The sequence below is a fragment of the Veillonella parvula genome (genome assembly GCF_040094895.1).
Classification (GTDB): Bacteria; Bacillota; Negativicutes; order Veillonellales; family Veillonellaceae; genus Veillonella; species Veillonella parvula_L.
This window is the reverse complement of sequence record NZ_JBBNGV010000002.1, coordinates 57672-115342: the sequence shown is the minus strand read 5'-3', so window position 1 is coordinate 115342 and position 57671 is coordinate 57672. Positions and strand designations below refer to the sequence as shown.

The following is a 57671-nucleotide window of genomic DNA, read 5'->3' as shown; positions in this document are numbered from 1 at the left end:
TATCTTTCTCTTTATTATGGGAAAATGGGTATATTATGGTATATTCCGATGCCCGTATATCGTGCCGTTTGTAAACTGTGAAAGCTGCTCCATGATTACCTGTTGGGGCCGTATTAAGACGTATTTCTATACTTGGTGGATTGTTTTACCTATTATGGTCGTATTCTTTGGCCGTGCATTTTGTAGCTGGTTCTGTCCAAGTGGATGGGTTAACCAAATGCTGGGAAAAATATCTATGGGACCACTAAAGAATCGTAAACATTACATGCGATACCTTCAACTCGGCATGGTAGCCACTATAATTTTAGGTCTTATTGTGTATTTCAAATTTGGTAATCCTCGTATTATGATCCCAATACGGACAAGTGATGAATATTTTAATGCCGTTATTTTATCTATGCAATTTTCCGACTGGTATTGGGCGGCTCGTACTATAACTGTAGTTTCCATCATTGCTGGTTCCCTTATTATTGCTAATGCATGGTGTCGATTTGTATGTCCTTTCGGTGGCATCATGGAATTGCTTCGTAAGATTTCTATTTTTAGAATTTATAAAACGAATGAGTGCGACAACTGTGATGCGTGTTTACGCGTTTGTGAAATGGGGACACGACCAAATGAAATGAATTGTACCAACTGTGGTGATTGCTTACATGTTTGCCATAAAGATGCTATTAGATTTGGTCGGAAAGGTTAATTATGAAAGAAATTCAAGGACAAAGTTTCCTACAAAATCATCCTTGTTACAATAAGGCCGCTTCTGCTAATTGGGGTCGTCTACATTTACCAGTAGCGCCGAATTGTAATATTCAATGTAATTATTGTAATCGTAAGTACGACTGTGCGAATGAAAATAGACCAGGCGTGACGCAACATGTATATACGCCACAAGAGGCAGCTGCCTTTGTGCGCAAGGTGTTTGATGCTCGTCAGGATATCTCTGTAGTAGGTATTGCAGGTCCTGGGGATCCTATGTGTGATGCAGACAAGACACTTGAAACCTTCCGCCTCGTGAAAAAGGATTTTCCTCATGTCATGCTTTGTTTATCTAGTAATGGTTTGGCAGTGCCTGATTATGTTAATGACATTGCTGACTTAGGAATTACGCATGTAACGATTACGGCTAATGCTATTGATCTAGAGATTGCAAAAAATGTATATTCCATGGTTCGCTATGAGGGTAATATCTACAAAGGAATCGATGGGGCCCGTATTTTATTAGAGCGTCAGGCTGAAAGTATCCGAAAACTAAAGGAAAAGAATATCATTGTTAAGATTAATACTGTAGTAGTGCCTGATGTAAATATGGACCATGTGCCAGCAATCGCTAAACAAGCAGAAGCTTGGGGTGTCGATTTGATGAACTGTATTGCTATGATTCCAGTTCACGATACGGTCTTTGAAAATCACCGAGGCCCAACTTTAGAAGAAATCGATAACATGCGTCAATTTATTGGTCACTATGTGCCGCAAATGACACACTGCAAACGCTGTAGAGCTGATGCTATCGGTCGTTTATGCGAAGCGTAGAAGCATAAAAGGCTATATACCGAAGTATATAGCCTTAATGGTTATGTATTATTTAGTATTTTTAACGATTTTATGTAGAGCAGATAATGCAGATTCCACATTTTTATGTGTGTTGGCATAGCCAAAGGAGAAGCGTACTGTTCCTTCTGGATAGGTTCCTAGCGTTTGGTGTGCTCGCGGGGCACAGTGGAGTCCAACGCGCGTCATGATGTGATAGGTTGATTCTAGTTCGTAAGCAACGCTCGCAACATCAGCTCCATCAATTGTAATCGATACGGCAGCAGTTCTGTTCTGAACATCTTGCTTGCCAATGATGTTAATGCCATCTATCGGTCGTAATCCTTCGAGGAAGGCTTCTGTCAAAGCGAGCTCGTGGTTGTGAATGCTTTCCATACCCTTCGACTCAATAAAGGTGAGACCTTTGTTGAGACCTATGATACCTGGTAGGTTTAATGTGCCTGATTCAAAGGCGTCGGGCATATTAGTAGGCATTGTTTCCAAATGTGAGAAACTACCTGTACCACCAGTAATAAGAGGGGTTAAGGTTTGAGCCATTTCTTTGGTCAAGATCATGCCACCAATACCTTGGGGTCCCAATAATCCTTTGTGACCTGTAAAGCAGAGGGCATCTATTTGAGATTCTTTTACATCGATAGGTATGACACCAGCCGTTTGTGCTGCGTCTACAATAAAATGTAGATTATGCTCTTTGCAGAGTATACCGATTTCTTTAATGGGTTGTATGGTTCCACATACATTGGACGCGTGATTAATAATTATAGCTACTGTATTTGGACGAATGAGTGACTCAATAGCGTCTAATTTGATAGAACCTGTAGTATCACAAGGGATAGTATCAAAGGTAATATCTTCATTGAGTAGCTGTGTGAGCGGTCTCATGACAGCATTATGCTCCATAGAGCTAACGAGTACGTGATCACCGGATTTCAATAGGCCTTTGATAACCATGTTTAAGCTCATCGTCACATTTTGTGTAAAGATGACATGTGATGGATCATGGCTGTTGAATACGTTGTTTAGTCGTTGTCTTGTTGTATAGATAATATCCTCTACATCATAGGCGAGGGCATAGGAGCCACGGTTGATGTTGATACCGTAGTTCGTTAAATAGTCTGACATGGCATTAGCCACATTTGGAGCTTTGGGAAATGTGGTGCTCGCATTATCTAAATAGATATACTTCATAGGTAATCTCCATGAATAACAAGATGTATTTATGGTTATTATATCATGAGTATTGTGCTTGATCGGGTAGGAGCACATACTTATATAGTTTTAGTTCTTGTAGTTTGAAAGGAGTTTATTATGAGTGGGTCTCATGAAAAAAGAAATTTAATTATTGCAGGCCTTATAATTGGTGTTATTGCAGGTTTTCTCGTATTAGCCGGAAATCCAGGTAACATGGGCTTCTGTATTGCTTGCTTTGTTCGTGACACCGTAGGTGCTCTTGGTCTACATCGTGCTGCACCGGTACAGTACATTCGTCCAGAAGTTATCGGTCTTATTTTAGGGGCCTATGTATTGTCCATGATTCGTGGCGAACACCAAAGTAAAGGTGGTTCCTCTCCAATTATTCGATTTATTCTTGGTTTCTTTGTTATGATTGGTGCTTTGATGTTCCTCGGTTGCCCAATTCGTATGATTTTGCGACTTGGTGGCGGTGACTTAAATGCTTTGTTCGGTATTGCTGGTTTTGCTGGTGGTATTGGGTTCGGTACAATATTCTTGAAAAAAGGCTATTCTTTACAACGAACTTACGCATTGAGTAAGTTAGAGTCTGCTATGATGCCTGCCATCCAAGTTGGGCTATTAGTGTTAGTAGTAACTGCTCCGGCATTTATCTTCTTTAGTCAAAAAGGACCAGGCGCTATGCATGCACCTTGGTTAATTTCATTGGCAGCAGGCCTTGTGGTAGGTGGCTTATCTCAATTTAGTCGCCTTTGTACCGTTGGTGGTTTTCGGGATTTATTCTTGTTCAAAAAATCCATTCTTATCTTTGGTTATTTAGCGGTTCTCATTGGTGTATTCGTTGTGAATATTAGCTTTGGTAATTTCCATCTTGGCTTTGAAAACCAACCAATTGCACATACAGATGGATTGTGGAACTTCCTAGGTATGGCGCTTGCAGGTTTCTGTAGCGTATTGCTTGGGGGCTGTCCATTACGTCAATTAATCATGACTGGTGAAGGTAATTCTGATTCCGCTGTTACAGTGCTTGGCCTTGCGGCTGGCGCAGCATTTGCTCATAATTTCGGCTTAGCTGCCTCTGGTGCTGGTCCTACACTAAATGGTGAAATTGCTGTAGGTGTTGGCTTTGTGGTAGCGTTCATTATTGCTGTACTTAATACAAAACGTTCAAATGCTTAGCCTGCAGATGGTTAACTTGGAAATGTTTAGATCATGTATGGTATGATCAACATATAGTATGAATGTATTTTACTATTTTATTCGTTATTGATAGCTAGAATTGAGTGTCTATGAAATATATTGCCACTTTTTACTCTCATTTTGGAGCGATTCGCTTCAAGCGTGAAGCCCCAGAAGGGGTAACTAATATAGAACTACGTCCTGTACCACGGAATCTTAGTTCGTCCTGTGGAACGAGTGCTTCCTTTGAGGCTGATGAAAGTTTTACTTTCACGGAGGATCCTACAGAGGAAATTGAACAAATAGTGGCTGTTACAGTTGAAGGTTATAGAACTATATTTGAAAGCTCAAATGAGTAAATTATATAGACTGTTTGGTTCAGTATTGCTGCATAGTTGGTATGATTCGAATTCTCTTTCTTAGTTTATTACGATAGCCATTAATCTCTTTGATAAAATAGTAGAAGTGCATTTTGCTGCATTGTTAAGTGTGGTTTATAAATATATAATTTTTATAGATAAATATATATAATTTCTTAAAAGATTATAGATTTTTTTCGAATAGGACTATATAAATTAGATGAAGTATTATATAATAATATCTACAGTATGTATTACAGTAGAACAGTAAAATAAATCCATTGATAATGTACGCTACTATTGCAGTATTATACAATTAGTATTAATGATAAGGGAGATTGTAAGACTTTGAAAAGAGTATTAACCTTAACATTAGCCGTGGCCATCGTTGCCGGTGGCTATATGTTTGAGGCTAATGGGGCGGGAGAACAACCTTCTAAACAGGCACCATCTATATCTGAGATAAATATATATACGCCAAAAGAGCTTAATGCACGTCAGAAAGACTTGGTTGAAATTGGCCGCTATACTGCGTCTGGTGATCAAGGTGCATTAAAGAGTGTAATTGCATCTGCTATTGAGCGAGGCACGTTGACGCCACAAGAGGTGAGTATTGCCATTCGTCAACTTTACTCTGCTGCTGGCTTGAAACAAATGAATGCTGCTTTAGCTACATTTGATCAATTACGTGATGAACGCCCTGAGTTTGGCGATGAGTACGAAAAATTGGTACCAAAGCAAACAGGACTTAGTGCTTTATTGGGGAATGGCACTAATGGGGCACCTTTAACAAAGCCGAAAGCTGAGGAAGCAAAAGAGGGGGTTCAATATAATACGTTCCGTATGAAAAAACCAAAACCTCAAAATCGTAATCGTTCACGTCTAGGTAAATTGGACCGTGAATTGGTCGCTGCGGCAGCATTAGGTACTCGAGTTGGTAAAAATAATCTTTTCACTGCAGCTGAAAAGAGTTTATCTGAACTTGGCCTAAGTCAATATCAAATTGAAAATTTAGAAGCTATGATTTTCCAATAAAATGTAGACCTATTTCTTCGGAAGTAGGTCTTTTTTTATAAGAAGTGCTTTCATAGTCGCAGTGATTCGTATTAAATACATAGAATGTAATTGACGTTTAATGTCCCCTTTTCTATAATTAATAAGATAGGTATATGACCTGTAATAATAAATATAAATAAATATAAACATATTTTTAAAAATAGATGTAAGGAATAGATGTAAGGAGAAAGTATGCGCCTTCGTAGAAAACCATGGATTGATGAAGCTATCCACGAATATGACTCTCATATTATTTTGTCTGGCCAAGAAGCGTATAAAGGCAAGTGGTGTGAATTATTTGAACATCCTGAGTACCCATTATATATGGAACTAGGGACGGGGAAAGGTCGCTTTATTGCGGGGATGTCTGAAGCGTATCCAAATGCTAACTTCGTAGGTTTTGAAGTGCAGCTGGGGGTTATTTATTATGCAGCACAAAAAATCTTTGAAGGGGAGCGGAACAATGCAAAGGTATCTTTATTTGATATCGCAGGTATTGAAGAGATAGTAGCACCAGGTGAAGTTGATCGTTTCTATATTAACTTCTGTGATCCCTGGCCTAAGGCGAAACATGCAAAACGCCGCCTTACATATCACACATTCCTCGATCGTTATGCTCGTCTTTTGAAAGATGGTGGTGAAGTCCACTTCAAGACGGATAATGAAGGATTGTTTATGTTTTCTCTCGAAGAATTCAAAGAATGTGGTTGGGAGCTTAAAAATGTAACGTATGATTTACATAGTACGGATCTTCCAAATGTAAAGACTGAATATGAAGAAAAATTTAGTGAAAAAGGTCAACCTATTTTCCGCTTAGAAGCAATTAAGCCAAAAGTACAAAAGGAGGCTTAACATGGAAACACCGAATAAGGGGGATAGTCGGTGGGGCTCACTCTTTAAAAATGACTTACAAGGTATGCTCTTACCTATTCTTCTCATTACAATTATAGGTAGTGTAAATATCTTTAGTGCTACTTATATCAGCTCTATCTATGAAAATACAGGATTATTAGGCTACTTTTTAAAGCACATGACATTCTTGCTTTTGTCTATGGCGGTAGGCGTTATTTTGTATCGTTATGATTACCGTCAGTTACAGAAGCCTCACATATTGCAAAGAATTATGATTGTTACATTAATTGGTATGATTTTGGTTCTTGTGATTGGTGCTGTCATTAATGGTGCGCGTCGTTGGATTGTTATTGGTCCTGTATCGATTCAACCTTCAGAATTTGCGAAATTAGCGGCCTTGATATGGACAGCGGCTAAATTGAGTACTATGCGAAAATGGGGAAAACCAAGGCATATTAACCCACTCATTAATTTACAAGGTTATTTTAGTGAACGTATAAGTTATATGTTGCCAATGTTAATATGGCCAACTATATTTGCAGGCTTAACAATCTTGCAACCAGATATGGGCACTACCGTATTGATTTTTGGCTTTTCATTTGTGCTCATCTATTTAGCGGGTTTTGATGGAAAATTCTTTGGCGGAGCTTTTGCGATAGCTGGATTTCTTGGCTTTATTGCAGCTCGTATGTCGCCATATCGTTGGGAACGTATTCAATCTTGGTTTGATCCTTGGCCTCATGCACAGGATATGGGGTATCAAACTGTTCAAGGCTTGTTGGCTGTAGGTTCTGGTGGCATTTTAGGCGAAGGCTTTATGCAAGGTACATCAAAGTATTTTTACTTACCAGAAGCACACACGGACTTTGCTTTTGCTGTATGGGCGCAAGAAATGGGCTTCATTGGTGCAGTGTTTGTTGTCGTTCTGATTGCAGCTTTTACCTATTTTGGGTTCCGCATTTCTAATAAGGCTCGTGATGAATTCGGGAAATGGTTAGCAATGGGAATAACATTGCTTATCAGTGGTCAGGCCTTGTTTAACATCGCCATGGTATGTGGTATCATGCCTGTAACAGGGGTACCATTACCGTTTGTTAGTTATGGCGGCTCTTCATTACTGATGAATTTCATGGCTATTGGGTTGTTGGCAAGTATTGGTCGTCGTAATGTAGAAGGTGTAAAACCAGTTGGTACAGCTGAACCATTACCATCTTTGCGTGAAGAAACACAAAGTCGTTTCAAGCCTGCTGCTACGACGCGTACTAATAAGACAAATATGCCTGGACCGTTTAAACCACAGCCTTCTAAAAAGTCGACTCGTAGACAAACTAAATTTGAACGTTAATATCTAACTTATGTATCATAAGATGAATCTGTTTGTGTAAATTCATAGAGTATATTTAAGGACTGTACTATATGAACTTAGCATCGTTATATTGTGTGTGAGGAGAAACGATGAAAGATTATATTGATATTCAAGAACGCCCATCATGGGGCCGAATGTTACCACTTAGTTTTCAACATTTATTTGCTATGTTTGGTTCTACTGTATTGGTACCATATTTGTTAAAAGTAGATCCGGCAACAGCTTTATTTATGAATGGTATCGGTACATTACTGTATTTATTTGTTTGTAAAGGTAAAATCCCTGCATATCTCGGATCTAGCTTTGCTTTCATTGCTCCTGTAGCGGGCGTATTATCTGCTGGTCTCGGTTATGAAGCCGCAAAGGGGGCCTTCGTTGTATTTGGGCTATCCTTTGTGATTTTATCTATTCTCGTTCGTTATATTGGTACGCGTTGGATCGATAAGTTATTCCCTCCAGCAGCGATGGGGGCTATCGTAGCTATTATCGGTTTGGAATTAGCGCCAGTAGCGATGAGTATGTCCGGCCTTATTGGCAATCAAGATTTAGGCATGAGCCACAGCCAAGCTATTTTTATCTCTATGTTTTCCTTAGTTGTTACCTTGCTTGGTACTGTTGTGTTCCGTGGCTTCTTAGCTGTAATCCCTGTTTTGATTGGCGTTGTTTCCGGCTATATCTTGTCTGCCTTCATGGGCGTTGTTGATTTCTCTGCTGTAGAGGCTGCTCCTTGGTTCTCTTTACCACAGTTCTATGGCATGCCTGTATTTGATATCAATGCCATTATTATGATTATGCCAGCACTCTTTGTAGTATTTGCTGAGCACGTAGGTCACTTAGTTGTAACGAGCAACATTGTATCAAAAGACTTGATGAAAGAACCCGGTTTACAACGTTCCTTACTCGGTGATGGCCTTGCAAATATTCTTTCTGGTTTCTTTGGTGCGACACCAAATACGACGTATGGTGAAAACATCGGCGTACTTGCAATTACTCGTTGCTTCAGCGTATGGGTAATCGGTGGTGCTGCAGTTCTAGCAATGATTGTGTCCTTTGTAGGTAAAGTGGCAGCTCTTATTCATGCTATTCCGGTACCTGTTATGGGTGGTGTATCTATTCTATTGTTCGGTATCATTGCAGCATCTGGCTTGCGTATGCTTGTAGAACGTAAAGTAGACTACACAAACCCTGTTAATATGATTCTTACATCTGTTATCCTTGTGGTAGGTCTTAGCGGTGCAGAACTCGCAGTTGGTCCTGTTGTATTAAAAGGGATGGGCCTTGCCACTGTAGTAGGTATGGCTATGAGCATTAGCTTGTTAATTCTTCAAAAAACAGGTGTTGGCAATGACCAATTGAAAAAAACAGAAGTATAATATCATGGCTCTTTAAAATCTTGGAATATAACCTTGAGATCATAAAGTAAATTGATTTGTACTCAGTATAATAAACGACTACTGAATCAGGTTGTACCTGCGCAAGTAGTCGTTTTTATTTAGTGTCTTTATAATTTATCCTCAATATTGTATAATGAACATATAAGTTGCATAAAATTAATTATAGAGAGGAGGGCCTATGGAGTTTTTGATATGGATGGCTATCGGTGTTTCTTTGATGGCTGTAGAACTCGTAGTACCAGGCGGTATTTTAGGTCTTATCGGTTATTGCGCATTCCTGTGGGGCGTTTATGTAGCTCTTGGGGAAGGCACAGTAGCATTGTATGCCGTGCTAGGATTAACAGCCTTGTTAATTGTCATTATCATCGTGTTCTTTAATCACTTTGAAAAGACTTGGATAGGCAAATTGTTTACCTTAGGGCAACGATCTACGACAAAAGCTGGTTATGTATCTAATGATGTATTAGAAGATTTGGCTGGCAAGGAAGGCGTAGCTCATACAACACTGCGCCCTGCAGGTATTGCTAAAATTAATGGTAATTTGGTAGATGTTGTAACCGAAGGTGACTTCATCGATGCCGGTTCACCTATTGTGGTGCTTCGCGTTGTAGGTGGCCGCAATATTGTTAGAAAGCGTGATTAAGCTTTCACAACATCGTTGTAAATAATGGAGGTTATTATGGATGTAGGTATTTTAATTTTGATTCCCATTTTGCTGATTGGTATTATGGTATTCTTATATGTTGTGCCATTAGGGCTTTGGGTATCTGCTCTAGCAGCGGGCGTTAACGTAGGTATCTTTACACTTGTAGGTATGCGCTTACGTCGTGTAAATCCATCTCAAATCGTAATGCCTTTGATTAAAGCTAATAAAGCAGGTCTTGATGTGAATGTAAATCAGTTGGAAGCTCATTACCTCGCAGGTGGTGACGTTGACCGCGTTGTAGATGCTTTGATTGCCGCTGAACGGGCATCTATTCCGTTGACCTTTGAACGTTCCGCAGCTATCGACCTCGCAGGTCGTGATGTATTGGAAGCGGTTCAAATGTCCGTTAATCCTAAGGTGATTGAAACTCCAATTATCTCTGCGGTAGCAAAAAATGGCATCGAGTTGAAAGTTCGTGCTCGTGTAACTGTACGTGCTAATATCGATCGCCTTGTTGGTGGTGCTGGTGAGGCTACAATTATTGCCCGCGTAGGTGAAGGTATCGTTACGACCGTAGGTTCTTCTGAAGAACATACAGATGTATTGGAAAATCCAGATCATATCTCCCGTACTGTATTGGGTAAGGGTCTTGATGCAGGTACTGCTTTTGAAATCTTATCCATCGATATCGCTGACGTAGACGTGGGACGTAACATCGGTGCTCAATTGCAAACTGACCAAGCCGAAGCCGATAAGAAAATCGCTCAAGCTCGTGCCGAAGAACGCCGTGCAATGGCTGTTGCTACAGAACAAGAAATGCGTGCTAAAACACAAGACATGCAAGCTAAGGTTGTGGAAGCACAAGCTGAAGTTCCTAAAGCGTTGGCAGAGGCTTTCAGAAATGGTAATCTTGGCGTTATGGATTACTACAATATGAACAATATTATTGCAGACACTAAAATGCGTGAAAACTTAGCAGATGGTGAATAGGAGTAGCTATGGACTCTATTTTGTCTTCAGTGCTATCCATCTTTTCGCATAATCCAATCTTTGTTTTAGGTATCATAGCGTACATTGCTTTTTCCATTATAAAAAATAAGAATACTGAAGAGTCTGAAGAGTATGATGAGTATGAAAGCTCTGGTGGCGGAACTTGGGAAGATATGGAGCGCGAATATGGCATCTCCATAGAACGCAAGGTAGATGAACCGTCTATGGATGATTTGTCTAAGGTTGATGACTTTTATCGGGACTCTTATGAAGATAAACCGATTGTAAATCAGCAACCAGAAGCACCATCGAAAACTATGGAGGACATACATTTCAATGAAGAGGCTGCAGCAGCTCAACGAGATATTGAAGCCTTATCAATGAAAAGTTCCAGTAGCAATCCGAGTTATACTACCAGTAAGACTCGCTTAGATAGAGAAGCTGTTACGGGACCGACCTTAAGTGAAAGACTAGCTGAGTTTAAACGAGATAAAGTAGCTAAAGAGGGGCAAGTTCTTATTGAAAATGTAGGCATTACAACTGCGCCTACTGCTCTAGCTGCGACTTCAACTCGCGGTCGTAAATCTAATCATGCTTTAAAAGAGGGCATGAAATGGTCCATCATTTTAAGTAAACCTAAAGCTCTTGAACGTAGATACCGTTAATGAAGCAATCTATTTATAAATGTATAAACTAATTATGGTTTTATTGGAACATAAATAATAATGGATTGTGCACTGATGTGGTATAGCAACCATACTGTCACATATCATAATGTGGGGCATATAATTACATATTGAAAGAGGTTCCTATTGGTCACCTATGTGACTATTAGGAACCTCTTTTTTATTGTTTTTTCCTAGTGAAACTTTCACAATAATAGGGGAAGGAGTTCATTTATAAGGAAAGGTAAAATTATGTATCGAAATGTGCGTGTTATACCAAAACAGTTGTTGCACCAATTATATATAGAGAAGCAATGGAGCGTTCGCGATGTGGCGGATTATTTTCAATGTAGTGTTGATACCATCATGCGCCGTATGAAAGCGTACGATATCGAACGGAGGCCTCTGAAGAAAGAAATCAATATGGTCCATGTACAAGCTTTGTATGAGACCGGTAAGTGGTCGCTCCATTCATTAGCAAAGCGTTATGATGTGTCTATTACGACGATGGCGAATCGCTTGAAAGAATATGGATTGGCTTGTCAGCAATCAAATAAAAACGTCTCTATAGATGTAGTACGTATATGTAGGGCTTATAAAAGTGGAAATAGTACAGATGCCATTGCTCGTATGTATGGTATATCGCGATGGAAAGTTCACCATGTATTGCGGCATATGGGAAATTGCTTACTTCCTAAAGTTCGAAAGCCTATGCGTGTAGAGGAGATGGCTTATTTATATATTCATCATCACATGAGTACAGATGACATTGGACTGGCTTATGGGATACGTGGTTCTACAGTGGCAATGTATTTGCGAGAGCAAGGTATAGAAATAAGGGCAAATACTCTTGATCTAGACGAAAATAAGATTAAAAAACTCCGTGCTCAAGGTTATGGAGTTGCAAAGATTGCACAGGCGATGGGTTGCTCTACCTCTGCTGTGCGAAAGCGTCTAGCTATGAAAAAATATATCTCTCCTTGATGTAGTGTGGTAGATACTATATACTTAAATTTATACAATGATGGGAGGAATATTATGCTCGAAATTATATCTGCTTTAACACCGTTTTTATTACTGGGCTTAGTGGCTGCTGGTTTATCTCGCCTTTCTGGGGTAGCCTTATCTATGGTTGTAGCACCAACTTTATTGATTTGGGGTGCAACTGCGGTTGACGTAATCGCCTTTATGTTGCTCTTTGTGGTGTACAACAACTTCACTATGGAAACACAAGATATTCGTTTAGATTATAAAGATCTTGTCTTATTCCCTAAATGGCGCTTGTGCATTCCCTTCATTTTGAGTTTGGTAAGCGCGTTCTTTGTTCCTGCTGCAGGCATTGCTGTTTTTATGGCTTGCTTTGTTTTAGAGTTATTGGCTACTGTGTATAAACGCATTCCTGAAAATAAACGACCTCGTTTACAGCGCGTAATAGTAGCATCGATTTTGAGTGCTGTTGCAACAGCTGTAGGTGCTTATATAGGTCCTAAAATTCCTAGTGAATTCTACTTTGTCTGTGTAGGCTTAGCCATTTTAATCGTTACGGACTTTGCATGGTATGCCGGCAAGCATAGAGATGCTTTTAGAAACGTATGGGATAGCATTTGGGCTGGTTTTAATATATTCTTAGGCATGTTTGGCATAGAGGCTTCATATTATCCAGCTGCACTTACGCGATCTATTCCAAATCCAATGGATCGCATGTTGCCTATGGTTACTGTAGTAGGTGGCTATGCAGGCCTTATGGTAGTATTCGGCTTTTATAACATTTTTTCTATACCGTCCTTGATTACGGCCATCGGTGCTGCTATAGGGATACGCCTCTTTGGTATGTATGAATTCCCTCGGAATGGCAGTTTCTCTTATTTGGCAATCGGTTTTGCCGTGGCTGCTGTAATTTGCTTGTACCTCGTATCTCCGACACCAGTTGGTTTTGATCATATTAATACCTTGGTTTCTCAACCAATTGGTCAATAATGATAGATAATGTAAATCTGTTGATATATTTTAATAAGTTCTTTAGTTGCTTTCCCATAGGAGCCAATTGGATTATAATGTGTGATGTATCTCATATATTGTATTGAAAATTAAGTTCATATTAGAATGTGAAAGGAGTTGATGCTATATGGCAGAAACAATTGAAACAAGACCATTCCCTCCATTCTTACCGAAGAAGGCAACAGTTATGATGATGGGCACATTTCCTCCAGAACAATCAAAACGTGCTATGGAATTCCATTATCCAAATTTCCAAAATGATATGTGGCGTGTTTTTGGCCTCGTATTCTTTGATGAAAAAGATCATTTTAGAAATGGTGAGGAAAAAGCGATGGATCCTGAGAAGATCAAAGCCTTTTTGTCTGAAGCTGGAATTGCATCTTGTCCTACTGTTTTGAAAGCTATTCGCGAAAAAGGGAATGCATCTGATGCATTTCTTAAGGTCGTTGAACCAGTTCCACTTGCGGACGTACTGGAGCAAATACCTGACTGTAAGCATATTGGTACAACAGGCGGCAAGGCTACGGAGATTTTATTGAGCCTTTTACCAGAAAAGGTTAAATTACCTAAAACTGGTGAAACAATTCCTTTTGTATTTAATGGTCGGGAATTGACATTGACACGTTTGCCGTCTACATCACGTGCCTATCCGTTGAGTCTACCGAAAAAGGCTGAAGCGTACAAGAATTTCTTCAAAGCTTGTGGTCTAAAAACAAAATAAATATTTAAAGTAGCACCTTTAATAGTTGGCTTTGAGTCTTTTGGTCTCATCTGTCGCTATTGAAGGTGTTTTTATATCGTAAAAATATATGAGATATTAAAATGGAAATTAATGCTTGTTTATTGTGAATATGTAGTTTGTTATAAATAAAATTGATAAGATATATAATATATTAATTCTTGTTTTTTATAATGAGAGGTTTATAATTAATCGTTGTCGCAAACTGGTTGACAATAATTTAAAAAATGGAGTTGATAATATGGATAAGGCTAAGGAGGCCTTGTGGACAAAATCCTTTGTCCTTGATACTTTGATTAATTTCTTAGTATTTTTGATTTATTATTTATTAATCGTTATTATTGCGGTTGTAGCAAAAGATAATCTTCATGCTACGGCTAGTCAAGCGGGACTTGCTGTTGGTATATATATTATTGGCACCGTTGTAGCCCGTTTGTTGGCAGGGCGGTTTATCAGTATCCTAGGATGTCGTAAGATGCTCTATTTAGGGTTATTGATTTACTTGATTTCAACAGCTATGTATTTTTACACACCTAATTTACTAATGCTTGATAGTGTTCGCTTCTTAAATGGTTTTGCTTATGGTATTACATCTACTGCTACAAGTACTATCATAGCTGCTATTATTCCTACGTCACGTCGAGGGGAAGGGATTAACTATTATGGCTTATCTACCTCTCTCGCCGCTGCAGTAGGACCATTCTTAGGTATATTGATGCTTCATAGTCTTGGTTATGATTTTATCATTGCATTCTGTGTTGTACTTATCATCCTTTGCGGTATTGGCTCTGTAATCATGAAATTTAATGAACCTAAACTTGGTATCGAATCTGAAGGACATAAGGGCATTAGAATCTCGGACTATATTGAACCACGGATGAATTCAATCAGTCTTGTTTCCATTCTAGTCGGCTTTGCTTACTCTGGCGTTATTGGCTTTATGGCGGCTTACACAAAAGATCTAGATCTTATTATGGCGGGCACTTTCTTCTTTGTTGTATATGCCGTCGTTATTACTATAACAAGACCATTGCTTGGCATTGTTTTTGATATGAAAGGGGAAAACTTCGTTCTTTATCCTTGTTTTGTATCCTTAGCACTTGGTATTTTCTTATTATCCATCGCTCACTCCACATGGCTTGTGCTTTTATCGGCTGTGTTTGTTGGCCTTGGATATGGTACATTTATGTCCAACGGACAAGCTGTTACTGTTAAGATAGTACCTGTTCATCGTATTGGTGTTGCCACATCTACATACTTCATTGCCTTGGATATGGGGCTTGGCTTTGGTCCCTATATTTTAGGTGCCGTTAAAGAGGTTGTAGGTTATGCTAGTATGTTCCATGTAACTGTTGTTGTTGCTCTCCTTGCTCTAGTTGCCTATTATTTATTATATGGCCGTTATGTGGGGACTGAGAGAGACCTCTCGTTGAAAGCTCGCGCTGAAGAAGAAGAAATTAGGAATCGTAAACATAATGGTAAGCTTGCGTAAAATGTAAAATAAAAGGACTATACGAGCCTAGGCTCGTATAGTCCTTTTTGGTTATCTAGTACTGCTTTGCTAATATTATTATTTTTCAATATTTACAATATTAACGATAACTTCAACAGCTTTTTTCATATCATCGATACATGCGAATTCATGACGACCATGTAGATTTTCTACGCCTGTAAAAATATTTGGTGTAGGAATGCCCATGAAGGAGATTTTGGATCCATCTGTACCACCGCGAATAGGATCACAAATAGGTGTAATTCCAGCTTTTTTCATTGCTGCTTTGGCTACGTTTACGCATTCCATATTGTCTTTGATGATATCGTACATGTTATAGTATTGGTCTTTTACAGAGACCTCACATACTTCACGCCCATATATTTCATTCAATGTTTGACCTGCTTGTAAGAAGAATGCTTTTTTTGCTTCGAACAATTCCTTATTATGGTCGCGGATAATATAGTTCATTTTACCGGTATCTACTTGTGTTTCCATGCTCATGAGCATAAAGAAACCTTGGCGACCACATGTGTGCTCAGGAACAGCTGCTCCTGGTAATAAAGCGTCAAATTGCATAGCTAGTTTAGCACAGTTGATCATAATGCCTTTGGCAGTACCTGTGTGAACGGATACGCCTTTGAGGGTTACTGTACCGCCAGCAGCGTTAAAGGTTTCATATTCGAGTTGGCCTAGGCTTTCACCATCGATAGTGTAAGCATAGTCTACAGGAAATTGTTTAACATCGAAGTGGTCAGCACCAGTACCGATTTCTTCATCTGGACCGAAAGCACACATGATTTTACCATGTTTAATTTCTGGGTGAGATACGAGATAGGCGAGGGCTTCCATGATTTCACAGATGCCAGCCTTGTCATCACCACCGAGGAGTGTTAGACCATCGGTTACAACTAAGGACTTGCCAATGTAATTTTTTAGGTTAGGAAAATCTGTACGACGGGTGAAGATTTGATGTTCTTCGTTAAGGCAAATATCACTACCATCATAGTTTTCTACGATACGAGGCTTAATATTTTCTGCGTTATAATCAGCTGTATCCATATGGGCAATGAAGCCGATGGAAGGAGTTTTCTCATCAGTATTAGCATTTAATGTGCCGATGACAAAACCATTTTCACGATTATAAATAACCTCATCTAATCCTATTGCTTTTAAATCGGGGACGAGCACATTCGTAGCAAAGTCTACTTGAGTTTGAGTACTAGGAATGGTTGTACTTTCCTCATTAGACCGTGTATTTATGCTCGTATAGCGTACAAAACGTTCGACCATTGATTCCATAATGAGCCTCCTCGTAAGTAAACATACGTGTTATACAGGGCAGTATACGATACCGTTACATAATAGAGATTCTTAATATACTTTCATTGTAGAACAGGGACGCCAAAAATGCAAAATAATTATTTATAGGGGGTGTATTGTTTTATTCGCATAGTGCATAGAAAACCATTGAACCATGTGTAGTACCGTGTTAGTATAAAGGTGAATAGTTATACGTTTGTACTTTTTCTGTGAGGAGGTTTTACTATGTCGGACGAGGTTCGTTCCATTCCACCCATAGAACCGGTGTTAGATCCTAAGAAAGATTACGTAGAGATTAACTCATATGTAGTCTTCTGGGGCTTGTTCTATGCGGCAGTTTTCACACTGGCTGTTGGCTATTTATGTTTGAAAATCGGTCAAACAGTAGATGCTTTTGCGCCAGTATCTGTACTTGCTATGGGTACAGCAGTTATTTTAAAGCGGCAAAATGCTTTTGCCGAAACGGTACACATTCAAGCTATCGCTAGTTCTAGTACGAACACATTAGCAGGGGCTATGTTCTTCTTGCCAGCTCTTTACATCTGGAATGTAACAGATGTATCATTTGTACAAATGGCGATTCCTATCATTCTTGGCGGCGTTTTAGGTGTTTTATTATGCGTTATGTTCCGTCGCTATTTCGTTGAGGAAATGCACTATGTGTATCCGTTCCCAAGTGGTCGTGCTGCAGCGGAAGTATTGATGAGTAATGAGGGCAGCAAAGCAAAACTTATGCTTGGCTCTGGTTTAATTGCTCTCGTGTATGACTTTATTCTTAATAGTTTGGGGTGGTGGCAAGAGGTTATTCGCACTGCTACCTTTAAGTGGGGGGCAGCTCTTGCAGATCAAACTAAGCTAACTGCAGCGGTAGATACTGATGCAGCATTGCTTGGCCTTGGTTATTTCACGGGCCTTCGCTATGCGGCTATCATTGCAGCCGGTTCTTTTTTCTCTTGGTTTGTATGTATTCCGATTGTGTACTATTTAGCACCTGAACATATCATGCAAATTGGCGGTCATGCAGTTCCATTGGGCGAGGCCCCAATTCGCAAGGTATTCCTCGATTATGTTCGTCATATTGGTATCGGCATGCTCGCTATGGCAGGCATTATTGGTTTAATTACAATGTCTAAAGTGGTAGCAAATGTTGTTAAAAATGCAGTGCTTGATATCTTTAGTTCTAAAACTGTAGATGTTAATTTGCTTCGTACACAACGTGATGTATCTACATCTTGGATTGGTGCTGGCATCTTGTTATGTACAGTTTTATTTGCAGCATATTTCCATTTTATGTATGCTGAAAGCTTCGGACAAACAATTGTAGCATTCTTAATTGTTCTTATTATGTCATTCCTATTATCTGTAGTGGGGATTAGCTCCATCGCTTATACAGGTACAGAACCAGTTTCAGGTATGACAATCTTTATGATTATTATCTCCGCTGTATGCTTAACCGCAGCAGGTATGACTGGTAAGGTCGGTATGATTGCAGTCCTCATGATGGCATCCTTTATTGGTACTACTATTGGGATGGCTGGTAACTTTATGTCTGAACTTAAGGTGGCACATATGACAGGTGCTACACCTAAGAAAATGGAACAATGGCAAATCGTTGGTACTATTCTTTGTGCCGTACTTTCTGTAGGTGTTATGATTCTTTTAAACGATGCTTATGGATTTGTAGGAGATCATGCATTAAATGCACCTCAAGCGAATGCTATGGCTGCCATCATTGAGCCAATGATGACTGGTGGTAGTGCTCAATGGCCTCTTTACATGGCTGGTGCATTATTTGCAATTATCTTGTGGATGGTAAGAGTTCCGCCGTTGGCATTTGCCTTGGGTACATACTTGCCAATGGAAATTAATACACCATTACTTATCGGAGGTTTGATTGCGTATCTTGTACAAAATAGTACAAAAGACAAAGAATTGGCAGATCTTCGCTTCTCCAAAGGTAGTACAATTGCCTCTGGTCTCGTAGCCGGTGGTGCTATTGGATCCTTGTTCAGTGCGGTACTTCGCATTGCAGGTGTTGATGTATTTGCTCAAGCTTGGGTAGAAACACCTGAAGCGACATACCTTAGTATCGTAATGTACTTGTTACTCTGTACGTTCTTGTACAAGGTAGCTATGTATATAAAAGCTAAACATGCTAAATAAATTATATACTATATATCCTAAATGAATTGAATAGCTTATTTATTCTATAAATAACCAGGAATCCTCCATTTTGGGGATGACCGCCTTTATCAAGTTTCATCTGTGCTTGGTAAAGGCGGTCTTTTTATATACTTAGGAATGTTATTTTCGATATAGCTAAAAACTATATCAATTCAATACCTATTGGTATAGTTGGATTTATTGACCCTTACTATATCGAATGTTATCATAAAACTATAATACCTTTAGAGGTATTATTTTTATTATGCTCATAAGTGTAAGTATAAATATATTAGTTGATTAAGAAGAACTCTGTTTCTAGATAGAACGGAGAGAAGTAAGGGTAATAATATGAAATTTAAGAAAATAGCAGCTCTATTAGGGGCTTTCACCATTGCTAGTAGTTTATTAATCGCAGGCTGTGGTAATGCGGGTAATAGTCAGAAGGCATGGCGCGTAGGTACTGATGCGACCTATGCACCATTTGGTTTTAAAGACAAAGATAGTGGTAAATTAGCTGGATTTGATATTGATATTATCAATGCGATTGCAAACGAAGAGGGCATAGAAGCAGATATTCAAAATCTAAACTTTGATGCGCTTTTACCAGCATTACAAAGTAATACCATCGACATCGCTATTTCGGATATGACTATTTCTGAAGAACGAGCAAAATCTGTTGACTTTAGTAAACCGTACTATATTGCAGGTAATGGTCTCGTTGTGAATATTGATAACACCAATATTAATAGCTTTAAGGATCTAGAAGGCAAGCGCATTGGTGTTTCTATTGGTTCTACTGGTGCAGAGATTGCTAGCAAGATTCCCAATGCCGATGTACGTCAGTTTAATATTATTGTCGATGCTTTCTTAGAACTACAAAATAAAGGTGTCGATGTAGTCATCAATGATACACCAGTAAACGAATATTATGTTAATGGTAAGGGCAAAGGTATCGCAAAGGTCACTGGAGAGGACTATGATGCGGCACCACTAGGTATTGCTGTGAAAAAAGGCAATACAGAGTTGCTTAACAAAATCAATGATGGTTTGGCTAAGATCAAAGCAAACGGTAAATACGCAGAAATTTATAAGAAATGGTTTGGTAAGGAGCCTCCAGCAGAGGTATTAAAATAGTTTGTAGATAGTACCAGAATGTATTATTTGATATAATATGCTAGGTAAGCCTCGTGTTATATGAGGTATGTATAGAATGGGTGATATGATGGCTAAACGAAGTGCATTTTTAGATATTATTAAGGAAAAGGGCGCCCTCGTCTTAGATGGGGCTTTAGGGACCGAATTAGAGCGTTATGGCTGTGATATTCAACATAAGTTGTGGTCTGCTAAGGTTCTCATGGATCAGCCAGATATCATTAAGAAAATACATATTTCTTATTTAGCTGCGGGTGCCGATATCATTCAAAGCTCTGGCTATCAAGCGACAGTAGCAGGCTTTAAAGGTTTAGGTTATGGCACGGAAGAAGCGATAGAGCTCGTTAAACTATCTGTTCGTTTAGCCGTGCAAGCTCGTAATGAGTTTTTAGAAGCAAAGGCGAATGGGGCACTTACATTGCGTGGGATTACGCTTGGTGAAGAGACTCCTGAGGGAATTAGATATTTTTCTGAAGGTGCATTACCTAAACCGTTGGTGGCAGCTTCTGTAGGACCTTATGGCGCTTTCTTGGCTGATGGCTCTGAATATCGTGGGTATCCTGATGTGCAAACAGAGTATCTGGAAGTATTCCATATTCCTCGATTAGCATTATTCTGTGAAGAAAACCCAGATATATTATCCTTTGAAACCATACCGTCTTATGCTGAAGCTATTGCTATCGCAAGAGCTATGTCTGATCCGTTTACATCAAAAGGTATTCCCGGGTGGATTGCTTTTTCTTGTAAGGATGGTCACCATGTTTCTAGTGGTGAAACCATCATTAAATGCGCACAAATGATTGATAAGGTCCATTCTATTACGGGGATTGGTATTAATTGTAGTAAACCTGAACATGTAGAATCTTTGATTAAAGATATTCGAACGGTTACAGATAAACCGATTACTGTATATCCTAATCTTGGTGAAAGCTATGATAGTAAAACTAAGACTTGGTTTGGAGATCCTGCATCATTTGTAGACTACGTTGAAGTATGGCGAAAAGCTGGGGCTGAAATCATTGGTGGCTGTTGTAGAACGACACCTGAGATTATCGGTGATATTGCAAAGAAAATTCACAATTAATATATGACTTTAAATATAAAAGAGACGATACATGTGTATCGTCTCTTTATTTGCAAATAAAAAAGCAGTGCATAAGCACTGCTTTTACTATGGCGGAGAGACAGGGATTTGAACCCTGGGTACGGGATAACCGCACACATGATTTCCAATCATGCTCCTTCAGCCGCTCGGACACCTCTCCATGTATTCTGTTGTGTAACAGGTACTTGTATAGTATATGAAAAAGTTAGATTTATGTCAAGCAAAAAAACAGTAGAATTATTGCATATTTACAAGGCTTTTAAAATATAGTATTTGATCTCAATAAATGGATATAAACCAAAAATCATAGCTTGGTTTTAGGCGTATAAAATGTGGTATATAAAAAGAAAAGCCGCCTAAATAGGCGGCTCTTGTATTAGAATACGTCTTTAATTTCAGCAGCTTCAATGGATGCTTTGATATCGTCTGCCATTTTTTCAATTAATGGAAGATCTTCTTCTTTCAAAGAGGATTTGATATCTAGTGGTTCGGAAACGATTTCAATGTCTTTGAAGTCATTTTCGAAATGGGAAACCATTGTTTTCATCGCAGCGGAAGCCCAAGAGTGGTTACCGATGATGGAAACCTTATGGTTTTGGAAGTTAAGGGCTTTTAATTCATGGATAAAGTTTTCCATAGTAAGGTATAGATTCAAGTTATATGTAGGTGCGATAGTTACCAAGTTAGTATATTTCCAAGCATCGGAGATGATGTAGGAAGCATTAGTTTTGGAAACATCGTAAATTTTGATATCTGTAACGCCACGTTTGGAGAGTTGTTTAGCCAATTGTTGAGCAATAGCACGAGTATTGCCATACATGGAACCAAAAGCGATAACAACACCTTTTTTCTCAGCTGTATAGCTGGACCAATGTAAGTATTTGTGTGTGATATATTGGATAGATTCAGGGGTGCGCCAGATTGGACCATGAAGTGGAGCAATCCGTTTGATATCAAGGCTAGAAATTTTGCGAAGCGCATTTTGTACTTGTGGTCCATATTTACCAACGATATTTGTATAGTAACGGCGAGCTTCTTCTTCGTATGTAGCTACGAAATCGGTTTGATCAGCAAAGATATTACCATTAACTGTACCGAATGTACCAAAAGCATCTGCAGAGAACAATGTGCCTGTAGATTTTTCGTATGTACAAGTTACTTCAGGCCAGTGAACCATAGGCATAGTGTAAGAAACCAAAGTATGTTTACCTAAACAGATTTCATCGCCTTCTTTAATTTGATGGTATTGTTCTGGTTTTGGAGTGTTATAGAATTGCTCAAACATGCGGAATGTTGTAGCATTACCTACCATTTTACAATTTGGATACCGTTCCAATGTTTCCAATAATGTTTGGCAATGATCAGGCTCCATATGGTTTACGACGATGTAATCAAGTTCACGACCATTTAAGAGGTGAGTCAAGTTGTCGAAGTACTCTTCACGAATTTCAGCATCTACAGAGTCTACCACACAAGTCTTTTCATCGTCGATGAAATAGCTGTTATAGCTAACACCATTTGGAATAGGAAATAAGTTTTCGAAACGTTCTGTTGTCCAGTCATTACTACCAATCCAGTAGATATTATGAGTCATTTTCTGAGCACAATGCATAATAAAATCCTTTCTTAACCCACACTAGGTATGTATAGCTTTACATGAGAACTCATGTCTGTAAATATAGTATCAATTTATAATACTAATATTTTCGAAAAAAATCAATATTGAAAAAGCCTACTTGAAGAAGTAGGCTTTCACATGAAAGTTCATAGTGACCAATTATTTGAAGTATTTTACACCAGATGTAAAGATTGGCATTTCTAATTGGCCAGGAATATTTTTGCTGATGCCTGCACCACAGCGTTCGGAGTGTGCCATTTTGCCGAATACGCGACCATCAGGGCTATAAATACCTTCGATAGCAGCTACAGATTGGTTAGGATTGAAGCAACTATCCATGGAGGCGATACCATCAAAGTCTACATATTGTGTAGCGATTTGGCCAGTTTTATTGAACTCTAACACTTGTTGAGGAGACGCTATAAAGCGACCTTCGCCGTGAGAAATTGGTACCGTGTAAATTTCTCCCGCTTTAGCATCACTCATCCAAGGGGACTTTGTGGAAATAACTTTCGTATTGACCATGCGAGATAAGTGACGACCAATGGTATTGTATGTCAATGTAGGATGATCTGCAGTTAACGTTTCAATATGTCCACCAGGTAATAAGCCTAACTTGATGAGCGCTTGGAAGCCGTTACAAATACCTAATACAAGGCCATCTTGTTTGTACAAGAGGTTTTCTAAACCTTCTGCAAGGTATGGGTTGCGGAAGAGGGTGGCTATGAATTTACCAGAACCATCTGGCTCATCACCGGCACTGAAACCTCCTGGGAACATAAGAATTTGAGACTCTGCTAATTTAGCTTTGATTACGTCGATAGATTCTTTTAATTGTTCTGGAGTTTGGTTGCGGATAAGCACGATATCTGTTTCTGCACCAGCCCGATCAAAGGCGCGAGCAGAGTCAAATTCACAGTTTGTGCCAGGGAATACTGGAATAAGAACTTTTGGTTTGGCACCTAGGGAGGTGCTGCGAGGTTTAGCGTGTTGATCATGAATGTAAGCGACTGCTTCACCAAAGCCGTTTGGTGCATGCATAGGGAAGATATCGTTTAGAGGTGCTTCATAAGCAGCTTGTATTTCTTTGAGAGAAACAGATTGTCCTTCCCATTCGATAACAGGTGTGGCTTGGGTTACACCGATAACCTTCACATCAGGTAATTCTAAAAGATAATTAACAGCCGTAATATCTACTTCAACGATGAAGGAACCAAGGGCTGGTTGGAAGATACCACGTTCAGCGTATTTATCGAATTTAACACCAATATTGTTGCCAAGGGCCATTTTAGTGACTGCTTCAGGAATGCCGCCTTGATCAACTACATAAGCAGAGTATACGCGACCTTTTTCAATTTGTTCTTGTAGTATATCGCAGTTTTCTTTGAATCGATCCCAATCAGGGGTGTCATCGTATGTACGAGGTACATCGAAGAATACGAGTCGGTGATCTACGCCTTTAAGGTCTTGGCTCACAATATTATCTACATGAGCTGTACCAACCGCAAAGGATACGAGAGTAGGGGGAACGGTAAGATCCATAAATGTACCGCTCATAGAGTCCTTGCCGCCGATAGCGCCGATTTCAAGTTCTTTTTGTGCTTTATAAGCACCAAGTAAAGCTGCTACTGGCTTACCCCAAGATTCTTTGGAGTTGAGGCGTTCAAAATATTCTTGTAATGTTAAGTATGCGTCTTCTCGGCGACCGCCAAGAGCTACTAATTTTGCTACAGATAAAAGCACTGCATATTGCGCACCATGATAAGGGCTCCATGTAGATAACTCAGGCACAAAACCGTGAGTCATAATACTAGCCGTTGTAGTTTCACCGTTTAGAACCGGTAATTTAGCAACCATGCCTTGGGTAGGCGTTTTTTGGAATTTGCCACCGAATGGCATGAGAACCGTATTGGCGCCCACAGTGCTGTCAAAGCGTTCCGCTAAGCCTTGTTGGGATGCTGCATTTAAATCGGATACGGCTGCGAGCCATTTTTCCTTGAAGTTATCTGCACTAGCAGAACCGCGCAAGAAGTAAGAACGATCTGTAGGAGCTTTTACGATAGCTTCTTGTTGTTGACTTGCACCATTTGTATTTAAAAAGTCGCGGCTAATATCTACAATTGTTTCGCCATTCCAGTTCATAACAAGGCGATTTGTATCAGTTACCTTAGCTACAACTGTGCACTCCAAGTTTTCTTCGTCGCAGTATGCTTTGAATGCCTCTACATCAGAAGCAGCGATAACACAGGCCATGCGCTCTTGGGATTCAGAGATGGCTAACTCTGTACCATCGAGGCCAGCATATTTTTTAGGGACTAAGTCGAGATTGATTGATACACCATCAGTTAGTTCACCGATAGCGACAGATACACCGCCTGCACCAAAGTCATTACAACGTTTGATAAGTGTCGTTACTTCGCCACGACGGAATAAACGTTGGATTTTACGCTCTGTAAGAGCATTGCCTTTTTGGACTTCTGCACCGCATGTGGATAGAGAGTCAACGGTATGTTCTTTAGAGGAACCTGTAGCGCCACCACAGCCATCACGGCCAGTTTTACCACCTAGCAATACTACCACATCGCCTGCAACTGGTACCTCACGGCGAACTTGGTTGCGAGGTGCAGCACCGATAACTGCGCCGATTTCCATGCGCTTTGCTACGTAGCCAGGATGGTAATATTCTTTTACTTCACCTGTAGCAAGGCCGATTTGGTTGCCGTAAGAGGAGTAACCACGAGCTGCTTCTTGGGTGATCTTTCTTTGTGGTAATTTGCCTTCCAATGTATCTTCAAGTTTTGTATGTGGATCGCCAGAGCCTGTGATGCGCATAGCTTGGTATACATAAGCGCGACCGCTCAATGGGTCGCGAATACAGCCACCTAAACAGGTAGCTGCGCCACCAAATGGTTCGATTTCGGTAGGGTGGTTATGGGTTTCGTTTTTGAACAATAATAACCATTCTTCGGCTTTGCCGTTTACATCGACAGGTACGATAATGGTACATGCATTGATTTCATCGGATTCATCGAGATTTGTTAGGCTGCCAGCGTGGCGTAATTCTTTTACCGCCGATGTAGCCATGTCCATGAGGGAGCGAGCTTTTTTCTTAGTCGTGTAGAGCTCAGCACGGCCTTCCATATATTCTTCGAAGGCTCCCTTTATAGAACCGGTGAAGCGGCTGTCTTCAATGGTAATATCTGTTAACTCAGTCATAAAGGTAGTGTGACGGCAATGGTCAGACCAATATGTATCGAAGAGGCGAATTTCTGTAATCGTAGGATCGCGGTGCTCCACCTCTGCGTATTGATGTCTAATCATTTGAAGGTCTGCCAATGTCATAGCAAGGCCATAGTTTTTGATGAGGGCTTCTAGATCATCATCGCTCATCATAGTAAAGCCATTGATTGTTGCCACCGGTTTTGGATCTTCTAAATCGAGAGCTAAGGTGTTTGGTACGTCAAGGCTCGCTTCTCGGGAATCAACAGGGTTAATGTAGTAGGCCTTGATGGTATTTTCTTGTTCTTTTGTAAAGGTGCCGTCGATAGCATATACGCGAGCACAACGCACGATGTGGCCGGATGTAAGGGTGAGCATAGAAATACATTGCTCTGCGCTATCAGCACGTTGATCGTATTGACCTGGCACATATTCAACAGCAAATACAAAGCCTTGTACATTTGGAATTTCTTCTAATACAGTATCTACAGGAGGTTCAGAAAAAATTAAATTTTTAGCAGACTCTAGATCTTTTGCATCTAAATTTTCGATGTCGTATCGCTCATAGATAGTCACAGCTGTAGCAGGCATAGATAATTCCTGTTGTAAGGTTTGTAACATGCGTTGCGCTTCTAGGTTGAAAGATTCTCGTTTTGTTACGAATAATCGTTGTATAGCCATTGTAGCCTCCTGTAATGTATATAATTCCCTATGGGATATTGACAAATTAAGTATAGTCGGTCTAGACTTATAAGTAAAGATAATCTTACTAATGAAAAGATTAGAAATACTAATAAATATGAAAAGTTCATGAAGGTCATAAGACCTAACTTTCATGAAGATTTCTACATATTCATTATATATTGAGAGTCTATAGTTATAATAGGGTAATGATATGTGTATTTAAAAGTAAGAAGTTACTATTAGTATATAACAGAGGTGAATAAAATGGCAGTATCTGCAGATTTATATAGAACCTTTCTAGGGGTAGGCTTATATTTATCTTTTTCCCGTGCCGCAAAAGAATTAGGCGTGTCCCAATCCGCCATCAGTCAAAGTATTAAACAATTAGAAGGAGAACTTAATATGCCTCTCTTCGTGCGTACTACAAAATCTGTAGGGTTCACGCCAGAAGGTAAAGAATTGTTTGATACGGTAGCTAAAGCTTTCTCCATTCTTGATAATGGTGTTACCCAATTACAAGAACGGGTTAGTCAAGCTTATGAAAGTTTAAATTTGGCTGCCACAGATACTTTGTGTCGCCATTTCCTATTGCCTTATTTCCACAAATGGCAATTACAAGAAAGTGAAATTGGCTTACATATCATTAATCGTCCGTCTCCTGATTGTGTAGAATTAGTACTCAATAAAGAGGCGCAATTAGCTGTGGTTAATGATTATGAGGGCTTGAGAGATAATCCTCAGCTAGAGGTAACTACGCTAGCTACCATTCAAGACGTCTTTGTTGGGGGCCCTGACTATAAAGGGGCAGGATTCTTTGATCAAGGGCGCCTTCTTAACGAGCCTATTTTACTCTTGCATAAAGGCTCTGCTAGTCGTACATTCTTTGACGATGTAACACATGGTGCTTGTCGTAAGCCTCGCTTTGAATTGGGTAGCGTCGATGTATTACTAGATCTTGTAGAAATCAATATGGGTATTTCCATGTTGCCTAATCATGTGGTACAACAAAAAATGCAAGAAGGGACTATTGTGCGCATCGATACAGATATTCCGGTACCAACACGCGACATTGTGCTTGTGCGTTCTCGCTTGGTTCCTCAATCTGAAGGGGCTGCAAGATTTACGTCCTTGCTAGTTAATCGTGAAAGTACTCGAGATAAAGTTTTATAAGAAAAAGACATGTTTAAAGACATACTTTAGGAAAATTTCTTAAAGTGTGTCTTTTTATATATTAGTGTGAGTTTTACCGTGCTATATTATATTCCTATAAAGCAGTTGAGTTATATAATTCATATATGAAATATTTAAGTCTTATTTGCAATGATATTTATGGGGTATATTATAAGACTTTTACTAGATATAGGTTGACCCTAAGGGGTTGTTTACGTTAAAATTTAAAGATAGTTATGCGGAGGTATGAGCACATGGAATTATTAAAAGAACGCATTCGTGAAGAGGGGATTGTCCTCAATAATCGAGTGCTGAAAGTAGATGGGTTCTTAAACCATCAAATCGATCCACAATTGTTTAAGGCGATTGGTAAAGAAATCGCGGATCGTTACCGTGATGCAGGTGTACAACGTATTGTTACCATCGAAGCATCTGGTATTGCGTTGGCGTTGATGGCCGCGCTTGAACTAGACGTACCATTGGTATTTGCGCGTAAGAAAAAATCCATCCTTATGGTAGATGATGTATATCATAGTGTTGTGTACTCTTATACAAAAGAAGAGAATTATGATATCACTATTTCTAAAAAATTCTTGCCAGCTGGTGAAAAAGTGTTGATTATCGACGATTTCTTGGCGTCTGGTGAGGCGGCTATGGGCCTTGCTAAGTTGGTTCAAGACGCAGGTGATGAAGTAGTTGGCATGGCGATTGCTATCGAAAAGTCCTTCCAACCTGGTCGTGAACGCTTGGAAAATGCGGGCTACCGTGTAGAGTCTTTAGTTCGCATTAAAGAATTCAAAGATAATGGTTGTGTGTTTATCGAAGACTAATTTGTCTGATTATTGTTAGAGGAGATTATGAATAAAAAAGCAGAAAAATTCGACTTACTTGTTGCTGACCTTAACAAAGGCGGTAACACTTGGTTTACAAAGGAAGAAATGACAGACGATCTTAACACAGTTGTATATCATGGTCGTTTGGATGTTCATGAGCATAGCTTGCCTGTGTTCATCGTTGTAGACGATTCTGCGTTCACCTATGTACGCATCGCTATCACAACAACATCTATTGATAAAAAAGTGATTCCTGCGGTATTGAAAGAACTTAACACGTTAAATCAAGATTACAAGATATCTAAATATTACGTGAGCAATGAAGACAATAACATTTATATGGATGTGTCTATACCATGTTTGAATGAACAATTTGATCCTACTGTAGTAGTGAATCTTATGCTTGAAGTTATTCAACCGCATTTAGATGCTGTACATAAAGATATTCTTAAAGTAACTGGCTTAGCTTAATAGAGGTTGTTATGAATCCTAAATCCTTATTATTTGATAAGTTTTTGAAAGAAGAAGAAATCATATCTTTTGAACGGAAGGATTTTGATGATGAAGACGGTACAGTAGTATATCGTTCTTATATCAAGTCTCCTTTATGGGATATGCCTTTATTCGTCATTCTCGATAACACTATTTATAGTGTAGTTCGTTTAGTGTTAGGACCTGAAAAGGTAACAGCACAAAATATGAATGCCTTAAATGCATTAATTAATCGTGACAATGCGACATATAAAAATTATAAACTATATATTGATGAACAAGATTCTAGCCTGTACTTGGATTGCGTATATATGTGTGGTGATGATGCGTTCGAGCCTGCATTGATGTATGCGTTGATGTCTTCTATCGTAGATTATATTCCAGAATCTGTAGGTGAATTAAAAACTGCCTTTGAAAGTGGTACTCACTAATCAATAATAGATACAAGTTGAGTGGTCTAATGTTCGGAATTATGAAAAGAGGATAACCTGTTTATAAACGGGTTATCCTCTTTTTGTATGGATAAGAAAAAACATATAAATATTTTGATCGATAGAATAAGTTTGTGTTGTTATAAGATTGAAAAGGCAGTATTTTATTTTTCAGATTTATTTAAAATTAATTTATATGATGCAATCTATATTTTTGTAATAGTTCGGAATATAACGAATAATAAAAATATTTAATAAAAAAATATTCGAAAATAGTATTGATTTTGTAAATGTTAGGTGTTACAATTTGAGTACAAGAAGGAGGTAGCACCGTGAACTATGCAAATCAACAAACTCAAAGCAAGTCTACGGAGGCTATTTGCGCGTATTTGTCCCAGTCTGTTTTGGCTGGGCTTTTTTATTAGGAGGATCTATGAAGGTCGGTATTATCATGGGCAGCAAGTCTGACCTGGACACAATGAAAAAAGCATCTGCCGTACTTGATGAATTTAACATTCCCTATGAAATGGTTATTGCCTCAGCTCATCGTACCCCAGAGGCTGTAAAGAATTTTGTTACACGACTTGAAGGTGAAGGAGCTATTGCTTTTATTGCTGGTGCAGGCGCAGCGGCTCACCTACCTGGTGTAGTGGCGAGCTTTACTACACTACCAGTTATCGGCATCCCACTTAATGCAACCGCATTAAAAGGTATTGATTCTCTACTTGCTATTGTACAAATGCCATCTGGCATGCCTGTAGCAACCATGGCTGTAGATGGTGCTAAAAATGCGGCTCTCTTTGCAGTACAAATTGGAGCAGCTTTCAATAAAGACCTGAAAGAACAATATCAACAATATCGTAAAGATATGGCTGAAAAAGTCTTGGCAGACAATGCAGAATTACAAGGTGCTATTCAAATTTAATCATGTAAATCATCGGTGATTAAATGTTGGTTAAGAAAAACAGTTTATTTAGATATCTATTATATAGTTTGTATCATTAATTATGATAAAGGAGAAAGATCATGGCTAACATCGATTTGGAAAAATTAACATTATTGTATGAAGGAAAAGCAAAACAAGTATATGCAACAGATAACAAAGATGAGTACATCGTTCATTACAAAGATGATGCCACTGCATTTAATGGTGAAAAACATGACACCATTCTTGGTAAAGGCGTGTTGAACAATAAAATTTCCTCTTTCTTCTTTGAATTGTTGAAAAAAGAAGGCGTACCAACTCATTTTGTTCGTCGTGAAGATGATCGCAACCAAACAGTACTTACATTGAAAATAGTTCCTCTTGAAGTTATCGTTCGTAATATTGCGGCTGGCTCTATGGCTAAACGCTTTGGCATTGAAGAAGGTACACCACTTAAACATCCAATTCTTGAATTCTGCTATAAAAACGATGAACTAGGCGATCCGTTTGCCAACGAATCCCAAATCACTGCACTTGGTTGGGCCACTCAAGAGCAACTTGACGTAATTTCTACAATTACTTTAAAGGTAAACGATATTTTGAAAAAATTCTTGGCTACTAAAAATGTAACCCTTGTAGATTTTAAATTAGAATTTGGTACCCATAATGGTGAAATTTTATTGGGTGATGAAATTTCTCCTGATACATGCCGTTTCTGGGATGCTACAACTGGTGAAAAACTCGATAAAGATCGTTTCCGTCGGGATCTTGGTAATATTGAAGAAGCATATAAGGAAATGTTATTCCGCCTTACAGGTGAGCGTGCCTAATAGGGGGGAAGATGAACTACGATTCTGTTTTTGATAAATGGCACGAAGAGTGTGGTGTGTTCGGCATCTATGATAGGACCGTTGATGTAGCACGCTATGTATATTGGGGGCTATTTGCTCTCCAACATCGTGGTCAAGAAAGTGCGGGTATTGCTGTTACCGATGGTCATGATGTAGAACTGAAAAAAGGCATGGGCTTGTTGACTGAGGCTATCAAAGAATTACCAGCATTGCCAAGCTATATGGGGACTGGACATGTGCGGTACTCTACGACAGGGTCTAATAATCCGCGTAATATTCAACCTTTGGTTATTCACTACCAAGGCGGTCAAATTGCGGTGGCTCACAATGGCAATTTAACGAATGCCTTATCTATTCGAAAACGCCTAGAAGCCGATGGTTCCATCTTTCAAACGACGATGGATTCTGAGGTTATCGTAAACTTGATAGCTCGTTCTAAAGCAGAAACACAAGCGGAACGCATTGCCGATGCGGCGCGTCAAATTGAAGGGGCGTTCTCTTTAGTCATTACTACGAACGACTCTTTAGTAGGTGTACGAGACCCTCAAGGATTTAGACCACTTTGTTTAGGTAAAACTGAAAATGGTTATGTGCTCTCTAGTGAAAGTTGTGCTTTTGATGCGATTAAGGCAGAGTTTATTCGTCATATAGATCCTGGTGAAATGGTTATCATCGATGACTCTGGTGTGCGTAGTACTATGTATGCGGAACCAGAAAAAATCGACAAAAAACTTTGCGTCTTTGAATACATCTATTTTGCACGTGGCGATAGTCATATCGATGGTCAATCCGTATATCAATCTCGGCTAAATATGGGCCGCGAACTATATAACGAAACTAAGTATGATGCAGACATCGTAATGTCCATTCCGGATTCCGGTACAACAGCTGCATTAGGTTATGCTCGTGCATCGGGTATCCCTTTTGCGGAAGGTTTAGTTAAGAACCGTTATAGCGGCCGTACCTTTATTAAACCAAATCAAGAGGAACGAGAATTAGCTGTTCGTATGAAGCTAAATGCATTGCCACATATTGTTGGAGGTAAGCGTATCGTCCTTATTGATGATTCTATTGTGCGCGGTACTACGAGTGGTATCATTGTAAAAATGCTAAAAGAAGCTGGTGCTAAAGAGATTTATATGTGTATTAGTTCTCCAACTATTGAGTATTCCTGTCACTATGGCATTGATACATCAGTGCGTAAAGAACTTATAGCAGCTACTCATACAGTGGATGAAATTAGAGATTTTATCAAGGCTGATAAATTACATTACTTGTCTCGTGAAGGCCTATGTCGTGCTGTATCTGATGTAAAGCCAGATGATTTATGTTTTGCATGTTTCAATGGTGATTATAGTGTAGCGGTTCCTGCGGACCAAGAGGAAGGGGTCAAATATGTGCTCGAATAAAACTAGTTTAACCTATCGCGATGCAGGTGTTGATATCGATGCAGGTAATCGCGCCGTAGAATTGATGAAAGAATCTGTTAAACGGACGTATACACCAGGTGTTGTTGGTGATTTAGGTGGTTTTGGAGGACTCTATTCTTTAGCTGGTCATGCTATGTCTGATCCTATGCTCGTATCTGGTACAGATGGGGTGGGCACCAAATTACGTCTCGCTATCATGATGGATAAACATGATACTATCGGTCAAGACTGTGTAGCTATGAGTGTTAATGATATCCTCGTACAAGGTGCTACACCTTTATTTTTCCTCGATTATATTGCGGTTGGCAAACTAGAGCCTGTAAAAGTGGCAGATATCGTACGCGGTGTAGCTGAGGCGTGCGAAGAATCAGGCTGCGCCTTACTAGGCGGTGAAACTGCTGAGATGGCAGGTTTCTACGATGATGAGGATTATGATGTAGCTGGTTTTGCCGTTGGTATCGTAGATCGTCCTAAATTGATTACTGGTGAAAGTATCAAGGCAGGAGATGTTATCCTTGGGTTACCATCTTCTGGGGTTCATTCTAATGGTTTCTCGTTAGTTCGTAAAATTGTATTTGATCATAAGGGTTTCTCCATTGATCAAGATATTCCTGAATTTGGCAAAACACTGGGAGAAGAATTATTAACGCCAACGCACTTATATCCTAAAGCTGTATTACCGTTGATTAAAGAAGATTTAATTAGAGGTATGGTTCATATTACGGGCGGCGGTTTCTATGAAAATATTCCTCGCGTCTTACCTACGGGAGTAACGGCAGAGATCGATTGTGATACATGGCCTCGCCTTCCAGTTTTTGAAAAGCTACAAGAATGGGGCAATGTAGATTGGCATGAAATGTACCGTACTTTTAACATGGGCATTGGCATGATCCTCATAGTGGACGCTGCGGATGTGGATCGAGTAAAGGCAAATCTTGAAAGTCGTAATGAAGCGGTTTATGAAATTGGTCATATCGTTAAAGGCGAAGGTCCAGTTGTTGTAAAAGGGGCGGTATTTAATGACTAGTTCCGTAGTTAAAAAACGTCTAGCTCTATTCGCAAGCGGTAGAGGCTCCAATGGGGAAGCCCTCTATAAAGCCATGCAAGAAGGATATATTAATGGTGAGTTTGTAGTTATCATTACAGATCACGGTGATGCAGGGATTGTTAAACGTTCTAAACCTTGGAATATCCCACTCATTGTCATCGAGCGTAGCGACTATGATTCTAAAGCTAGCTTTGAACAGGCTCAGTTAGATGCGTTAGAGCCCTATAAGGTAGATGGTATCGTTTTGGCCGGATATATGCGCATTGTAGGGGCTCCATTGATTGAGCACTATGAGCATAGAATTTTAAATATCCATCCTGCCTTGTTGCCATCCTTTCCGGGACTACATGGACATCAACAAGCTATTGATGCGGGCGTAAAGGTAACCGGTTGTACGGTACACTTTGTTGATGCCGGAATGGATACAGGACCTATCATTATGCAGAATACGGTTCCTTTATTACCGGAGGATACAGAGGATACTCTGAGTGATAGATTATTGCCTATTGAACATAAAACATATAAAGAGGTATTACGACTATTTTGTGAGGATAAGCTCACTATAAAAGGTCGTGTTGTATATATTGAAGATTGATGTGTAAGCAAAGGAAGACGTTAGATGATTAAAAATGCATTACTTAGTGTTTCTGATAAAACAGGTATTGTAGACTTTGCGAAAGGTTTAGTTGATTTAGGGGTAACCATTTATTCCACAGGTGGGACCCTTAAAGCCATAACCGAAGCAGGTATTCCGGCAAAATCGGTAGAGTCTTTGACTGATTTTCCTGAAATGATGGATGGCCGCGTAAAGACATTACATCCTAAGGTGCATGGTGGTATTTTGGCGATCCGTGATAATGCGGAGCATCAACAAGCTATGGCAGAACATGGTATTGAACCAATCGACCTTGTTGTAGTCAATCTTTACCCGTTCCGCGAAACCATTGCAAAACCTAATGTATCCTTAGAAGAGGCCATCGAAAATATCGATATTGGTGGTCCTACGATGGTTCGTTCTGCAGCAAAGAATCATGCCTTTGTGGGTATCGTAGTAAATCCAAATCATTACGATGAAATCTTAGAGATGCTCAAGGATCAAGGTGAATTGACTAAGGAATATCGCTTTGGACTTGCCAAAGAAGCCTTTGCTCATACGGCGGCTTACGATGTGGCCATCGCTAATTATATGAGTGGAATCTTGAATGAAGGCCCTACACCTCCAGAATATTTGAGTGCTTATGAGAAGGTAACAGATCTTAGATATGGGGAAAATCCGCATCAACAAGCCGCATTCTATAAAGAAATTGGTACAGCTCATGGCATGGGGGCCTTGAAACAATTACATGGCAAAGAGCTTTCCTATAATAATATTGTAGACATGGAAGCGGCATGGAATATGGTATGGGAGTTTACTGAGCCAGCTGCATGCATCATTAAGCATACGAACCCATGTGGTGCCGCTACTGCAGCTACATTACATGATGCCTATGTAAATGCTTACGAAGCTGATTCCGTATCCGCCTTTGGTGGCATCGTAGCCTTAAACCGTGAAGTAGATGCAAGTACAGCGGAGGAAATGAGCAAAATTTTCTTAGAAGTTATTATGGCACCTGCTTTCACAAAAGAAGCATTAGAAATCCTTGAAGCTAAGAAGAATATTCGCCTCATTGAACTATCTAAGCCGGAATCTGGCCAAGTGACAGTGAAAAAGGTGTCTGGTGGTTTATTAGTGCAAACAGAAGACGATATCCTAGAAGACCGCGCCAATTATAAAGTTGTTACGAAGGTACAACCAACAGAGGAACAATGGAAAGCTCTTGAATTTGCATGGAAACTCGTAAAACATGTAAAATCCAATGCGATTTTGATTTCTAATGAAAAGCGTACTCTTGGAGTTGGGGCCGGTCAAATGAATCGCGTAGGTTCTGCAAAAATTGCTCTTGAACAAGCCGGGGAAGCCGCTAAAGGCGCTGTATTAGCATCCGATGCATTCTTCCCATTTGGCGATACCGTAGAAACAGCGGCAAAGCATGGCATTGCAGCTATTATTCAACCAGGTGGCTCTATTCGCGACGAAGAGTCCATCAAAGCGGCTGATGAAGCGGGCATCGCTATGGTATTTACAAATATTCGTCACTTTAAACATTAACTAGTTAAGAATTTTTAGCGGATTGTTAAACACTATTAGGGCAAAATATCTATTGAACGGTCACAACAATTATTGATGTTTGGAGTGCCCTGTTATGTGTTTATATTATTATGGATTTGATGGCGTTTAGGCGCCGATGGAGGACTTATGAAAGTATGTGTAATCGGTAGCGGCGGCCGTGAACATGCATTGGCGTGGCGATTGTCCATCAGCCCTAGCGTAACAAAGGTATATGCTATTCCTGGCAGCGCGGCTATGTTAGATTGTGCAGAGCTAGTTGGCATCGATTGGCAACAAAGCGATCATTTAATTAGCTTTTTGAAAGATAATCAAGTTGATTTAGTTGTTGTTGGGCCTGAGGCTCCTTTAGTAGCAGGCTTAGCAGATGTACTTAATAAGGCGGGAATTCCAGTTTTTGGCCCATCTAAAGCAGCCGCTCAACTAGAGGGATCAAAGGTATTTGCTAAAGACCTCATGAAAAAATACAACATTCCCACTGCTGCGTATGGTGTATTCCACAAGGTAGATGAAGCAAAAGCTTTTATTGCTCAAACAGGAGCTCCTATTGTTGTTAAAGCTGACGGCTTGGCGGCAGGGAAGGGCGTTGTAGTAGCCATGACCATCGATGAAGCGAATGTAGCCGTAGAAGATATGCTCAGCGGTAATCGATTCGGTGACGCAGGCAGCACCGTTGTTATTGAAGAGTTTATGGAAGGTGAAGAGGCTAGTTTATTAGCCTTTGTAGATGGAAAGACCGTAGTTCCTATGATTGCCTCTCAAGATCATAAACGTATCTTTGATGGTGATAAAGGACCTAATACAGGTGGCATGGGGACCTATGCACCGGCCCCCGTTCTTACAGATGCATTGCGGGACGAAGCGATGAAAACCATCTTAGAACCTATGGTAGCGGCTATGGAAAAAGAAGGCATGCCGTATGTAGGCTGCCTTTACGCGGGGCTTATGATTACTGACGAAGGTCCTAAGGTGGTAGAATTCAATGCGCGCTTTGGTGATCCTGAAACACAAGTTGTATTGCCGCTACTCGATAGTGATTTAGGTGAGATTATGATGGCCTGTGCTAAGGGCACATTAACCTCTAATATGGTGAAATGGAAAGATTCCTCAGCGGCTTGCGTTATCCTTGCTTCTAAGGGCTATCCTGAAACTTCATCTAAGGGCGATGTCATCAGTGGGGATATTAAACAATATGACACAACCATTGTATTCCACTCTGGTACAAAGCTTGTTGGTGAAAATTATGTCACTAATGGCGGTCGTGTGCTTGGTGTTGTCGGACTTGGCAAAGACCTTAGAACGGCACTTGATAGAGCCTATGAACGTATAGAGCATATCGACTTTGAAGGCATGCAATATCGTACAGATATTGGGGCTAAGGCTTTTAAATAAAGTAACAACATTTTGAATATAATGAAAACCTCTACATTTATGCACGACGCATGCGGTGTAGAGGTTTTATTTTCTACCTTTTAACTGTTACCTATGATATAATAAATTAGATATAAAGAGGGCCCATCGACGTGTGATGGCGTTAGGCTCATCTCAAAAATTTGGAAACTTATTGATGACGCCTGACGTGTAGAAGTAAATCTTCTACACGTTAGGTGTTTTTACTATAGTCTATTTTATTTCTTAATAGTGATATACAACTATGATATATAATAAAGAACCGTTAGAACTGAATAGTCCGGTAGCCTTTTGGCTGAATTTTCCCAACGAAGAACGCGTATTCTGGGTGGATCGTCAAAGCGACCGCATCGTTGTAGGTGCTAAACGTTTGGCGACGGTCAAAGATGATGAAGATCGCCATAATTACGCTTACGTGTTTTATGGAGATACTTTTTTTGAAAACTCTAAGGACAATAAATGGGCTGGCATGGGTCATGAAATGATTGCTTTCACCCATTATTACATCGTAGAAAATGGGGAGTCTTTTTACTTGCACGCTGGTGAAAGCGTCCCTATTACGGATTTCGAGGTGCCTCGAGTTCGCCATAACTACAAGGAAACCAGTGATGATAAGGCGGCTTGGGATAGTTTGATGAACGCTATCGCTGATGGTATTAGTAGTGGAGAAATGACGAAGGTCGTTTCTTCTCGAGAGGTACAGTTTACTAGTGAAACACCATACAATGTGGCAAGTATTTTGGCAAATTTAGTAGATAATAATCCAAATTGCTTTATCTTTGGTTACGAAAAGGATGGACGCACCTTTGTGGGTGCATCGCCAGAGATTCTAGTTCGCCATCGAGGTAGTGAAATTCTCAGCTATGCCTTGGCGGGGACAGCACCTAAACATGGACCAAATGCGTGGACTAAGGAACAACTGTTAACAGATAAGAAAAATCTCTTTGAACATAATATCGTCCGTGACCGTATTGTGGATATCATGAAATCTATTACTCCGGAGGTTATAATAGGTGAAACGGGTATCATGGAGCTGGCGCATCTCTATCATTTGCGCACCATTATTACTGCAAAGGATAGCACAAAATCCCTCGTGGAATGGGCAAAGTTGCTCCATCCTACACCGGCTCTCGGTGGTGAACCGCGAGAAAAGGCGTTGGCATTGCTACAAAAGTACGAAGCTCATGAGCGCGGCATGTATGCAGCACCTTTTGGCTTTATGAAAGATATGGGGGACGGTATTGTCATCGTTGCTATTCGATCTGCCCTCATTATGGATAATGTTCTTTATGCCTATGCAGGATGTGGCGTCGTAGCCGATTCTGATGCGGATGAAGAGTACGCAGAAACTAATAATAAAATGCGCACCATTTTGGATGCATTATGATAAATTTCCAAACCCTTAGGAGTTGTTGAAAGGGAATATAATGAACGAATATATTGCTGCCTTGGTAGATGAGTTTTACCAACTCGGCGTCCGGCATGCTGTGTTTAGCCCTGGTTCTCGTTCTACGACGATGGCTATGCTTTTCACGGAGTATGAAGGCTTTGAAACATATATGAATATAGATGAGCGCTCTGCTAGCTTTATGGCACTTGGCATTGCAAAGGCTCATAAAGAACCAACTGTGTTAGTTTGTACATCTGGTTCCGCAGTGGCTCATTATTTGCCCGCTATTTTAGAGGCTCAATATAGTGGGGTACCTCTTATTGTATTGTCTGCCGATAGACCTTATACCTTGCTACATACAGGGGCTCCACAAACAGTAGATCAACAAAAAATCTTTGGTACAGCTGTAAACTATTATGAAGAATTAGCGGTGCCTCAAAAGGAACATTATTATACATATCCACGACAAGTAGCGCGCAAGGCATATATGAAAGCTATGGATACTAAAAAAGGACCCGTGCATATCAATATACCTCTCTTTGAGCCGTTGGTACCTGAACTGGACCGTAAGCACTTTGAAGCGGGACGTAGCCCTTACAAAGTATTTAAACCTAATTACGGTGATGTGTTTAGCTATCAGAATAGAAGTCTATTGCTTACACAGTATAAGAGAGTCCTTATTTTAGCTGGCCCACAAATTGATGTAGATGAAGTTGAGTCTATTCATTCCTTTGCGGAGAATTTACAAGCTCCTATCTTGGCGGATCCATTGTCCAATGTAAGACGTTGTCATAAGACTGGTACTATTGTTGCCAATCATGAAGTTGCTAGCAATCGTAACAATGATACAGATATGATTCAGAAAAAACATTTCTCTAATGTTGTCATTTCTACGTATGATGCATTTTTAGCGGATAAAGACCTATGGCCTGTACTAAAGCCAGATTGCGTGATTCAGTTTGGCCAAATCGTTGTATCGAAACGGGTACAGCAAATGGTGGCAAGTTGGGATAATGTGGAGTATATTGAGGTAAATCCCACGATGGACTCGATGAATCCAACGGGGAAAACCACCATGCATATGCAAGCAAGCATAGATATGTTTACGCATTTGTTCGCTGTAAAGAACGAATTTAATGCATATCTTAATAGATGGCAACGTTTAGAAGTAGCTGGTAAAGCTCAACTAAGTACAGCTATAGAAGAACCAAGTTGCTTTGAAGGACGCACAATACGTGAGTTGCAACAGCATATTCCTGACAATAGCCAAGTACTTGTGGCGAATAGCATGACCGTTCGCGACTTTGATTACTTTTGGTTTTCTGGGGAGTCCGATGCCGTTCTTTACGGTAATCGTGGTGTTAATGGTATCGATGGTACAGTTTCCACTGCGCTTGGACTTGCAACGAATCATCAGCCTACATATCTCGTAACGGGTGATTTGTCTTTATTCCATGATCTAAACGGTTTAGCGGTCGCTAAAACGCACAATCTCAATTTGACGATTATTTTGCATAATAACGATGGAGGCGGTATTTTTGAATATTTACCGCAAAAGGGAACGAAATATTTTGATTATTTGTTCTCTATGTCACAAGGTTTAGATTATAGTGGGGCTGCTAAACTCTATGGCTGTGGGTACACTAAAATCTCTAGTCCTGATGAATTGGTCTCTGTATTAGCTAAAGTTAGTAAGGAATCTGGCGTTCATATTATTGAAATACCAACAGACCGGGAATATAGTCGTCAGTTACATAGGAAATATACAAAAGTTTCAGTTGATATGGAGGCATTACTATGAGTCAGTATTTTTGCAGTATTGTAGATAATGCTTTGTGTAATCCAGCTCAGCGTATGTATTTTGACTTGGGCGACTACCGCTATGGTTTGACTGTGGTAGGTGAAGGGGAATCTATTGTATGTTTCCACGGCTTCTCTGAATCAAGCTATACTTGGGATGCTATTAATTTGCCGGGGTATCGCGTGGTCCGTATCGACTTGATAGGTCATGGTGATTCAGATATTCCTGATGAGGATAAGGCCTACACCATTCCTCAAATGATAGAGGATTTGCATACAGTTATCTATCATATGGTTGGTGAAAGCTATTACCTTATGGGCTATTCCATGGGTGCACGTATTGCACTTTCCTATGCTTTACAATATGAATGTGAAATCAAAGGTCTCATTCTTGAAAGTGGTTCGGTAGGCATCGCTTCTGAAGCTGACCGAGAAGCGCGCCGCAAGGCGGATGAAGACTTAGCAGCTCATATCGAAGAGCATGATGGTGCTTGGTTTGCTGCACGATGGGCGGAAGTACCTATTTTTGAGAGTCAAAAACAGCTTTCAGAGGGGGTAGAAGAATTAATCTATCTACGTCGTTCCAATAATAGCCCATATGCATTAGCTTGTACGTTGCGTGGGTCAGGGCAGGGCGTAATGCCTTATGTAGGGGATAAATTAAAAAAATTCTCTGTTAAAGGTTTATATGTGAGTGGCGCATTAGATACAAAATATACTACAATAGGAAGAGACGTATTTGGCAAGTTGCCAAGTTTTAATCATGTCATCGTCGACGGGGCGGGGCATAATGTACATATAGAAAAACCGCAGATTTTTGAACAAGCGGTATTGGATTTTTTACAGAAGAAAGGTTAAGTCCATGAGCAAATTTGATTGGAAAGTATTGGATCGTAATTATGAAGATGTAATTTACGAAACATATAATGGCATTGCAAAGATTACTATTAACCGTCCAGAAGTGCGCAACGCATTCCGTCCTAAAACGGTAATGGAGTTAATTGATGCTTTCACAGTAGCTCGTGAAGATAACGAAGTAGGCGTAATCGTATTGACTGGTGCTAACCACGGTAAGGGCGAAGATAAAGAGGCATTCTGCTCCGGCGGTGACCAAAGCGTACGTGGTCACGGTGGTTATGTAGGTGAAGACAATGTGCCTCGCTTGAACGTTCTCGATTTACAACGCTTAATTCGCGTCATCCCTAAACCTGTTATTGCAATGGTTAATGGTTATGCTATCGGTGGCGGTCATGTATTGCACATCGTATGTGACCTTACAATCGCTTCTGAAAATGCTAAATTCGGTCAAACTGGTCCTCGTGTAGGCTCCTTCGACGCTGGTTATGGCGCAGGTTACTTGGCTCGTATGATCGGTCACAAACGCGCTCGCGAAGTATGGTTCTTGTGCCGTCAATACACAGCAGCTCAAGCGTATGAAATGGGCATGGTTAATACTGTGGTACCATTTGACAAATTGGAAGAAGAAACAGTTCAATGGTGTAGCGAAATCCTTGAATTATCTCCAATGGCTTTGCGCATGTTGAAAGGCGCTTTCAATGCCGACACAGATGGCCTTGCAGGTTTACAACAATTCGCAGGGGACGCTACATTGATGTACTATACAATTGATGAAGCGAAAGAAGGTCGTGACGCGTTCAAAGAAAAACGGAAACCTAACTTCAAACAATTCCCTAAATTCCCTTAATCGGGAGTCGATACAGTCCTATATGACGGACTATATTAACGGTTAAAACGACAAGTGCGCCTCTATAGGAGGCGCCTTTCTTGTAATATCTCTTTATTTATCATATTTCAATTATTATTTTTTAGTTATTACTTATTATTTACTATTTACTATTTACTATTTACTATTTATTGGTAATTGGTAATTAGTGATTACGTATTAGTGATTAGGTTTAGATACGAGGTGAGATGATGGAGTGGTTACGTTATGGTGCACAGCACTATCCTAATCGTAAATGTATAAATGAATATACCTATAACGATATATACCGTGGTGTACTCCATGTGGCTCGTAATTTACTGCCTTTAGACGCATCTCGAGTGGCTATCTTATCCGATAACTCTGTGACCATGGCAATGTATGTGTTGGCTGCTATGCTAGTTCATAAAGAGGTACTTCTACTTAATGTACATCTTAAGCCAAAGGAAATAGAAAACCAATTGGATCAATTAGGTGTTACCACCGTATTACATAGTAAAGAACGACGTAATCAATTATCTCATTTTGTTGATTCGAAGGCCTCTAATTCAATTGTTACAATTGAGTTTGAAACTCTAGAAAGAATTCTATCGGATTTAGTGGTCGAGGACTCCTTTAATTGGAACTTTGCGGACACAGACATAGCTGCTATCATGAATACGAGCGCTACTACGGGGCAATTTAAGTCTGTACCGCTTCGATGGGGGCAGATTAAAGCTCATGTACAAGCATCTCAAGAGGTACTAGGGAAAACGGATCAGGATAATTGGCTAATGGTACTGCCTCTGTTTCATGCGAGTGGTTTATCTATTTTGATGAGGTCTCTTTATAACGGGACGGCTATCACTATTTTGCCTAAATATGATGAAGCTCAAGTTCTCAAACTTATAGAATCTGAGCAAATCAATATGATGTCCTTAGTGCCCACTATTTTGACTCAATTAGAGCCACATATTACGCACCATGCATTACGTGTTATATTGCTCGGTGGAGAATTCATTCCCATGGCGCTCATCGAAGCTTGTGAAAAGAAATCTTTGCCTATCTATAAGACCTACGGCATGACGGAAACCTTTAGTCAAAGCGTGACCTTCTCGATATTGGAGTATCCTCATAAACGAGAATCTGTAGGTAAGCCATTGCCTGGCATGCAGGTTCGTATCGATAATCCTGATACAGATGGGGTAGGCGAAATTCATTTGACGGGCCCTATGGTTATGACTGGTTACATCAACAAGGAACCAATTGATGGAGACTTTAATACAGATGATATTGGTTACATCGATGAGGACGGTTTCGTTTATATTTTGAATCGTCGTAAGGATCTCATCATTTCTGGGGGTGAAAATATATACCCTAAGGAACTAGAGGATTTGGTCTATACGTTGCCATCGGTAAAGGAATGCGCCGTTGTGCCTGTACCTGATACTAAATGGGGACAAGTGCCAGCCCTCTTTGTGGCCTTTCATGATGGTAAAAATTTGCCACCAGAGGATATTCTAGCCTTTATGACAGACTTTTTAGCAAAATATAAGATTCCGAAATATGTAAAAGTATTAACCGCATTACCTCGAAATGGAACTGGCAAAATATTGCGTAATGAATTGAAATTATAAAACTGAGGCGCCTATGAATGATATTTTAAACTTTAAAAGTATAACTACATATCGCCTTAAATTGCCACTGAAGTTCAATTTTAAGACTGCCAAGGGTGAGGTGAAAGAAAGAGAGACTATCGTCGTTCGCATTGAAGACCAACAAGGGTATGTAGGATATGGGGAATGCGTAGCTTTCACAGATCCATTCTATACATTTGAGACCGTAGAAACCTGTTGGAAAACCTTAGTAGATGATTATATCTTTAATTTGCGCTTGATGCGGCCTAAACCACTGATGACCTATGTACGACAATTACAATTTTGGCTCAATCGAGACAATATGCCTATGGCTATTGCGGCTCTAGAAAATGCACTCATTCATCTTCATTGCGAACGGATAGGTGTAAATTCTGTTTCCTACATTATGGATCAACCTTTACAAGAGACAATTGAAAGTGGTGTCGTTGTTGGTGATGTGCCAATAGACCAATTACTTGATGTTGTAGCGCATCATGTAATAAATGGTTGTAAGCGGATTAAATTAAAGGTAAATCCTATAGATGGTTATGAACGCGTAGCTTTAGTTCGCAAACATTATCCGGATTTGGTCTTAGCGGCTGATGCAAATCGAAGCTATTCATATCAAGAAATAGATAAGGTCCGTCAGTATGATGATTTAGGTCTAGCTTGTATTGAAGAGCCCTTTGCGATGGCAAACCTTCAATCTTATAAAGATTGGAAGTGGGAGGGTCTTAATCATGGTGATTGGAAAATCTATACGCCAATTTGTTTGGATGAGTCCATTTTAGGATATGATGATTTGTCCTATGCTATCGAATATGGTTTGATTGATGTGCTTAATATAAAAGTAGGGCGCATGGGGGGACTTATTCCAACAAAAGCGGCTATTAATCTATGTAGAGAACGTCATATTCCCTATTGGATTGGTAGCATGGTAGAGTCAGGGGTTTCTAAAATGCTTCATGTCCAGCTTGCCGCATTAGGAGATTCCTATATGGCAGGGGATTTGTCCGATTCAAATCGATATTTTGAACAAGATCTTATTTTCCCAGATTTAACCTTTAAAGAGGGTGTTATGCAGGTTCCTGATGGTGATGGACTAGGTGTAACAGTTTTTGATGACCGATTAGAAGCCTATTGTATGGAGAAACGAACACTATGAATCTAATTGAATCCTTACAAATCGATGTACCTCGTATGACGAGCGACACTACATGTATTGCAAAAATGAATTTAAATGAATTTCATAAACAACCGCAAGGCTATTTAAATGGTGGTGCTACCTTAGCTTTTGCAGAAATTATTGCAGGCATGATGAGCAATGAGCTGGTAGGTTCTCATAAATTTGGCGTAGGTCAGTCTGTAACTGCTAATCACTTGCGTCCTGTGAAATGCGAAGGAACATTAACAGCCTTAGGAACACTACTAGTGAAAGGCAAAACATCCCACGTATGGCGCTTTGATATGATAGATGATGCACAACGCCTTATTTCACAAGTGACTATAACCTTGGCTATTGTAGATTTTGATAGATAAAATCCCATTTTTAAAGGATTTAGTTATATTTGCTAATTAAGTTATGTATAATTTCGTCTTACATGAGAACTTACGATTGTTAAGATTATAGGATAATAAAAGGACAGTATATACTTTTCAGTAGATACTGTCCTTTGTTGGATTTACAATGTAAATGGCTCGTCTAGAAAAACGACATAGCTCTTTTTTACGTTTTTTAAGATCTGCAATTTAAAATGTTAGGAAAGACAAAGATATTTATTTTCTAGTGATAGTATATAGGTCTTCAATATCAGGAATATCGTAAATTACCCATGTTCCATCTCCTAAATGACGCATCAAAACTTTTATATCTTTTGTCATATTCTTTTTATTATTTTGTATCGTTACAGTCACAGTAGCCGTATCACCATTATCTTCTGACTTTAGGTTTTTAACCTCTACATCATGTTCCTTAAATAGGCGACCTTCTACAAGACGATCTACCATAGACTTATTATCATCATTTGCTGTAGTGGTATTATTGGTAGGTGATTCAGATTTAAAGCTGTCAGGATCTTCGATATATGTTCGTATTACGTCTTCGATAAGAGCTGGTCCAAATGTTTTGGTAGCTGCTATTGTAGCTTTGCCAAGTGGGGTAGATGTATCGACATATTTATTGCCTTCTCGTTCTACAATATTTTTTACAATGGATTTTATATCTACGTGGCGTAATGCTTCGTCTGCATCTTTATCTTGTACTGCTTGGCGAATGATTTTTAATGTGTAGGCTGGTGTATGTGGTACATACCATAAGAAGTACCATGCGGCGGCCATTGCTCCTACAATAGCTATGATAAGAGCGATAATAACACCTTTTGAATTGAACTTATTCATAGCGAATCCTTTCATATTTCTATAGAGGCATTTTCATACTGAATATATACATATTGTAGCATATTGAGTAAAGAATAGGATGATTTCTAGTAAAGGGTATACCTAGTGAAGCTTATAGAGAAAATTGTACTATTGCGAAAACTGACGAATTATGACGATAAAGGGTGGATTCCTGTAATATAATATAGATATACTTTTATAAAAGCTATAAAATAACGATTATCAAATATAATCAATTATTTTCATAGATTTGTAATAATATTTTTTAAAAAAATAGTTGCATTGCTCTAAAATCCATGATATTATGTACAAGTAGTCAACGCGAGTTGATACGCGGCCCCGTGGTGTAGCGGTTAACATGTCGCCCTGTCACGGCGAAGATCGTCAGTTCAAATCTGATCGGGGTCGCCATTTTTTTTTACAAAAAATCATGCCTCGGTAGCTCAGTTGGTAGAGCAACGGACTGAAAATCCGTGTGTCGACAGTTCGATTCTGTCCTGAGGCACCATTTGTATTCCATGCGGTTGTGGTGGAATGGCAGACACGCCATCTTGAGGGGGTGGTGAGCTAACGCTCGTGCGGGTTCAAGTCCCGCCAACCGCACCAGCGCAAAAGACCTACAGTTTTCTGTAGGTCTTTTTTTCGTTATTTTGATATTAAAATACATTTAATGAGTTTATCTTCTCCTTTTAAATCTGAGAAGTGTTGGCAGGTTTTCACAATCCGTGTACAATCATAGTAATTAGTAATATACATTTATATATATAGTTTTCAATATGAGAGAAGATTATGGTTTTTAATTATGGTGAGACGTTACGTATCCGAAGGGATCTATATACGATTTTAGGCAAGATACGCTATATTGATACTCATGGAAAAATTGGGTATGAGTATAAGTTAGTTAGGCATAAGAATAATGCAGAGTTTTGGCTCAGTTGGGATAAGAAGCGAGATGCGTACCAGTTTTCCAAGTTGTGTGGAAAAGCACTACCAGCCGATATGAAACTCATAGATAGTGGTTATGAGATGGTAACGGGCACTTGGGGTGAGGTAGACGTAGGTACTACTGATACTGCTAAATATAAAGAGTATGAAAATGCTGATGGTACTGCTACGTTTTCTGTTCAAGAGTGGGCTTTTGAAACGGAATATTCAAAAGGCTTTTACATTAATAAAGAATACGTATCTGTCGAAAAGGATTCAGAGGTAACCGAGTCTATTCTAGATAAAATGGATACGATTAAGAAGCTAAAGTTCATAGGACCAATCGGTTGGATTTTGGGGAACTTACTACTTTATATGCCAATCTTTGATATAAAAATATTGAATGATGTACGGGATGTACTTACCTGGCCTTATATAGTAGCTGGGAGTATAGTCCTTGGTATCATTGTGGTTTGTGCTTTCATTATTTCCAGAACTATGCGTTGATGAAAACACATCGGTTATATAGGAGTCCCTTTCGTGGGGTAAATAAAAGGTCGTAACATGTATTAATACATATTACGACCTTTTTACTATAGGATTTATTTGTTAGGGGTTAGCTATTAGCTTCAGCTGGTTGAAGTTGTTCAAGTTCAGCTTCTTTAGCATCTAATTCTTTGGCGCCAAAATGAGCCAATACACAGAATGTAATACAAAGAACACATGCTACTAATAAAAGATAGAAACCTGCATTCCAACCAAATTTATCTGCTAAAACACCAAATAGTGTTGTACCTAAGTTTGCACCAACAATGTAACTCATGAATCCACGAAGACCAACAGCAGAACCTACTGCAAATGGTGGTACAATATCCATAGTTTGTACTGAAGCTAAGAATTGAGGAATGTAGATTAAACAACCTACAATAGCAGCGAAGAAAGTAACCCATAAGAGAGACTCGCTTTGCCAATAACCAAATATACAGAAGAAGATAATACTTATAGCAATGATTGCAGGTGGCATGCGATAACCTTTAAAGAATTTATCGGAAATGTAACCTGCAAAAATAGTTGAAGGGATAGCCGCCCATTCAAAGAATAAAAAGGCAACAGACATTTCTGCTTTGGAGAAACCCTTTACTTGTAATAAATAAATTGGAAGCCAAGTAAGCATACCAAAGCGAATCATGTAAACAAAGGTGTCAACTAATGATACATACCAAGCGTTTTTATTTTTCAATACGTATTTTACAAAGATTTCTCTTGTGCTCATATGCGGTGCTTCAGAACTTCTGTGCGCCTTATGCGCTGTGTCGGCGATGATTTCACTTGTTGGTGGTAAGCCTTCACGTTCAGGGCTTTCTTTGATTAAGAAAGAAATGGCAATTGCTATGATAACTGCAATAAGCGCTGGTACACCATAACTCCCTAATTGCCAGTGATCTGTAGTAGTGAAATATAATGCGGCGGCTACGATTGGTGCTACGATACCACCACCGAGATTGTGTGAAATATTCCAGATAGCTCCATAACGGCCACGTTCCTGTTTTGGGTACCATTTAGCTAAGGTGATAAAGGATGGTCCTACACCAAATCCTTGGAAAAAGCCATTTAGTACTACTAAAACTAAGAAGAAGGCGAGACTATCGGCAAAGCTCATAAAGATATTGATAATTGCACAGCAAATGAGACCGAAAGCCATAAACTTGGCAGGACTTGCTTTGTCTGCAAGACTACTCATAAAGCCTTTACTTAAACCATAAGCGATAAGCATACCACTAGATAGCAAACCAATTTCTGTTTTGCTCATATGGAGGATATCTGATAAAAAGTGTGTTGATAAGGCAAAGTTATTACGAACAATATAGTACGCAGCATAACCTATAAAAATACCAATTAATGATTGCAATCTATATTTATAATATAGATTCATAATCATGCTTTGTGGAACTGATGATTTTGCCTCTTTAGGTTGTAGAAATGAAAACATAGTTATTACCTTTCTTTCTTAATAACTAAATCCTATTGCATTGTTAATACTACCATTTCTATAGAATTCATGTAAATGATTTATGAGATAAAAATATTAATTTGTAACTTTAAATTGCTTATTATTAGCTGAAAATGTGTATAGAAAATATTTGAATTATAGACAAGTACTTCTTAATATATTAGATTAAATATATTGGGAGGTTATTATCTATGAAATATTTACGCTGTGAACTTAATCAAGTAGAAAAAGAATATGTAAAACAATTTGGTGAAGACTCTTTAAATCGTGTCATCCTTCATGATCCTGATACAAAGGATAAACAAGATGTGCAAGATACTATTGATATTCTAAAAGAAGCAATTGCGAAAAATAAACCTCTAGAACAGGTTCCAGAGGATATGTGGAAGCTTATTGAGTTTTAATGTATATGAATTCCATACAATAAAAAGGCACATTGTTTTATGCGCAGACCATCTATAAATGAATTGTTTAAGATGGTAGTTCAAAACAATGTGCCTTTATGTTATAGCTTGTAGAGTTCAGGTTTGCGATCTCTAAAAATATTGATTTTATTGCGAATATCCTCTACTACGGTGAGGTCGATATCTACAGATGAGATGCTTTCCACGGTGTCCATTTCGAGGAGGTTTGTACCCCATGGATCGTATACAGCGGAGTGACCAGTGCTTTGAACTCGACCTACTGTACCACAGCCGTTGACAGCACATAAGAAGAGTTGGTTTTCAATGGCGCGCACTTCGTTTAATACTTGCCAGTGGCGTAAACGCATAGTAGGCCATTGAGCAGGTACAAATAATAACTCTGTATTTGATAATGCAGCCATTCTTACGAGCTCAGGAAAGCGAATATCGTAACAGATAACCGTACTACAAGGAATACCATCCAATTCGAAATGAGTGGTATGCGTACCGCTAGCGAAGTATTGGTCCTCTTTAGCAGGACTAAATCCGTGAATTTTGGAATATTCTCCTACGAGCTTGCCTTCACGGTTGTAAGCATAGGATGTATTAAATACTAAATCCTCTTTTGCTACGGCTACAGAACCGCCCACAATGTTTACATTGTGTTCTTTTGCGAATGTACTTAATAAAGCTTTTGTTCTTTCTCCATTTCTGTCAGAAATATTGATTAAATCCTTAGATGGATGAAATCCTGTATTCCATGTTTCGGGCAAGACGATAATGTCAGGCTTTTTTGATAGGGCTTGTGAAAGTAATTCTTGGACGCGCGCATAATTGTATTCTACTTCGTTTACATGGACGTCCATTTGTATAAGGCTTAAGCGTTTTTTCATAGAGAATCCTTTATCTATTAGATGAGTATAATTCTAGTAATGTGTATTATAATTAGAATATTAAAGCATTATTGAGTGTATTACAATATAAGAGTCGATAAAGCTAGTTTAATTTTTTTACAATCTTTTGATAATAATAGTTTGCATACTATTTATGGAGATATAGGTTATTACTTTAGATAATGTTAGATCTTTTGGTGAAAATATGGAAATAATAGATGTTATAAATGCGCGAACTAGCATACGTCGGTATAAAAAATCTTCTTCGGTTGGAGAAGACATAATTCAAAATTTGGTAGCCCTCGGAATGCGAGCTCCATCGCCTAAAAATCGTCAGCCCTGGCAGGTTATTCATGTGACGGCAGTGGAGAAAGAACATTTTGTGAATTTAGGCTTTCAGGTATTAGAGCAATATAAAGAGCGAAAAGAACATTTTGGTAGCTTAGAAATTAGCCTTAAGGCTATGCAAACAGCTAGCGATATACTTTTTGTAGTTAATCCTTATGATCACTTGCCTGACTATACTCGCGTGTGGGAGAAAAGTGACTTACAAGCTATTGGCGCTTTCATAGAACATATTTTATTGGGGGCAAAAGCAATTGGGTTAGGTACATTGTGGATGAATGATGTGTATTTTATGCAAAGTGAAAGTAAAGCCTTTTTAAATATTCCTCACGATGTACAGGCAATCATTGCTATAGGTATTCCAGATGAGTCCATGTATCCTAGACCTCGAAAATCGATTGATGAAGTACTAATAAAGCGTTAATTTTTACTATTCTTCATGGAAATGTTATAATATTCTGTATATAATTGTGTTCTGATAGAGGAGGACCTATGAAACGGATTCCGTTGGTAACACTGTTAGTTTTGGTATTGGCAATGGTTGTGGCAGGTTGTGGATTGCTTTCACAAAAAACAGAACCTACTAGTTCAGTACCGCCTGCAAAAGAAGTTAAGATGGTACATCCAACGGGTATTCCTGTTCTTATGTATCATAAAGTCGGCGACGACAAAGATAATGATGCAGTTATTCGGGAGGATTTGTTTAGAGAACAAATGAAGTTCCTCAAGGATAATGGCTATAATCCATTGACGATGGATCAATTGTATGATTATGTTGTGAATGGTGCTGCGGTGCCTGAAAAACCTGTTGTTTTAACCTTTGATGACGGTTATGCAGATACATATTCTATCGTATATCCAATTATGAAAGAATATGGATTCCCGGCTACTGTATTTATCAATCCTGGCGATGTTGGGACGCGTCTAACTTGGGATCAAGTGCGTGAAATGCACAAAAATGGTATTACTATTTCAAACCATGGTTTCCAACACATAGAAATGGGCCAATTGTCGGAAGCAAAACAAATTGAAAATATAACAAAGGCCCAAGAGGCACTTGCTAAAGAAGTAGGCATTAAGGATAATCCTTGGTTCTGCTATCCATATGGAGATAAAAATGAATTCACCGACTCAGCATCTAAGAAAGCTGGTATTAAAATGGGGATGGCTATGAAATCTGGCTGGGCTCATACTGGTGATAATCCATATAATATTTTGCGTGTTTGGGTAGGTAATGCGGTGGATATCAAGCATTTTGAAGAACGCATTAGCACTGAACATTTCACTGATTTATAAGGAGAAATACATTGTTCAAAAAGAATTGGGTAAAGTTCATCATTATGGTGTTCTTATTTACCGTTGTCACATCACCCTTCGTGGTGCTCTTTGGACCATTTAATAATGTAAAGCGCGCTGTAATTGGTGCTATCTTACAATCTCGCCATCCTCATTACATTACATGGTTGTTTAATGAAGACGAGTTACAATCTATTTTGGGGACTGTAGGGGTCGTTAAAAGCCAAGATTTGTTCAAGTTTAATGCTCGTGAAGATAAGACTTTAAATCTTGAAAAAATCCAGTCTGCTCGTTATGTAGGCTATATTTTAGAAATTCCAGATCCTCGTCGTATCCAAGTAGGCACAGCGGCTAATATTCAAGAAAAAGGCGATACTACAAGTAATATTGCAAAAATGAATAATGCTGTAGCAGCGATTAATGGCGGTGGTTTCCACGACCCTAATGGTACTGGTACAGGCCGTTTGCCATATGGTTTCATCTTGCATGATGGTGAGTACGTTATCGGTAAGGATGTAGGCCCTGATGAAGACGTAGACTTTGTAGGTTTCTCTAAATCTGGTAATCTTATCGCTGGTAACTATGATAAAACTCAGCTTAGTGATATGAAGGCCATGGAAGGTATTACCTTTGGTCCACCTCTTATCGTTGATGGTAAGAAGATGATTACCGAAGGTGATGGTGGCTGGGGCGTAGGTCCTCGTACTGCTATCGGTCAAAAGAAAGATGGCACAGTGCTATTCCTTGTAATCGATGGTCGCCAACCAGGGTATTCTATTGGGGCTACCTTGCGTGACGTACAAGATATTCTATTTGAAAAAGGTTGCTACATTGCAGCAAATTTAGATGGCGGTTCTAGTTCAACTTTGTACCTAAATGGTAAAGTCGTAAATAAACCTGCCGATTTGTTAGGGGAACGCATGATCCCAACGGCGTTTATCGTGAAATAGGAGGACAGATGAAACCTTTTACGCGTGTACTGAGCGCCTTTGCGGTAGGTATTCTTCTGCAAGGTGGGGTATACCTATACCTTGATCAATATATGTTTGCACCGACTACAGAATTTAACGTAGCAGGCGCATCAAAAGATGATACGAAAAACTTCCCTGATGTGAAGGAAGGCACTAAATATGTGTCCTATGACCGTCAATTTATGGCCGTTGTTACAGAAAACTCTTTGAAAATTTACAAGGCTAATGAAAGTAAGCCTACAAATATCGATTTGAAGGGCCGTTCGATTAGTTACTTCAACTGGATGCCAGACCGTAACTATGCTGTCATGGGTTTATATGACTCCAGAGATGTTGTCATGGCTCGTCTTAATGCGGATGATCCAGAACACGAAGTTGATACCAAACTTGAAGACTTGCCTCGGGGCAGTAAAATCGTAGATGCTGCGTACTCTGAAGCGACAAATGTGGTGTATATGAAGGTAAAAGTTCAAGAACACACATATCGCATTTATCGTACCGATGCTAACTACGATACACGTCGCGTTTACATGCAAGCTACTGATATTGGTCATATCGGTGTATTCTACGATGAAGATAACTTCTTCTACGATAATGTGAGAACTGGGGATGTATTCATGTTCAACGGCATTGAAGGGGGATGGCGTGTTATCAACCCTGAAGGGCGTTTCCGCTTTATCGGTGTTGATATGGACAAAACCATCTACATCGCCCGTGTTGATGAGGACAATAATGCATTGACTGTTTACACTGGTAAATTAGGTGTAGGATTCAATCCAGTTTACAAATACAACCACCCTACTACATTTAATGAGTTGACATTATCAGATGTAAAAAACATCATTAAGAATGGTAGTGAAGAAACTACTAAGGTAACAGAAGATACTACATCTTCTAAATCATCCAATAGTAGTGGTAGTAAAAAGAAATCTTAAGAAAAAGCCTTTATAATGTTCTTTCATTATAAAGGCTTTATTCCTATAATAGTATGTACCCTAAGGATATCTATGAATATATTATTTGTACGCCTTAGTTACATAGGTGATGTTTTGCATGCTACACCTGCTGCGCGGTGGATTAAGGAACAGTATCCTGATGCTAAGTTGCATTGGATTGTAACGCCTAGTATGGTAGAGCTCCTGCAGGGCAATCCCTATGTAGATAAAATTATTCCCTGGGAACGGGATATATACGAGGCACATTCTAAAAAACTACATATTCCTACAATGTGGCGCATGTGGTGGGATCTTAAGGCCAAATTAGAGCCTTATAAATTTGATGTAGCCGTTGATGTGCAAGGGCGACTCATAACAGGGCTAGTACTATTAGCTTCAGGAGCCTCCATTAGACTTGGCCTTGGTGGCACAAAAGAGTTGAATTGGCTGTTTACTAACTATAAAACGAAGCCTAGTACAGAACACGTGATTAAACGCTATGTAGAGGTAGCTCAGTTGTTAACAAAGGCTATTACTGAACATGCAAATTTAGATACATCGCTTAACATTGATAAATACGGTATTGAGAGCAGTTGTTCACTAAATGAATCTAATGCTAATACGCTATACCACATGGATTTTCAGGTGCCAACAAATTTACATAGTTGGGCAGAAGAGCAATGGAAGTCGATTGATAATGACGTTTCTTTACATCGAGGCGTGGTAGAAACTCCGTTACGCATTGGGCTGGTATTAGGTACCTCTTGGGCAACGAAAGAGTGGCCTCAGGAAAAATGGTATTTTCTCATTAAATCCCTTCAATATAGAGCGAAATTTGTTTGTTTAGGTGGCCTTAAAGAGGCTGCTCAATACAAACCCTTGCTGGACTCTTTGACAGATGAGGGTATTGATAAAATTGTTCTGAATATGTTAGGGAAAACGACACTTCAAGAATTAGGGGCTTTAATTGAAAGTTGTGATGTAGTAGTTACTGCAGATACGGGAGCTCTGCATATTGCGTTAGCTTTAAATAAGCCTGTAGTAGCACTCTTTGGCCCTACGGACCCTAAATTATGGGGCCCTCTGACGGGGACCTTTAAGGTGCTCGTAAATGACGAATTAGATTGCTTGGGGTGTCGAAAACGACGTTGTCCTAAGCCAGATCAATATTGTATGTCTGGTATTGATCCAGTACGCGTAAAAAAAGCAATTTTTGAACTGATAGGAGATACACATGGCAAAGTTTAAAATTCAAAAAGGTTTATCCGATGCGGATATGATGAAAAATTTTAAGGATACAGAAAATTTCGAAGATACTATGCTCAATATGGAGCGAGATGCTAAGAAACCAGTAGTTCATCAAAGTCCAAAGCAAAAAGAAGATGCTTTTTACCGTGAGTTCTTAACTGAAAAAGTAGAGACTATGATTGGTAAAATGCTCCTTGATATTAAGATGGAGTATTTTAAAGAAGGGGAAGGGGCTTTCTCTATTCAGGTGAAACGGGAAGGTAAAAATATTGTCCTTGAAACTGCGCCTAAAAAGGTTAAGCCTGAGAAGTAAGCCGTATAATGGGGACTCTCAAATTTTAAAGATTAGGTCAGAACCTGTCCGTAAATGGGCAGGTTCTTTTGCATGTTTATGCATTTAAAAATATCGGCTTAGTTATTAATAAAATTGATGAGCTTATAAACATACCGACGTTTATCGAATTACTACATTTATAAATACCGATATATTTTGAAAAGTATTTAATAATAACCAAAAATTATTACGATATAATTTTTAGTTTCTCATTAAAATGAGCAATTACAAAAAAAATAATTTGATTAAACATACATACTAAACTCTAGTTCCTCTGCAGTTTTTTGTGATATTCATCACGAAAAAATCATCTTTGAATACATGAAATTATGAGTAAATAGCATAATGTGGTTGTTGACAAAGAATTTTATAAGTAGTCTAATATAAGTATGTATTACGATTTTAGCGCGTTTGGCTAGTGTGAGCAGACATCGAAAAAATCGTAAAAAAAATAGGTATGAGATAGTTGTTTAATGAGTGTATAAAGTTACATACACAGACTATTTCGATTTGGAGGATTAACATGGCTAAAAAATTAAGAATTTGCGAAACCGTTCTTCGTGACGGTCATCAATCTATTTTGGCAACACGTATGCGCTACGAACAAATGGAACCAGTGCTCGGCCTTTTAGATGATATTGGTTATGAAGCTCTTGAATGTTGGGGCGGCGCTACTTATGACAGCTGTCTTCGTTTCTTGAATGAAGATCCATGGGAACGCCTTCGCAAATTGAAAGCTAATTTGAAAAATACCCCATTGCAAATGTTGCTTCGCGGTCAAAATTTGTTGGGCTATAAACACTACTCCGACGACGTAGTAGAAGCATTCTGTAATGCGGCTGTAAAAAATGGTATCGACCGTATCCGTATTTTCGACGCATTGAATGACCCACGCAATATGGAAGCTGCTATTAAGTACTCCAAAAAAGCTGGTGCACACGTTCAATCCGCTATGGTATACACAATTTCTCCAGTTCACACAACTGAAAGCTTCTTGAAAGTGGCTGAAACTTTGGTAGAAATGGGTACTGATTCCCTTTGTATCAAAGATATGTCCGGTTTGTTAGGACCTGCTGATGCATATGATTTGGTTTCTACTTTCAAAAAACGTTTTGGCGAATTGCCAATCGACTTGCATAGCCATTTCACTTGCGGTCTTGCTAGTACTACATACTGGGAAGCTGCTAAAGCTGGCGTAGATATCATCGATACTGCTATCTCTCCATTTGCTCATGCAACTAGCCAACCAGCTACTGAAACTATGATTGAAATGTTCAAAGGTACTGAATGGGATCTTGGTCTTGACCTTGATAAATACATTCCATTAGTTGACCACTTCCGTAAAGTAAAACAACAAATCGCTGAAGAATTCAACTTGAAACCAGCTAGTGATGTAATCCCTGCTGTTCGTCGTTACCAAATTCCTGGCGGTATGTTGTCCAATACTCAAAACCAATTGAACGAAATGGGTATGGGCGATCGCTTCTTTGACGTTATGGATGAAATGCCACGCGTTCGTGAAGACTTGGGTTACCCTCCATTGGTAACTCCAACATCCCAAATCGTTGGTACAATGGCTATGATGAACGTTATGATGGGCGACCGTTACAAAATGGTTCCTAACGAAGTTAAAGATCTTGTTCGTGGTAAATATGGTCAATTACCTGGTACAATTTCTGATGAAATTCGTCAAACTATCATTGGTGATGAACAACCTATTACTTGCCGTCCAGCAGATCTTATCGAACCTGAATTGGAAGGTTACCGTCAAGATTTAGCTTCTAAAGGCTACAATGGCATCACTGACGAAGACGTATTGACTTATGCTATGTTCCCAGAAGTTGCTATTAACTTCTTCGATGCAAATCGTCGTTAATCCAAATTT

52 protein-coding genes and 4 tRNA genes (1 of these 56 only partly in view) are annotated in these 57671 nt (G+C 39.3%); 48 read left to right on the top strand and 8 right to left on the bottom strand.

The window, feature by feature from the left end; genetic code table 11:
- Both AAAT26_RS04530 and AAAT26_RS04525 read left to right on the top strand, forming a co-directional pair.
- Positions 1–697, top strand: partial view of a 4Fe-4S binding protein gene (locus AAAT26_RS04530; protein ID WP_349208924.1) — the 3' portion only. Its footprint begins 110 nt before the window's first position; 697 of the gene's 807 nt are visible here — the last part of the coding sequence; its start codon lies off the left edge, out of view; the stop codon is at positions 695–697.
- 2 nt (positions 698–699) lie between these two features.
- Entirely contained in the window at positions 700–1530 is an 831-nt protein-coding gene (locus AAAT26_RS04525) for a radical SAM protein (RefSeq protein ID WP_349208923.1), read from the top strand.
- 48 nt (positions 1531–1578) lie between these two features.
- On the opposite strand, the gene AAAT26_RS04520 is transcribed toward AAAT26_RS04525, so the two are convergent.
- Positions 1579–2736: an aminotransferase class V-fold PLP-dependent enzyme gene (locus tag AAAT26_RS04520; RefSeq protein WP_349208922.1), complete on the bottom strand. Its 1158-nt coding sequence runs from the start codon at positions 2734–2736 to the stop codon at positions 1579–1581.
- Positions 2737–2856: 120 nt separating this feature from the next.
- On the opposite strand from AAAT26_RS04520, the gene yedE reads away from it, so the two are divergent.
- The 13 genes from yedE to AAAT26_RS04455 all read left to right on the top strand — a co-directional run bounded on the left by yedE (position 2857) and on the right by AAAT26_RS04455 (position 15475).
- Positions 2857–3918, top strand: coding sequence for a YedE family putative selenium transporter (gene yedE / locus AAAT26_RS04515; protein WP_077708096.1), 1062 nt, complete (start codon positions 2857–2859; stop codon positions 3916–3918).
- Between the two features lie 110 nt (positions 3919–4028).
- Entirely contained in the window at positions 4029–4277 is a 249-nt protein-coding gene (locus AAAT26_RS04510; RefSeq protein ID WP_004693778.1) for a putative Se/S carrier protein, read from the top strand.
- Positions 4278–4625: 348 nt separating this feature from the next.
- Positions 4626–5312 carry a carboxymuconolactone decarboxylase family protein gene (locus AAAT26_RS04505; protein WP_004697971.1) on the top strand — a complete coding sequence of 229 codons (687 nt, stop codon included), beginning with the start codon at positions 4626–4628 and terminating at the stop codon, positions 5310–5312.
- Between the two features lie 213 nt (positions 5313–5525).
- A complete protein-coding gene (gene trmB, locus AAAT26_RS04500; protein ID WP_004697974.1) occupies positions 5526–6185 on the top strand; it encodes a tRNA (guanosine(46)-N7)-methyltransferase TrmB in 660 nt (219 codons plus the stop codon).
- Position 6186: 1 nt separating this feature from the next.
- Positions 6187–7530 carry an FtsW/RodA/SpoVE family cell cycle protein gene (locus AAAT26_RS04495; RefSeq protein ID WP_349208921.1) on the top strand — a complete coding sequence of 448 codons (1344 nt, stop codon included), beginning with the start codon at positions 6187–6189 and terminating at the stop codon, positions 7528–7530.
- 110 nt (positions 7531–7640) lie between these two features.
- Positions 7641–8924: a uracil permease gene (gene uraA, locus AAAT26_RS04490; RefSeq protein ID WP_349208920.1), complete on the top strand. Its 1284-nt coding sequence runs from the start codon at positions 7641–7643 to the stop codon at positions 8922–8924.
- Between the two features lie 199 nt (positions 8925–9123).
- Complete coding sequence (locus AAAT26_RS04485; RefSeq protein WP_004693763.1) at positions 9124–9588, top strand: NfeD family protein; 465 nt, start codon at positions 9124–9126, stop codon at positions 9586–9588.
- A 36-nt stretch (positions 9589–9624) separates the two neighbouring features.
- Entirely contained in the window at positions 9625–10581 is a 957-nt protein-coding gene (floA, locus tag AAAT26_RS04480) for a flotillin-like protein FloA (protein ID WP_004693762.1), read from the top strand.
- Between the two features lie 8 nt (positions 10582–10589).
- Entirely contained in the window at positions 10590–11246 is a 657-nt protein-coding gene (locus AAAT26_RS04475) for a hypothetical protein (RefSeq protein ID WP_195394449.1), read from the top strand.
- Between the two features lie 252 nt (positions 11247–11498).
- The gene (locus AAAT26_RS04470; protein ID WP_278618487.1) at positions 11499–12230 is read left to right on the top strand and encodes a sortase; all 732 of its coding nucleotides are present in this window, start codon (positions 11499–11501) and stop codon (positions 12228–12230) included.
- A gap of 54 nt (positions 12231–12284) precedes the next feature.
- Positions 12285–13223, top strand: a complete 939-nt coding sequence (locus tag AAAT26_RS04465) for a hypothetical protein (protein ID WP_316073179.1) — start codon at positions 12285–12287, stop codon at positions 13221–13223.
- 148 nt (positions 13224–13371) lie between these two features.
- On the top strand, positions 13372–13965 hold the full coding sequence (locus AAAT26_RS04460; protein ID WP_008602839.1) for a DNA glycosylase: 594 nt from the start codon (positions 13372–13374) through the stop codon (positions 13963–13965).
- 223 nt (positions 13966–14188) lie between these two features.
- A complete protein-coding gene (locus tag AAAT26_RS04455; RefSeq protein WP_332057514.1) occupies positions 14189–15475 on the top strand; it encodes an MFS transporter in 1287 nt (428 codons plus the stop codon).
- 78 nt (positions 15476–15553) lie between these two features.
- On the opposite strand, the gene pepT is transcribed toward AAAT26_RS04455, so the two are convergent.
- Positions 15554–16777 carry a peptidase T gene (gene pepT, locus AAAT26_RS04450; RefSeq protein WP_156697147.1) on the bottom strand — a complete coding sequence of 408 codons (1224 nt, stop codon included), beginning with the start codon at positions 16775–16777 and terminating at the stop codon, positions 15554–15556.
- Between the two features lie 246 nt (positions 16778–17023).
- On the opposite strand from pepT, the gene AAAT26_RS04445 reads away from it, so the two are divergent.
- The 3 genes from AAAT26_RS04445 to mmuM all read left to right on the top strand — a co-directional run bounded on the left by AAAT26_RS04445 (position 17024) and on the right by mmuM (position 21200).
- A complete protein-coding gene (locus tag AAAT26_RS04445) occupies positions 17024–18961 on the top strand; it encodes an OPT family oligopeptide transporter (RefSeq protein WP_349208919.1) in 1938 nt (645 codons plus the stop codon).
- Positions 18962–19312: 351 nt separating this feature from the next.
- On the top strand, positions 19313–20098 hold the full coding sequence (locus AAAT26_RS04440) for a basic amino acid ABC transporter substrate-binding protein (protein WP_038125788.1): 786 nt from the start codon (positions 19313–19315) through the stop codon (positions 20096–20098).
- 76 nt (positions 20099–20174) lie between these two features.
- Complete coding sequence (mmuM, locus tag AAAT26_RS04435) at positions 20175–21200, top strand: homocysteine S-methyltransferase (protein ID WP_349208990.1); 1026 nt, start codon at positions 20175–20177, stop codon at positions 21198–21200.
- Between the two features lie 90 nt (positions 21201–21290).
- Here the strand turns inward: mmuM and AAAT26_RS04430 are convergent.
- The 3 genes from AAAT26_RS04430 to AAAT26_RS04420 form a co-directional block, all read right to left on the bottom strand.
- Positions 21291–21381, bottom strand: a tRNA-Ser gene (locus AAAT26_RS04430).
- A gap of 216 nt (positions 21382–21597) precedes the next feature.
- Positions 21598–22833, bottom strand: coding sequence for an FprA family A-type flavoprotein (locus AAAT26_RS04425; protein ID WP_004697979.1), 1236 nt, complete (start codon positions 22831–22833; stop codon positions 21598–21600).
- Positions 22834–22998: 165 nt separating this feature from the next.
- Positions 22999–26739: a phosphoribosylformylglycinamidine synthase gene (locus tag AAAT26_RS04420; RefSeq protein WP_349208918.1), complete on the bottom strand. Its 3741-nt coding sequence runs from the start codon at positions 26737–26739 to the stop codon at positions 22999–23001.
- A gap of 267 nt (positions 26740–27006) precedes the next feature.
- Here AAAT26_RS04420 and AAAT26_RS04415 point away from each other — a divergent pair, with 267 nt between their 5' ends.
- The 18 genes from AAAT26_RS04415 (at position 27007) to AAAT26_RS04330 (ending at position 45567) form a co-directional block, all read left to right on the top strand.
- On the top strand, positions 27007–27912 hold the full coding sequence (locus AAAT26_RS04415; RefSeq protein ID WP_004693739.1) for a LysR family transcriptional regulator: 906 nt from the start codon (positions 27007–27009) through the stop codon (positions 27910–27912).
- A 254-nt stretch (positions 27913–28166) separates the two neighbouring features.
- On the top strand, positions 28167–28742 hold the full coding sequence (locus AAAT26_RS04410) for a xanthine phosphoribosyltransferase (RefSeq protein ID WP_004693737.1): 576 nt from the start codon (positions 28167–28169) through the stop codon (positions 28740–28742).
- 27 nt (positions 28743–28769) lie between these two features.
- A complete protein-coding gene (locus AAAT26_RS04405; protein WP_287509532.1) occupies positions 28770–29216 on the top strand; it encodes a hypothetical protein in 447 nt (148 codons plus the stop codon).
- Between the two features lie 11 nt (positions 29217–29227).
- The gene (locus tag AAAT26_RS04400; protein WP_287509530.1) at positions 29228–29668 is read left to right on the top strand and encodes a hypothetical protein; all 441 of its coding nucleotides are present in this window, start codon (positions 29228–29230) and stop codon (positions 29666–29668) included.
- 433 nt (positions 29669–30101) lie between these two features.
- The gene (gene purE, locus AAAT26_RS04395) at positions 30102–30593 is read left to right on the top strand and encodes a 5-(carboxyamino)imidazole ribonucleotide mutase (RefSeq protein ID WP_101928953.1); all 492 of its coding nucleotides are present in this window, start codon (positions 30102–30104) and stop codon (positions 30591–30593) included.
- 101 nt (positions 30594–30694) lie between these two features.
- Complete coding sequence (gene purC, locus AAAT26_RS04390; protein WP_021147770.1) at positions 30695–31423, top strand: phosphoribosylaminoimidazolesuccinocarboxamide synthase; 729 nt, start codon at positions 30695–30697, stop codon at positions 31421–31423.
- An 11-nt stretch (positions 31424–31434) separates the two neighbouring features.
- The gene (purF, locus tag AAAT26_RS04385) at positions 31435–32853 is read left to right on the top strand and encodes an amidophosphoribosyltransferase (RefSeq protein WP_101928954.1); all 1419 of its coding nucleotides are present in this window, start codon (positions 31435–31437) and stop codon (positions 32851–32853) included.
- A complete protein-coding gene (gene purM, locus AAAT26_RS04380) occupies positions 32840–33901 on the top strand; it encodes a phosphoribosylformylglycinamidine cyclo-ligase (RefSeq protein WP_278452069.1) in 1062 nt (353 codons plus the stop codon). The genes purF and purM overlap by 14 nt, the downstream gene beginning before the upstream one ends.
- Positions 33894–34517: a phosphoribosylglycinamide formyltransferase gene (gene purN, locus AAAT26_RS04375; protein ID WP_278470626.1), complete on the top strand. Its 624-nt coding sequence runs from the start codon at positions 33894–33896 to the stop codon at positions 34515–34517. The genes purM and purN overlap by 8 nt, the downstream gene beginning before the upstream one ends.
- A gap of 24 nt (positions 34518–34541) precedes the next feature.
- Positions 34542–36071: a bifunctional phosphoribosylaminoimidazolecarboxamide formyltransferase/IMP cyclohydrolase gene (gene purH / locus AAAT26_RS04370; RefSeq protein WP_118091014.1), complete on the top strand. Its 1530-nt coding sequence runs from the start codon at positions 34542–34544 to the stop codon at positions 36069–36071.
- A gap of 147 nt (positions 36072–36218) precedes the next feature.
- Positions 36219–37481: a phosphoribosylamine--glycine ligase gene (gene purD / locus AAAT26_RS04365; protein WP_004697986.1), complete on the top strand. Its 1263-nt coding sequence runs from the start codon at positions 36219–36221 to the stop codon at positions 37479–37481.
- Between the two features lie 262 nt (positions 37482–37743).
- A complete protein-coding gene (locus AAAT26_RS04360) occupies positions 37744–38886 on the top strand; it encodes an isochorismate synthase (RefSeq protein WP_349208917.1) in 1143 nt (380 codons plus the stop codon).
- Positions 38887–38926: 40 nt separating this feature from the next.
- On the top strand, positions 38927–40690 hold the full coding sequence (gene menD, locus AAAT26_RS04355) for a 2-succinyl-5-enolpyruvyl-6-hydroxy-3-cyclohexene-1-carboxylic-acid synthase (protein ID WP_349208916.1): 1764 nt from the start codon (positions 38927–38929) through the stop codon (positions 40688–40690).
- Positions 40687–41547, top strand: a complete 861-nt coding sequence (gene menH, locus AAAT26_RS04350) for a 2-succinyl-6-hydroxy-2,4-cyclohexadiene-1-carboxylate synthase (RefSeq protein ID WP_278470635.1) — start codon at positions 40687–40689, stop codon at positions 41545–41547. Before menD ends, menH begins: the two co-directional genes overlap by 4 nt.
- Positions 41548–41551: 4 nt before the next feature.
- A complete protein-coding gene (gene menB, locus AAAT26_RS04345) occupies positions 41552–42394 on the top strand; it encodes a 1,4-dihydroxy-2-naphthoyl-CoA synthase (protein ID WP_004693709.1) in 843 nt (280 codons plus the stop codon).
- Between the two features lie 227 nt (positions 42395–42621).
- Positions 42622–44028: an o-succinylbenzoate--CoA ligase gene (gene menE, locus AAAT26_RS04340; protein WP_349208915.1), complete on the top strand. Its 1407-nt coding sequence runs from the start codon at positions 42622–42624 to the stop codon at positions 44026–44028.
- Between the two features lie 13 nt (positions 44029–44041).
- Positions 44042–45193 carry an o-succinylbenzoate synthase gene (gene menC / locus AAAT26_RS04335; RefSeq protein ID WP_278470641.1) on the top strand — a complete coding sequence of 384 codons (1152 nt, stop codon included), beginning with the start codon at positions 44042–44044 and terminating at the stop codon, positions 45191–45193.
- The gene (locus AAAT26_RS04330) at positions 45190–45567 is read left to right on the top strand and encodes a PaaI family thioesterase (protein WP_278470644.1); all 378 of its coding nucleotides are present in this window, start codon (positions 45190–45192) and stop codon (positions 45565–45567) included. Before menC ends, AAAT26_RS04330 begins: the two co-directional genes overlap by 4 nt.
- 237 nt (positions 45568–45804) lie before the next feature.
- Here the strand turns inward: AAAT26_RS04330 and AAAT26_RS04325 are convergent, their stop codons facing one another.
- Positions 45805–46425, bottom strand: coding sequence for a DUF2939 domain-containing protein (locus AAAT26_RS04325; protein ID WP_278470647.1), 621 nt, complete (start codon positions 46423–46425; stop codon positions 45805–45807).
- Between the two features lie 335 nt (positions 46426–46760).
- On the opposite strand from AAAT26_RS04325, the gene AAAT26_RS04320 reads away from it, so the two are divergent.
- From AAAT26_RS04320 to AAAT26_RS04305, 4 genes are all read left to right on the top strand, one after another.
- Positions 46761–46836: transfer RNA gene (locus AAAT26_RS04320), tRNA-Asp, on the top strand.
- Between the two features lie 21 nt (positions 46837–46857).
- Positions 46858–46933 (top strand) — tRNA-Phe (locus AAAT26_RS04315).
- Between the two features lie 12 nt (positions 46934–46945).
- Positions 46946–47031: transfer RNA gene (locus AAAT26_RS04310), tRNA-Leu, on the top strand.
- Positions 47032–47214: 183 nt separating this feature from the next.
- The gene (locus AAAT26_RS04305) at positions 47215–47856 is read left to right on the top strand and encodes a hypothetical protein (RefSeq protein WP_008602791.1); all 642 of its coding nucleotides are present in this window, start codon (positions 47215–47217) and stop codon (positions 47854–47856) included.
- Between the two features lie 109 nt (positions 47857–47965).
- On the opposite strand, the gene pgtP is transcribed toward AAAT26_RS04305, so the two are convergent.
- On the bottom strand, positions 47966–49339 hold the full coding sequence (gene pgtP, locus AAAT26_RS04300) for a phosphoglycerate transporter PgtP (protein ID WP_004693689.1): 1374 nt from the start codon (positions 49337–49339) through the stop codon (positions 47966–47968).
- 212 nt (positions 49340–49551) lie between these two features.
- Here pgtP and AAAT26_RS04295 point away from each other — a divergent pair, with 212 nt between their 5' ends.
- Positions 49552–49764, top strand: coding sequence for a hypothetical protein (locus tag AAAT26_RS04295; protein WP_278470804.1), 213 nt, complete (start codon positions 49552–49554; stop codon positions 49762–49764).
- Between the two features lie 101 nt (positions 49765–49865).
- On the opposite strand, the gene AAAT26_RS04290 is transcribed toward AAAT26_RS04295, so the two are convergent.
- Positions 49866–50657 carry a carbon-nitrogen family hydrolase gene (locus AAAT26_RS04290; protein ID WP_278470805.1) on the bottom strand — a complete coding sequence of 264 codons (792 nt, stop codon included), beginning with the start codon at positions 50655–50657 and terminating at the stop codon, positions 49866–49868.
- A 205-nt stretch (positions 50658–50862) separates the two neighbouring features.
- Here AAAT26_RS04290 and AAAT26_RS04285 point away from each other — a divergent pair, with 205 nt between their 5' ends.
- The 7 genes from AAAT26_RS04285 (at position 50863) to AAAT26_RS04255 (ending at position 57662) form a co-directional block, all read left to right on the top strand.
- Complete coding sequence (locus tag AAAT26_RS04285; protein ID WP_278470808.1) at positions 50863–51426, top strand: nitroreductase family protein; 564 nt, start codon at positions 50863–50865, stop codon at positions 51424–51426.
- 68 nt (positions 51427–51494) lie between these two features.
- Positions 51495–52298 (top strand): polysaccharide deacetylase family protein, encoded by an 804-nt coding sequence (locus AAAT26_RS04280; protein ID WP_004693679.1) that lies wholly within the window; start codon positions 51495–51497, stop codon positions 52296–52298.
- Positions 52299–52309: 11 nt separating this feature from the next.
- Positions 52310–53248, top strand: coding sequence for a phosphodiester glycosidase family protein (locus tag AAAT26_RS04275; protein ID WP_004693677.1), 939 nt, complete (start codon positions 52310–52312; stop codon positions 53246–53248).
- Between the two features lie 8 nt (positions 53249–53256).
- Positions 53257–54204, top strand: coding sequence for a hypothetical protein (locus tag AAAT26_RS04270; RefSeq protein WP_060919504.1), 948 nt, complete (start codon positions 53257–53259; stop codon positions 54202–54204).
- A gap of 72 nt (positions 54205–54276) precedes the next feature.
- On the top strand, positions 54277–55452 hold the full coding sequence (locus tag AAAT26_RS04265; protein ID WP_349208914.1) for a glycosyltransferase family 9 protein: 1176 nt from the start codon (positions 54277–54279) through the stop codon (positions 55450–55452).
- Entirely contained in the window at positions 55439–55765 is a 327-nt protein-coding gene (locus tag AAAT26_RS04260; RefSeq protein WP_004698343.1) for a hypothetical protein, read from the top strand. Before AAAT26_RS04265 ends, AAAT26_RS04260 begins: the two co-directional genes overlap by 14 nt.
- Positions 55766–56309: 544 nt before the next feature.
- On the top strand, positions 56310–57662 hold the full coding sequence (locus AAAT26_RS04255) for a pyruvate carboxylase subunit B (RefSeq protein WP_008602782.1): 1353 nt from the start codon (positions 56310–56312) through the stop codon (positions 57660–57662).
- The last annotated feature ends 9 nt before the right edge of the window (positions 57663–57671 follow it).

Bases quoted from the DNA above. Each gene is read 5' to 3' on its own strand.
- AAAT26_RS04525 (WP_349208923.1), top strand. From the start codon at position 700: ATGAAAGAAATTCAAGGACAAAGTTTCCTACAAAATCATCCTTGTTAC.
- AAAT26_RS04520 (WP_349208922.1), bottom strand. From the start codon at position 2,736: ATGAAGTATATCTATTTAGATAATGCGAGCACCACATTTCCCAAAGCT.
- yedE (WP_077708096.1), top strand. From the start codon at position 2,857: ATGAGTGGGTCTCATGAAAAAAGAAATTTAATTATTGCAGGCCTTATA.
- AAAT26_RS04510 (WP_004693778.1), top strand. From the start codon at position 4,029: ATGAAATATATTGCCACTTTTTACTCTCATTTTGGAGCGATTCGCTTC.
- trmB (WP_004697974.1), top strand. From the start codon at position 5,526: ATGCGCCTTCGTAGAAAACCATGGATTGATGAAGCTATCCACGAATAT.
- AAAT26_RS04495 (WP_349208921.1), top strand. From the start codon at position 6,187: ATGGAAACACCGAATAAGGGGGATAGTCGGTGGGGCTCACTCTTTAAA.
- uraA (WP_349208920.1), top strand. From the start codon at position 7,641: ATGAAAGATTATATTGATATTCAAGAACGCCCATCATGGGGCCGAATG.
- AAAT26_RS04485 (WP_004693763.1), top strand. From the start codon at position 9,124: ATGGAGTTTTTGATATGGATGGCTATCGGTGTTTCTTTGATGGCTGTA.
- floA (WP_004693762.1), top strand. From the start codon at position 9,625: ATGGATGTAGGTATTTTAATTTTGATTCCCATTTTGCTGATTGGTATT.
- AAAT26_RS04475 (WP_195394449.1), top strand. From the start codon at position 10,590: ATGGACTCTATTTTGTCTTCAGTGCTATCCATCTTTTCGCATAATCCA.
- AAAT26_RS04470 (WP_278618487.1), top strand. From the start codon at position 11,499: ATGTATCGAAATGTGCGTGTTATACCAAAACAGTTGTTGCACCAATTA.
- AAAT26_RS04465 (WP_316073179.1), top strand. From the start codon at position 12,285: ATGCTCGAAATTATATCTGCTTTAACACCGTTTTTATTACTGGGCTTA.
- AAAT26_RS04460 (WP_008602839.1), top strand. From the start codon at position 13,372: ATGGCAGAAACAATTGAAACAAGACCATTCCCTCCATTCTTACCGAAG.
- pepT (WP_156697147.1), bottom strand. From the start codon at position 16,777: ATGGAATCAATGGTCGAACGTTTTGTACGCTATACGAGCATAAATACA.
- AAAT26_RS04445 (WP_349208919.1), top strand. From the start codon at position 17,024: ATGTCGGACGAGGTTCGTTCCATTCCACCCATAGAACCGGTGTTAGAT.
- AAAT26_RS04440 (WP_038125788.1), top strand. From the start codon at position 19,313: ATGAAATTTAAGAAAATAGCAGCTCTATTAGGGGCTTTCACCATTGCT.
- mmuM (WP_349208990.1), top strand. From the start codon at position 20,175: ATGGGTGATATGATGGCTAAACGAAGTGCATTTTTAGATATTATTAAG.
- AAAT26_RS04425 (WP_004697979.1), bottom strand. From the start codon at position 22,833: ATGCATTGTGCTCAGAAAATGACTCATAATATCTACTGGATTGGTAGT.
- AAAT26_RS04420 (WP_349208918.1), bottom strand. From the start codon at position 26,739: ATGGCTATACAACGATTATTCGTAACAAAACGAGAATCTTTCAACCTA.
- AAAT26_RS04415 (WP_004693739.1), top strand. From the start codon at position 27,007: ATGGCAGTATCTGCAGATTTATATAGAACCTTTCTAGGGGTAGGCTTA.
- AAAT26_RS04410 (WP_004693737.1), top strand. From the start codon at position 28,167: ATGGAATTATTAAAAGAACGCATTCGTGAAGAGGGGATTGTCCTCAAT.
- AAAT26_RS04405 (WP_287509532.1), top strand. From the start codon at position 28,770: ATGAATAAAAAAGCAGAAAAATTCGACTTACTTGTTGCTGACCTTAAC.
- AAAT26_RS04400 (WP_287509530.1), top strand. From the start codon at position 29,228: ATGAATCCTAAATCCTTATTATTTGATAAGTTTTTGAAAGAAGAAGAA.
- purE (WP_101928953.1), top strand. From the start codon at position 30,102: ATGAAGGTCGGTATTATCATGGGCAGCAAGTCTGACCTGGACACAATG.
- purC (WP_021147770.1), top strand. From the start codon at position 30,695: ATGGCTAACATCGATTTGGAAAAATTAACATTATTGTATGAAGGAAAA.
- purF (WP_101928954.1), top strand. From the start codon at position 31,435: ATGAACTACGATTCTGTTTTTGATAAATGGCACGAAGAGTGTGGTGTG.
- purM (WP_278452069.1), top strand. From the start codon at position 32,840: ATGTGCTCGAATAAAACTAGTTTAACCTATCGCGATGCAGGTGTTGAT.
- purN (WP_278470626.1), top strand. From the start codon at position 33,894: ATGACTAGTTCCGTAGTTAAAAAACGTCTAGCTCTATTCGCAAGCGGT.
- purH (WP_118091014.1), top strand. From the start codon at position 34,542: ATGATTAAAAATGCATTACTTAGTGTTTCTGATAAAACAGGTATTGTA.
- purD (WP_004697986.1), top strand. From the start codon at position 36,219: ATGAAAGTATGTGTAATCGGTAGCGGCGGCCGTGAACATGCATTGGCG.
- AAAT26_RS04360 (WP_349208917.1), top strand. From the start codon at position 37,744: ATGATATATAATAAAGAACCGTTAGAACTGAATAGTCCGGTAGCCTTT.
- menD (WP_349208916.1), top strand. From the start codon at position 38,927: ATGAACGAATATATTGCTGCCTTGGTAGATGAGTTTTACCAACTCGGC.
- menH (WP_278470635.1), top strand. From the start codon at position 40,687: ATGAGTCAGTATTTTTGCAGTATTGTAGATAATGCTTTGTGTAATCCA.
- menB (WP_004693709.1), top strand. From the start codon at position 41,552: ATGAGCAAATTTGATTGGAAAGTATTGGATCGTAATTATGAAGATGTA.
- menE (WP_349208915.1), top strand. From the start codon at position 42,622: ATGATGGAGTGGTTACGTTATGGTGCACAGCACTATCCTAATCGTAAA.
- menC (WP_278470641.1), top strand. From the start codon at position 44,042: ATGAATGATATTTTAAACTTTAAAAGTATAACTACATATCGCCTTAAA.
- AAAT26_RS04330 (WP_278470644.1), top strand. From the start codon at position 45,190: ATGAATCTAATTGAATCCTTACAAATCGATGTACCTCGTATGACGAGC.
- AAAT26_RS04325 (WP_278470647.1), bottom strand. From the start codon at position 46,425: ATGAATAAGTTCAATTCAAAAGGTGTTATTATCGCTCTTATCATAGCT.
- AAAT26_RS04305 (WP_008602791.1), top strand. From the start codon at position 47,215: ATGGTTTTTAATTATGGTGAGACGTTACGTATCCGAAGGGATCTATAT.
- pgtP (WP_004693689.1), bottom strand. From the start codon at position 49,339: ATGTTTTCATTTCTACAACCTAAAGAGGCAAAATCATCAGTTCCACAA.
- AAAT26_RS04295 (WP_278470804.1), top strand. From the start codon at position 49,552: ATGAAATATTTACGCTGTGAACTTAATCAAGTAGAAAAAGAATATGTA.
- AAAT26_RS04290 (WP_278470805.1), bottom strand. From the start codon at position 50,657: ATGAAAAAACGCTTAAGCCTTATACAAATGGACGTCCATGTAAACGAA.
- AAAT26_RS04285 (WP_278470808.1), top strand. From the start codon at position 50,863: ATGGAAATAATAGATGTTATAAATGCGCGAACTAGCATACGTCGGTAT.
- AAAT26_RS04280 (WP_004693679.1), top strand. From the start codon at position 51,495: ATGAAACGGATTCCGTTGGTAACACTGTTAGTTTTGGTATTGGCAATG.
- AAAT26_RS04270 (WP_060919504.1), top strand. From the start codon at position 53,257: ATGAAACCTTTTACGCGTGTACTGAGCGCCTTTGCGGTAGGTATTCTT.
- AAAT26_RS04265 (WP_349208914.1), top strand. From the start codon at position 54,277: ATGAATATATTATTTGTACGCCTTAGTTACATAGGTGATGTTTTGCAT.
- AAAT26_RS04260 (WP_004698343.1), top strand. From the start codon at position 55,439: ATGGCAAAGTTTAAAATTCAAAAAGGTTTATCCGATGCGGATATGATG.
- AAAT26_RS04255 (WP_008602782.1), top strand. From the start codon at position 56,310: ATGGCTAAAAAATTAAGAATTTGCGAAACCGTTCTTCGTGACGGTCAT.